Origin of the sequence: Prosthecobacter algae (assembly GCF_039542385.1) — a bacterium.
GTDB lineage: Bacteria > Verrucomicrobiota > Verrucomicrobiia > Verrucomicrobiales > Verrucomicrobiaceae > Prosthecobacter > Prosthecobacter algae.
Genome location: NZ_BAABIA010000006.1, coordinates 171,265 through 228,935, shown reverse-complemented (window position 1 = coordinate 228,935; position 57,671 = coordinate 171,265). Strand labels below are relative to the sequence as shown.

General features: G+C 60.8%; 42 protein-coding genes (1 of these 42 running past the window's edge). 24 read left to right on the top strand and 18 right to left on the bottom strand.

The annotated features are described in order from the left end of the window. On the top strand, nucleotides 1-1,261 hold the 3' portion of the coding sequence (uxaC, locus tag ABEB25_RS15590) for a glucuronate isomerase (RefSeq protein WP_345737347.1). 152 nt of this gene lie to the left of the window's left edge; only the last 1,261 of its 1,413 coding nucleotides appear in the window; its start codon lies beyond the left edge, outside the window; the stop codon is at nucleotides 1,259-1,261. 369 nt (nucleotides 1,262-1,630) lie between these two features. Beyond that, nucleotides 1,631-3,454, top strand: coding sequence for a sulfurtransferase (locus ABEB25_RS15585; RefSeq protein WP_345737346.1), 1,824 nt, complete (start codon nucleotides 1,631-1,633; stop codon nucleotides 3,452-3,454). A 17-nt stretch (nucleotides 3,455-3,471) separates the two neighbouring features. Here ABEB25_RS15585 and ABEB25_RS15580 read toward each other — a convergent pair whose 3' ends face one another. Next, complete coding sequence (locus tag ABEB25_RS15580; RefSeq protein ID WP_345737345.1) at nucleotides 3,472-4,122, bottom strand: MBL fold metallo-hydrolase; 651 nt, start codon at nucleotides 4,120-4,122, stop codon at nucleotides 3,472-3,474. A gap of 70 nt (nucleotides 4,123-4,192) precedes the next feature. Between ABEB25_RS15580 and ABEB25_RS15575 the strand changes: the two genes are divergently transcribed. After that, a complete protein-coding gene (locus ABEB25_RS15575; RefSeq protein WP_345737344.1) occupies nucleotides 4,193-6,553 on the top strand; it encodes a carboxy terminal-processing peptidase in 2,361 nt (786 codons plus the stop codon). Nucleotides 6,554-8,843: 2,290 nt separating this feature from the next. On the opposite strand, the gene ABEB25_RS15570 is transcribed toward ABEB25_RS15575, so the two are convergent. The 5 genes from ABEB25_RS15570 to ABEB25_RS15550 form a co-directional block, all read right to left on the bottom strand. After that, complete coding sequence (locus ABEB25_RS15570) at nucleotides 8,844-10,982, bottom strand: BatA domain-containing protein (protein WP_345737343.1); 2,139 nt, start codon at nucleotides 10,980-10,982, stop codon at nucleotides 8,844-8,846. Between the two features lie 18 nt (nucleotides 10,983-11,000). Continuing rightward, nucleotides 11,001-11,591, bottom strand: coding sequence for a hypothetical protein (locus ABEB25_RS15565; RefSeq protein WP_345737342.1), 591 nt, complete (start codon nucleotides 11,589-11,591; stop codon nucleotides 11,001-11,003). A 13-nt stretch (nucleotides 11,592-11,604) separates the two neighbouring features. Next, on the bottom strand, nucleotides 11,605-12,498 hold the full coding sequence (locus tag ABEB25_RS15560) for a DUF58 domain-containing protein (RefSeq protein WP_345737341.1): 894 nt from the start codon (nucleotides 12,496-12,498) through the stop codon (nucleotides 11,605-11,607). Nucleotides 12,499-12,510: 12 nt separating this feature from the next. Continuing rightward, nucleotides 12,511-13,005, bottom strand: a complete 495-nt coding sequence (locus ABEB25_RS15555) for a four helix bundle protein (RefSeq protein ID WP_345737340.1) — start codon at nucleotides 13,003-13,005, stop codon at nucleotides 12,511-12,513. Nucleotides 13,006-13,092: 87 nt separating this feature from the next. Then, nucleotides 13,093-14,094: an AAA family ATPase gene (locus ABEB25_RS15550; protein ID WP_345737339.1), complete on the bottom strand. Its 1,002-nt coding sequence runs from the start codon at nucleotides 14,092-14,094 to the stop codon at nucleotides 13,093-13,095. Nucleotides 14,095-14,410: 316 nt separating this feature from the next. Here ABEB25_RS15550 and ABEB25_RS15545 point away from each other — a divergent pair, with 316 nt between their 5' ends. The 8 genes from ABEB25_RS15545 to ABEB25_RS15510 all read left to right on the top strand — a co-directional run bounded on the left by ABEB25_RS15545 (nucleotide 14,411) and on the right by ABEB25_RS15510 (nucleotide 25,963). Next, a complete protein-coding gene (locus ABEB25_RS15545) occupies nucleotides 14,411-15,436 on the top strand; it encodes a TIGR02597 family protein (protein ID WP_345737338.1) in 1,026 nt (341 codons plus the stop codon). A 39-nt stretch (nucleotides 15,437-15,475) separates the two neighbouring features. After that, nucleotides 15,476-20,284 (top strand): Kelch repeat-containing protein, encoded by a 4,809-nt coding sequence (locus ABEB25_RS15540; RefSeq protein WP_345737337.1) that lies wholly within the window; start codon nucleotides 15,476-15,478, stop codon nucleotides 20,282-20,284. A gap of 98 nt (nucleotides 20,285-20,382) precedes the next feature. Further along, complete coding sequence (locus ABEB25_RS15535) at nucleotides 20,383-21,126, top strand: TetR/AcrR family transcriptional regulator (protein ID WP_345737336.1); 744 nt, start codon at nucleotides 20,383-20,385, stop codon at nucleotides 21,124-21,126. 49 nt (nucleotides 21,127-21,175) lie between these two features. Beyond that, the gene (locus ABEB25_RS15530; RefSeq protein WP_345737335.1) at nucleotides 21,176-21,649 is read left to right on the top strand and encodes a cupin domain-containing protein; all 474 of its coding nucleotides are present in this window, start codon (nucleotides 21,176-21,178) and stop codon (nucleotides 21,647-21,649) included. Further along, nucleotides 21,646-22,782, top strand: a complete 1,137-nt coding sequence (locus ABEB25_RS15525; RefSeq protein ID WP_345737334.1) for an ABC transporter permease — start codon at nucleotides 21,646-21,648, stop codon at nucleotides 22,780-22,782. The genes ABEB25_RS15530 and ABEB25_RS15525 overlap by 4 nt, the downstream gene beginning before the upstream one ends. A gap of 4 nt (nucleotides 22,783-22,786) precedes the next feature. Then, nucleotides 22,787-23,491 carry an ABC transporter ATP-binding protein gene (locus ABEB25_RS15520; protein WP_345737333.1) on the top strand — a complete coding sequence of 235 codons (705 nt, stop codon included), beginning with the start codon at nucleotides 22,787-22,789 and terminating at the stop codon, nucleotides 23,489-23,491. A 38-nt stretch (nucleotides 23,492-23,529) separates the two neighbouring features. After that, nucleotides 23,530-24,480, top strand: a complete 951-nt coding sequence (locus tag ABEB25_RS15515) for an efflux RND transporter periplasmic adaptor subunit (protein WP_345737332.1) — start codon at nucleotides 23,530-23,532, stop codon at nucleotides 24,478-24,480. A gap of 31 nt (nucleotides 24,481-24,511) precedes the next feature. Then, a complete protein-coding gene (locus ABEB25_RS15510; RefSeq protein ID WP_345737331.1) occupies nucleotides 24,512-25,963 on the top strand; it encodes an efflux transporter outer membrane subunit in 1,452 nt (483 codons plus the stop codon). A 399-nt stretch (nucleotides 25,964-26,362) separates the two neighbouring features. On the opposite strand, the gene ABEB25_RS15505 is transcribed toward ABEB25_RS15510, so the two are convergent. The 5 genes from ABEB25_RS15505 to ABEB25_RS15485 all read right to left on the bottom strand — a co-directional run bounded on the left by ABEB25_RS15505 (nucleotide 26,363) and on the right by ABEB25_RS15485 (nucleotide 29,810). Then, nucleotides 26,363-26,710 carry a VOC family protein gene (locus ABEB25_RS15505; protein ID WP_345737330.1) on the bottom strand — a complete coding sequence of 116 codons (348 nt, stop codon included), beginning with the start codon at nucleotides 26,708-26,710 and terminating at the stop codon, nucleotides 26,363-26,365. 63 nt (nucleotides 26,711-26,773) lie between these two features. Beyond that, complete coding sequence (locus tag ABEB25_RS15500; protein ID WP_345737329.1) at nucleotides 26,774-27,130, bottom strand: gamma-glutamylcyclotransferase family protein; 357 nt, start codon at nucleotides 27,128-27,130, stop codon at nucleotides 26,774-26,776. A 6-nt stretch (nucleotides 27,131-27,136) separates the two neighbouring features. Then, nucleotides 27,137-27,838: a lipoyl protein ligase domain-containing protein gene (locus tag ABEB25_RS15495; RefSeq protein ID WP_345737328.1), complete on the bottom strand. Its 702-nt coding sequence runs from the start codon at nucleotides 27,836-27,838 to the stop codon at nucleotides 27,137-27,139. A 69-nt stretch (nucleotides 27,839-27,907) separates the two neighbouring features. Next, nucleotides 27,908-28,480, bottom strand: coding sequence for a hypothetical protein (locus ABEB25_RS15490; protein WP_345737327.1), 573 nt, complete (start codon nucleotides 28,478-28,480; stop codon nucleotides 27,908-27,910). Then, nucleotides 28,464-29,810, bottom strand: coding sequence for a coproporphyrinogen-III oxidase family protein (locus ABEB25_RS15485; RefSeq protein WP_345737326.1), 1,347 nt, complete (start codon nucleotides 29,808-29,810; stop codon nucleotides 28,464-28,466). The genes ABEB25_RS15490 and ABEB25_RS15485 overlap by 17 nt, the downstream gene beginning before the upstream one ends. Nucleotides 29,811-30,436: 626 nt before the next feature. Between ABEB25_RS15485 and ABEB25_RS15480 the strand changes: the two genes are divergently transcribed. The 5 genes from ABEB25_RS15480 to ABEB25_RS15460 all read left to right on the top strand — a co-directional run bounded on the left by ABEB25_RS15480 (nucleotide 30,437) and on the right by ABEB25_RS15460 (nucleotide 38,260). Further along, complete coding sequence (locus tag ABEB25_RS15480) at nucleotides 30,437-32,005, top strand: type I restriction-modification system subunit M (protein WP_345737325.1); 1,569 nt, start codon at nucleotides 30,437-30,439, stop codon at nucleotides 32,003-32,005. A 3-nt stretch (nucleotides 32,006-32,008) separates the two neighbouring features. Beyond that, a complete protein-coding gene (locus ABEB25_RS15475; protein ID WP_345737324.1) occupies nucleotides 32,009-33,046 on the top strand; it encodes a virulence RhuM family protein in 1,038 nt (345 codons plus the stop codon). Beyond that, nucleotides 33,043-34,200, top strand: a complete 1,158-nt coding sequence (locus ABEB25_RS15470; protein ID WP_345737323.1) for a restriction endonuclease subunit S — start codon at nucleotides 33,043-33,045, stop codon at nucleotides 34,198-34,200. Before ABEB25_RS15475 ends, ABEB25_RS15470 begins: the two co-directional genes overlap by 4 nt. 445 nt (nucleotides 34,201-34,645) lie before the next feature. Next, nucleotides 34,646-35,062, top strand: coding sequence for a GxxExxY protein (locus tag ABEB25_RS15465; protein WP_345737322.1), 417 nt, complete (start codon nucleotides 34,646-34,648; stop codon nucleotides 35,060-35,062). Nucleotides 35,063-35,314: 252 nt separating this feature from the next. After that, nucleotides 35,315-38,260: a type I restriction endonuclease subunit R gene (locus ABEB25_RS15460; protein WP_425572068.1), complete on the top strand. Its 2,946-nt coding sequence runs from the start codon at nucleotides 35,315-35,317 to the stop codon at nucleotides 38,258-38,260. Between the two features lie 59 nt (nucleotides 38,261-38,319). On the opposite strand, the gene ABEB25_RS15455 is transcribed toward ABEB25_RS15460, so the two are convergent. Next, nucleotides 38,320-39,183 carry an arylamine N-acetyltransferase gene (locus ABEB25_RS15455; protein ID WP_345737320.1) on the bottom strand — a complete coding sequence of 288 codons (864 nt, stop codon included), beginning with the start codon at nucleotides 39,181-39,183 and terminating at the stop codon, nucleotides 38,320-38,322. A gap of 165 nt (nucleotides 39,184-39,348) precedes the next feature. Here ABEB25_RS15455 and fabV point away from each other — a divergent pair, with 165 nt between their 5' ends. Further along, nucleotides 39,349-40,539: an enoyl-ACP reductase FabV gene (gene fabV / locus ABEB25_RS15450; RefSeq protein WP_345737319.1), complete on the top strand. Its 1,191-nt coding sequence runs from the start codon at nucleotides 39,349-39,351 to the stop codon at nucleotides 40,537-40,539. A gap of 525 nt (nucleotides 40,540-41,064) precedes the next feature. Here the strand turns inward: fabV and ABEB25_RS15445 are convergent. From ABEB25_RS15445 to ABEB25_RS15435, 3 genes are all read right to left on the bottom strand, one after another. Beyond that, nucleotides 41,065-41,598, bottom strand: a complete 534-nt coding sequence (locus ABEB25_RS15445) for a DUF4112 domain-containing protein (RefSeq protein WP_345737318.1) — start codon at nucleotides 41,596-41,598, stop codon at nucleotides 41,065-41,067. A 121-nt stretch (nucleotides 41,599-41,719) separates the two neighbouring features. Further along, complete coding sequence (locus tag ABEB25_RS15440) at nucleotides 41,720-42,385, bottom strand: RNA polymerase sigma factor (RefSeq protein WP_184211145.1); 666 nt, start codon at nucleotides 42,383-42,385, stop codon at nucleotides 41,720-41,722. A 119-nt stretch (nucleotides 42,386-42,504) separates the two neighbouring features. Next, complete coding sequence (locus ABEB25_RS15435; RefSeq protein ID WP_345737317.1) at nucleotides 42,505-44,184, bottom strand: ribulokinase; 1,680 nt, start codon at nucleotides 44,182-44,184, stop codon at nucleotides 42,505-42,507. A gap of 294 nt (nucleotides 44,185-44,478) precedes the next feature. Between ABEB25_RS15435 and ABEB25_RS15430 the strand changes: the two genes are divergently transcribed. Further along, complete coding sequence (locus ABEB25_RS15430) at nucleotides 44,479-45,231, top strand: HesA/MoeB/ThiF family protein (protein ID WP_345737316.1); 753 nt, start codon at nucleotides 44,479-44,481, stop codon at nucleotides 45,229-45,231. A gap of 159 nt (nucleotides 45,232-45,390) precedes the next feature. Here ABEB25_RS15430 and ABEB25_RS15425 read toward each other — a convergent pair whose 3' ends face one another. Continuing rightward, nucleotides 45,391-47,439, bottom strand: a complete 2,049-nt coding sequence (locus tag ABEB25_RS15425; RefSeq protein ID WP_345737315.1) for a hypothetical protein — start codon at nucleotides 47,437-47,439, stop codon at nucleotides 45,391-45,393. A gap of 347 nt (nucleotides 47,440-47,786) precedes the next feature. Here ABEB25_RS15425 and ABEB25_RS15420 point away from each other — a divergent pair, with 347 nt between their 5' ends. The 4 genes from ABEB25_RS15420 to ABEB25_RS15405 all read left to right on the top strand — a co-directional run bounded on the left by ABEB25_RS15420 (nucleotide 47,787) and on the right by ABEB25_RS15405 (nucleotide 52,395). Next, a complete protein-coding gene (locus ABEB25_RS15420; protein WP_345737314.1) occupies nucleotides 47,787-48,617 on the top strand; it encodes a hypothetical protein in 831 nt (276 codons plus the stop codon). Nucleotides 48,618-48,666: 49 nt separating this feature from the next. After that, nucleotides 48,667-49,998 carry an exodeoxyribonuclease VII large subunit gene (gene xseA / locus ABEB25_RS15415; RefSeq protein ID WP_345737313.1) on the top strand — a complete coding sequence of 444 codons (1,332 nt, stop codon included), beginning with the start codon at nucleotides 48,667-48,669 and terminating at the stop codon, nucleotides 49,996-49,998. A 91-nt stretch (nucleotides 49,999-50,089) separates the two neighbouring features. Further along, nucleotides 50,090-50,974 carry an EF-hand domain-containing protein gene (locus ABEB25_RS15410; RefSeq protein ID WP_345737312.1) on the top strand — a complete coding sequence of 295 codons (885 nt, stop codon included), beginning with the start codon at nucleotides 50,090-50,092 and terminating at the stop codon, nucleotides 50,972-50,974. A gap of 131 nt (nucleotides 50,975-51,105) precedes the next feature. Then, nucleotides 51,106-52,395, top strand: a complete 1,290-nt coding sequence (locus ABEB25_RS15405) for a polysaccharide lyase 6 family protein (RefSeq protein WP_345737311.1) — start codon at nucleotides 51,106-51,108, stop codon at nucleotides 52,393-52,395. Between the two features lie 35 nt (nucleotides 52,396-52,430). Here the strand turns inward: ABEB25_RS15405 and ABEB25_RS15400 are convergent, their stop codons facing one another. Both ABEB25_RS15400 and carA read right to left on the bottom strand, forming a co-directional pair. Beyond that, complete coding sequence (locus ABEB25_RS15400) at nucleotides 52,431-54,518, bottom strand: alpha/beta hydrolase family protein (protein WP_345737310.1); 2,088 nt, start codon at nucleotides 54,516-54,518, stop codon at nucleotides 52,431-52,433. Between the two features lie 150 nt (nucleotides 54,519-54,668). Then, nucleotides 54,669-55,832 (bottom strand): glutamine-hydrolyzing carbamoyl-phosphate synthase small subunit, encoded by a 1,164-nt coding sequence (gene carA, locus ABEB25_RS15395; RefSeq protein ID WP_345737309.1) that lies wholly within the window; start codon nucleotides 55,830-55,832, stop codon nucleotides 54,669-54,671. A 226-nt stretch (nucleotides 55,833-56,058) separates the two neighbouring features. Here carA and ABEB25_RS15390 point away from each other — a divergent pair, with 226 nt between their 5' ends. Together ABEB25_RS15390 and ABEB25_RS15385 are read left to right on the top strand one after the other, a co-directional pair. After that, nucleotides 56,059-56,670, top strand: a complete 612-nt coding sequence (locus ABEB25_RS15390; protein WP_345737308.1) for a lysophospholipid acyltransferase family protein — start codon at nucleotides 56,059-56,061, stop codon at nucleotides 56,668-56,670. 13 nt (nucleotides 56,671-56,683) lie between these two features. Beyond that, nucleotides 56,684-57,649 carry a phosphatidate cytidylyltransferase gene (locus tag ABEB25_RS15385; RefSeq protein WP_345737307.1) on the top strand — a complete coding sequence of 322 codons (966 nt, stop codon included), beginning with the start codon at nucleotides 56,684-56,686 and terminating at the stop codon, nucleotides 57,647-57,649. Nucleotides 57,650-57,671 lie beyond the last annotated feature (22 nt).

Below are 57,671 nucleotides of genomic sequence, written 5' to 3'. Positions count from 1 at the left end.
AATCTGGCTCGAGGGCGACCACTACAAATGGCGCGCCATGCGCTGCAACGGCATCCCTGAAGAGTTGATCACGGGCGATGCCACCCCCCGCGAAAAATTCCTCGCCTGGGCCAAGACCGTCCCCCACACCCTGCGCAACCCTCTCTATCACTGGACCCACATTGAGCTGAAGCGCTACTTCGGCATTGATGAGCTGCTCAATGAAAAGACCGCCCCCGCCATTTGGGAGCAGACCCAGGCCGCGCTGGCCCGCCCAGAAATGAGCACCCGCGGCATCCTGCGCAGCCAGAAAGTCCGCGCCCTCTGCACCACCGATGATCCTACCGACGACCTCGCCTGGCACAAAAAGTGCGCGGACGACGGCTTTGAAATCGGCGTTTACCCCACCTTCCGTCCAGACAAAGCCCTCGCCGTCCAGCAGCCCGAAGCCTGGAACCTCTGGTGCGACAAACTGGCCGCCGCCGCAAATACCGATATCAACAGCTTCAGCGCCCTGCTCACCGCCCTGGAAAAGCGCCACGACTTCTTCCACAGCATGGGCTGCCGCCTCAGCGACCACGGCCTGAACCGCTGCTACGCCAACTTCTCCACCGAGGCCGCCGCCTCCCGCATCTTTGACCGCTATCGCAGCCACCGCACGAAGCGCCTCTACCCGGAAGATCACGAGCTCCTCGCCACCCACATCATGCTCCACGTCGGCCGGCTGAATGCGCGCCGCAAATGGACCATGCAGCTCCACCTCGGCCCCGTCCGCAACAACAACTCCCGCCTTGCCAAAAAAGTGGGTGCCGACGTCGGCTGCGACAGCATCGGCGACTATCCCCAGGCGGAGAGCCTCAGCCGCTTCCTCGACGCCCTCGACACCGAAAACTCGCTGCCGAAAACCGTCCTCTACAACGTCAATCCGGCCGACAACTACGTCTTCGGCACCATGGCCGGAAACTTCGCCGACGGCACCACGCCCGGCAAAGTCCAGTTTGGCTCCGGCTGGTGGTTTGTGGACCAGAAGGAAGGCATGGAATGGCAGATCAATGCCCTCAGCAACCTTGGCCTCCTCAGCCGCTTCATCGGCATGCTGACGGATAGCCGCAGCTTCATGTCCTTCCCGCGTCATGAATACTTCCGCCGCACCCTGTGCAACCTCCTCGGCAACGATATCGAAGCCGGCCTCATCCCAGAGGACGACGAACTCACCGGCAGCATGGTGAAAAACATCTGCTACGCCAACGCCAAAGCCTACCTCGGCCTCGAAGTCAGCTAAGCTCAGGCTCCCTCACCCCAAATCCGCGCGGCCCTTCATCCAAAGGGCTGCGCTTTTTTGTGCCACTATCGCAGGCCCAGCCACCCCGCCGCCACGAAGTGTCCTGGACTGCGCCAGTCCTCTGGCGCTTTCGAAAAGCTCACCCGGCCACGTCCGCCCCTGGCTTAGGCCCCGTTGTCACCCATCTTGTTAATCCTGCCATCCTGTCAATCCTGTAAAAAAAGCCCACTTCATTCCCCCAAGCCGCGTCCGCTCACTCGCTGCCCCCCACAAAAAACACCGCATTTCTCCCAGCATCCGCCCACCGCTCCTCCCTTGCACCCAGCGGCATTATGCGCTCCCCTCTTTCCCCGCACTTTTCCCGCCCCCATGCCCGAGACCGCCCCATCGCCCGTCATCACCAACATTGCTGCTTACCAGTTCGCCACCCTCACGGACCTCAAGTCGCTGCGGGAGCATCTTGTGGCCCAGTGCAAGGCCTGGGGGCTGAAGGGCACCATCCTGCTCAGCACCGAGGGCATCAATCTTTTCGTCGCCGGTCTCCGTCCTGAAATCGATCTCCTCCTGGCCGAACTCCGCGCCCTCCCCGGCCTGGAAACGCTCACGCCCAAGTTCAGCGAAAGCGCTCACCAGCCCTTCCGCCGCATGCTCGTCCGCATCAAAAAGGAGATCATCGCCTTTGGAGTCGAAGGCATCGAACCCGCCAAATACACTTCCCCGCGCATCGAGGCCAAAACCCTCAAGCAATGGCTCGATGAAGGCCGCCCCATCACCTTGCTGGATACCCGCAACGACTATGAGGTGAAGCTCGGCACCTTCAAAAACGCCCACATCATTGGCGTGGACAGCTTCCGCGATTTCCCTGAGGCCGTCCGTCGCCTGCCGGAGGAACTGAAGCAACAGCCCATCGTCACCTTCTGCACCGGCGGCATCCGCTGTGAAAAAGCCGCCCCTTTCATGGAGCGTGAAGGCTTCCAGCAAGTCTGGCAGCTCGAGGGTGGCATCCTAAAATATTTCGAAGAAGTCGGCGGCGCTCATTACGATGGCGACTGCTTCGTGTTCGATCAGCGCGTCGGTGTGGACCCTGGCTTGGCCGAGACCGATTCCGTCCAGTGTTTCATGTGCCAGTCCCCGCTGACGGACGAGGACCAGAAAGACCCGCGTTTTGTCGAGCATGTTTCCTGCCCTTACTGTTTCAAGACCACGGAGCAAAAGATGCAGGAAAACATCGCCTCACGGCATGCCGCCATCCACGCCCTCACCCATCCGCTGCCCGGCAGCGCCCCTTACGATCACCAGCAGCCGCTGAATGTCCCCCGCGCCTGCGATGGCCTCACGTTGCTGGAAACCCTCGTCACCATCCTCCCTCACGTGCCGCAGGAGGAGCTGCTGCAGCGGTTTGCAAACCAGCGCATCCTGGACAAGGACGAACGCCCCGTCGCCCCCACCCAGATCGTCGGGGCAGGGGAGCGCTACCTCCGCCTGCTGCCCGGCTTGGTCGAGCCCGAGGTCAATGCGGACATCCGCCTTCTGCATGAGGATGAAGCCATCGTCGTCTTGGAAAAACCAGCCCCGCTGCCCATGCACCCCGGCGGCCGGTTCAATCGCAACACCCTCCACTATATCCTGGGCGAGGTGTATGAGCCCCAGAAACCCCGGCCCTGCCACCGGTTGGATGCCAATACCACCGGCCTTATCGTCGTGGCCCGCACCCGTCACTTCGCCGGGCTCGTGCAGCCCCAGTTCTCCCGGGGTGAGGTGGAAAAAGTCTATCTCGCACGCATCCAGGGCCACCCGGAAAGCGACACCTTCATTTCCGATGCTCCCATCAGTGATGTCCCCGGGGCCATGGGCAGCCGGGAGGTGGATGAAGAAAACGGCCGCGAAGCCCGCACCGAATTCCGCGTGCTGCGCCGCGAGGCCGATGGCACCGCCCTCGTCGAGGCCCGCCCCATCACTGGCCGTACCAATCAGATCCGCATCCATCTCTGGCAGCTCGGCCACCCCATCGTGGGAGATCCCGTCTATCTCCCCGGCCAGACCGTCGGCGACACCCAGACCCTCGATATCGCCGCCTCTCCCATGTGCCTGCACGCTTGGCAGATCAGCTTCATCCATCCCTTGAACCAGGAACGGATGAAATTTGCCACGGCGCTTCCGGCTTGGGCCTCACTCGAAGGCGCTCAGCCCTAGGCCTGGAGAAGACGCAGCTACTGCAAAAACGGATTCGTCTCGCGCTCCTCGCCCAGCGTCGTGTCCGGCCCGTGGCCAGAGAAGACCTGGGTTTCCGCAGGCAGGGCCCATAGCTTCTCACGGATGCCCGTCACCAGTTGCTGGTGCGAGCCGCCAGGGAAGTCGGACCGCCCCAGGCTGCCGCTGAAGATCACATCCCCGCTGAAAAGCACGCCCGCCTCCTCCAGCCAAAAGCACAGGCTGTCCGGCGAGTGCCCCGGAATGTGTTGCAGCTTCCATGTCTGGCCCACGGCCTCCACCTCCGTCATGTCTTTCAGCACATGGTCCACCGTGAATTCCGGCACGGAAAAAGCGCTGCCCGCCATCGCCCCGAAGAATCTCTCCAGGGTCAGGTTCCGGTCAAACTCCGTCCAGGCATACACCGGGCACTGATGGCCCTCCTTCACCGCCGCTGCATCCATTACATGGTCAAAGTGCTGATGGGTCAAAAACAGAGCATCCACCTTCACATTCTGGCTTTCCAGCCACCTTGCCACCCCCTGCGGAGCATCCACCAAAAGGTTAAATCGCGGCAGGCGCAGCAAATGGCCGTTAGTCTCGACAATTCCGCCCGTGTAGGTTTCCAATTGCAACATAACCTGCTGCTGATGTGGGAAACCTGTGGACATTTCAAGCGGCAAACGGCAAATTTGCTGACGATTTCTCCCGCTGCAATGCGTAATTAGACAGCAAACCCCCATGACTCGTCATCCCTTGTCCTTCGTGGCCGCCAGCCTGGCGACCATCACCCTGGCATTTACGCCTGCACGCGCCGAGACCAATTTTGGTCAAGTAGCCATGCATGTTGCCTACATGCTCCAGAGTCAGCACTACTCTCACCGGGACTTCGATGACGAAGTCTCGGCCAAGCTCCTGCAGAATTATCTGAACCTGCTCGATTTCCGTCACGTCTTCTTCACCCAGGCCGATGTGGATGGTTTTAAGAGCAAGTATGACACGACCCTCGATGACCACGTCCTGATGCGCAACATCAGCCCCGCCATTGAGATCTACGACATCTACAAGCAGCGCGTCAAGGAGCGCATCGACTTCACCCAGAAGACCCTCAAGGACCACAAGTTCACCTTCGACTCCACCCGCACCATTGAGCTGAAGCGCGATGCGGCCCCTTATCCGAAAGACAAGGCGGAGCAGGACAAAATCTGGCTCGACATCCTTGAGGACAACCTCCTCCAGGAAAAGCTGGCCGATGAAGCCAAGGCCGAAGACGCCAAAAAGAAGGCCGAAGAAAAGGCTAAAAAGGAAGCTGAGAAAAAGCCCGACACCGCCGCCGCTGACAAAAAGCCTGAAGGCGAGAAAAAGCCAGAGGCCGACAAAGCCGTCGCTGCCGCCAAGCCTGCCGCCGCCCCGGCCAAGGAAGAAAAGCCCTTCACCGCCGAAGAGCGCGTGATGAAGGACTATGAGCGCCTTCTCGAAAGCATCGAGGAAAACGACCAGGAAGACGTCGTGGACTTCTTCCTCTCCAGCCTCTCCGCCGCCTACGATCCGCACACGGAATACATGAGCGTCAATGAGACCGACAACTTCAACATCCAGATGAAGCACAAGCTCGTCGGCATCGGTGCCCTTCTCGGCCTGGTGGATGACGTTGCCCAGATCCAGGGCATCGTCGTCGGTGGTCCTGCCGACAAGCAGGGCGAGCTGAAGCTCAATGACAAGATCACCGGCGTGGCCCAGGGCGATGCCGAATTCGTCGAGACCAAGTACATGAAGCTGCAGAAGATCGTGGACATGATCCGCGGCAAGGACGGCAGCACCGTCCGCCTGCGTGTCAATCCGGCTGACGATCCTAGCGCCACCAAGATCATCACCATCGTTCGTGGCGAGGTGGAACTGAAGGAAAAGCTCGCCAACGCCGAGCTCCTCCTCACGCCTTCCGAAATGGGCCCGCCCATGAAGATCGGCTGGATCAATCTTTCCTCCTTCTATGCCGACATGGAAGAGGGCACCGTCAGCACCACCGATGACGTCCAGCGTCTGCTCGCTCGCCTCATGAAGGAAAAGATCGACGGTCTCGTCCTCGACCTTCGCGGCAATGGCGGCGGCTCCCTGGAGGAAGCCATCCGCCTCACCGGCCTCTTTGTTCCTTCCGGCCCCGTCGTCCAGGCCAAAGACTGGCGCGGTTCCATCTCCTGGCGCGAATGCGAAACGCCCAAGGCCTTCTACGACGGCCCCATGATCGTCCTCACCGACAAGACCAGCGCCTCCGCCTCGGAGATTTTGGCCGCCGCCCTTCAGGACTACCGCCGCGCCCTCATCGTCGGTGACAAGTCCACCTTCGGCAAAGGCACCGTGCAGACCATCCTGCCCGTGGACCGCTTCATGCCCTTCTTCAGCGACAAAAGCCGCGCCGGTAATCTCAAGGTCACCATCCAGAAGTTCTACCGCATCGCTGGCGGCTCCACCCAGCTTAAAGGCGTCGAGCCCGATCTCGTCCTGCCTTCCATCCGCGACGTCCTCGACATCGGTGAAGGCTCTGCCGACAACCCGCTGCCCTACGACACCATCCCGGCCCGCAAATACAGCCTCATCACCGAGAAACCCTACCCCCTCGAAGAGCTGCGCAACCGCCTCACCGGCCGTCTCAACAGCAATCCCGAGTTCCAATACATCCTCGATGAGTCCAAGCGCCTGAAAGAGCGCATCGACCGCAACACCGCCGTCCTCAGCCTGGCCGAACGCGAAAAAGAAACCGCCGAAACCAAGGCCCGCCGCGAGAAGCAGGAAGCTGAGCGCGCCACCCGCGTCAAAACCCTCAACGAGAAGCTCAAGCAGGATGGTTTCAAAACCTATCACCTCACCCTCGACAACGTGGATGCTGCCGAACTCGTCCCCGAGTCTGCCTTCACCCGCGAGCAGAGCACCGGCATGAAAATGGCCGCCAAAGCCGATGGCGAAGAAGGCGCTTCCGAGCTCTCTAAATTCCCCTACGGCCTCGAGCCCACCAAGCTCGAAACCGTCAACATCATGCGTGACTTCCTCGAACTCACCAGCAAGCGCCCCACCACCGCCAAAGCTGAAGAGAAGATCGCCAAATAATCTCTGATCCCACCCGGATCCCTCCACAGCGCGTCCCCCTGCAAAGGCGGACGCGCTTTTTTGTGTAACTGCCTGTCACCCCGGCCTCGGCTCCCGGAGGGAGCCCGGAACGTAGCCGGTGGTGAAGGAGGCGCAGCCACCGGGAACCACCGGACCCCAATCGAACCAACGATGTCAATCAAGGTCGCGTCCTGAAGGGACGCTGGAATCCTCCGCCCGCTCTGACACAAACGAGCTTCCCCACCGCCCCCCTAGGAGCAAGACTTGCCAAGTCCGGCCCCTGCTCCCGGAGGGAGCCCGGAAAGTAGCCGGTGGTGAAGGTGGCGCAGCCACCGAGAACCACCGGACCCCAATCGAACCAACGATTTCAATCAAGGTCGCGTCCTGAAGGGACGCCGGAATCCTCCACCCACTCTCACACAAACGAGCTTCCCCACCGCCCCCCAAGGAGCGGGACTTGCCAAGTCCCGGCCCCTGAACCTGCCCCCACCTTTCCGCCTCGACAGTCGCAGCGGCACCGCAGTCGCGAAGCGTCCTGGACTGCGCCAGTCCTCTGGCGCTCTCGAAAAGCTCACCTACCCTCGAGCTTCCAAAAGGCCTCCCTTCTGCGGAATTCCGCACCCGCCACTCCGGCCCAGCTCCCGGAGGGAGCCCGGAACGTAGCCGGTGGTGAAGGTGGCGCAGCCACCGGGAACCACCGGACCCCAATCGAACCAACGATGTCAATCAAGGTCGCGTCCTGAAGGGACGCTGGAATCCACCGCCCGCTCTGACACAAACGAGCTTCCCCACCGCCCCCCTAGGAGCAAGACTTGCCAAGTCCCGGCCTCTGAACCTGTCCGCACCTTTCCGCCTCGACAGTCGCAGCGGCACCGCAGTCGCGAAGCGTCCTGGACTGCGCCAGTCCCCTGGCGCTCTCGAAAAGCTCACCTACCCCTGAGCTTCCAAAAAGCCTCTCTTCTGTGGAATTCCGCACCCTCCACCGCAGCCCCTGCTCCCGGAGGGAGCTCGGAAAGTAGCCGGTGGTGAAGGTGGCGCAGCCACCGAGAACCACCGGACCCCAATCGAACCAACGATGTCAATCAAGGTCGCGTCCTGAAGGGACGCCGGAATCCACCGCCCGCTCTGACACAAACGAGCTTCCCCACCGCCCCCCAAGGAGCGGGACTTGCCAAGTCCCGGCCCCTGAACCTGCCCTCACCTTTTCGCCTCGACGCTCGCAGCGGCACCGCAGTCGCAAAGCGTTCTGGACTGCGCCAGTCCTCTGGCGCTCTCGAAAAGCTCACCTACCCCTGAGCTTCCAAAAGGCCTCCCTTCTGCGGAATTCCGCACCCGCCACTCCGACCTCGGCTCCCGGAGGGAGCCCGGAAAGTAGCCGGTGGTGAAGGTGGCGCAGCCACCGAGAACCACCGGACCCCAATCGAACCAACGATGTCAATCAAGGTCGCGTCCTGAAGGGACGCCGGAATCCACCGCCCGCTCTAACACAAACGAGCTTCCCCACCGCCCCCAGGGACCGGGACTTGCCAAGTCCCTGCCCCTAAACCTGCGCCACTCTCCAGCCCCTGCCTCCCAGAAAATGGCAAAAAGATATCCGGTAGAAGATGGATGAATCATTCCGCCTAACCAAATGCACATCCACTGAAAAAGTTGGATCCATTCCCCCATCCACCCCAAACACGCCCAAACCACGGGACTTGGCAAGTCTCGCTCCTGGGGCTCAAACCTTGGGTCGGTCTACCCCTCCGTTCCCGCCAGCTCTGCTGGTGTCTAGCCTTTAGGCGATCTGGAGAAGGTTCGGCAGGTCATGGAGTCGCCTAAAGGCTAGACACCAACAGACCGAACAAACCCGCCCCATCCGACACCTTGCCAAACATCTTGTTAATCCTGGAATCTTGTCAATCCTGTTAAAAAAGCCCGCCCCATTCCCCCAGCTCTCGTCCACTCTAAAGACTCCCCAAACCACGGGACTTGGCAAGTCACGCTCCTTGGGCTCAAACCTTGGGTCGGCCTACCCCTCTGTTCCCGCCAGCTCTGCTGGTGTCTAGCCTTTAGGCGATCTGGAGAAGGTTCGGCACGTCATGGAGTTGCCTAAAGGCTAGACACCAACAGACCGAACAAACCCGCCCCATCCGACACCTTGCCAAACATCTTGTTAATCCTGGAATCTTGTCAATCCTGTTAAAAAAGCCCGCCCCATTCCCCCAGCTCTCGTCCACTCTAAAGACTCCCCAAACCACGGGACTTGCCAAATCCCGACCCCTGAACCTGCCCTCACGCTCAAATCCCTCTACCCCCTCGCGATCCTCTGCTGCAGCAGCACCTCAAAGAACAGCAGCACCAGCAGCCCGATGAGAAACGGCTGCCACAGTTCACTGCCATGGCGGCGGGTGCGGTCCAGCTTTTGCCAGGCATCGAAAGACTCCACAAAGGCCGCGTCATACCGCTCGGCCAGTTGCTTCACCTGCTCCTGGGGCAGGGGAGCCAGGTTGGATTCTGCCGGGTCCAGATTGTAGGCCAGCAGGCGCGTGCTGTTCCCCTGCGTCAGCTTATAGATGCCCGGACTCGTGATTGGGGGGGACTCCAGCAGAGCGTGGTCGCCTTCGGCTTTCACCTTCAGTGTCTGCGTCTGGCTGGTCACATCGCGCAGGGTGTACTCCACCCCAGCGCGTTCTTTGGCCATCACCACCCGCAGCGGTGCGCCCACTTGATCCCAGGCGGTGACGGTGCTCTGCGTGGCTAGGTAGGTCACCAGACGCTGCATCAGCGGCACAAAAAAGGGTTGGAGCGGCAGGTTAGACCACTCAGCATCCGCCGTCGTGGCGGAGAGGATCACCCGGCCACGTTCCCTCGCTTTTTCCAAAAACAGCGGCGTGCCGCGATCCAGCATCAGCAGCGGCTTCGATCCAGCGTCTTGGGCTGTATCCAGTTCCATCCAGGCCTGGAAGCCAGCTTCTTGCAGCCGTCCCCCACGGGCATCATTGAAGTAAACCGTAGCCGGATGGGTGAGCCGTTGTTGCAGGATGCGCGCCGGGGCTGCTGAGGTGGCACGTTGCAGACCCTTCAGGCCGGCGGGCAGCAGGCCCTCGCCCTTGCGGTAGAACTCCTGGTTATACCAGTTCAGGTCGCAATGCGGACCCGTGAACACGATCAGTCCGCCGCCTGCCTTCACAAACTTGTCCAGTTCGCTCAGTCGGTTGCCTTGCAGCCGGTCCACATCCGCCAGCACGATGATTTCTTGTCCGCGAAAGTCCGTCTCGCGCAGCCGCTTGGCCTCCACCTTGGTGATGCGGATGAGGTCCTTGAGGCTGGCGCTGGCGGATTGATAAGGCGTGAGTGCCAGTTCCAAAAAGTCCGCCGCACCGCTCAGGGCCTCCGTGCCGGGGTCACCGTCCACCAGCAGCACATTCAGTTGATTGCGCACCTGCACCACGGAGTAAAAAGCATTGTCATCGGCAAAGCTGTCCCCCTCCAGCCGCACGGCCAGGGAGTGATCGCCGATGCTCGTGAAAGCGTGGGTAAAGCTGATCAGCGCCTCGCCCTCCGGGGCCAGCGTCACACGCGAGGTCCGCAGCCGCGCACCGTCCGCCTCCAGATGCACCGCCACATCCTGCCAGGAGCGCTTGCCGTGGTTCTGAATGCGCACCCGCAGGCCGATGGGCTGCTCCTCCGCCACCACCAGCGCGGAAAGGTCGGCGCTGGCGATGCTTAGGTTCTCAGTCAGATCACTGGTTAGGCGGTAAAAGGTCACCTGCGGTTTCGGCTCCTGCTTCATCAGGGCATCCAGCGCGGGCAGGGCCGCCCCATCGGCGGCGCTTTTCCAGTCACTGGACTGGAAGTCGGAAACGATGGCCAGTTCCCGCGCTCCATTGGGTGCGCTGGAGAGGGAGGCCACTGCCGTTTGCAGCGCCTCATTCACCTTCACCGGCCCGGCTTGGTTGGTCGTCTCTGCGAGCTGTTGCGGGATCACTTCCAGCGTGCTGGTGCTTTGGTCCAGCAGCCGCCGGGCATTGCCCCCTGCCAGCACCACTTGTGCGTCGGATCCCTTGGGCTGCGCCTGCAGCACCTGGCCCACATCCTGCCATGCTCGCTCTGCTGGGGAGCCGCCCGGGGCCGGGGCCCGCATGGAAAAGGAATCATCCAGCAGCATCACCAGCGAGGTCTTGCCCAGGCCAAAGGAACGCAGCGCCGTCAGCACCGGCCGCGCCAGGCACAGCGCCAGCACGATCGGGATCGCAATGCGCACCGCCAGCAGCAGCCATTGCTCGATGTTCAGCTTCCGCTTTTTCCGCTGGCGCATCACCTCCTGGAGGAGGTGCATAGCCCCCCAGCGCACCGTCTGCACCCGCCGCTTGTTCAGCAGGTGAATCAGCAGCGGCACCAGAAAAGCAGCCGCGCCAGCAAGAAGGAAAACATTGAGAAAGGTCAAGGGAGGGAGAGGAAAAGGTTATCGTGGGGCAGGCAAAGCGCGCTGTTCCTGGTGTTTCCTGACGGCCTTTGAAATGGCGTCCCGAATGGGGAAGGACAGGCTGATGACAGTCATGAGAATGCAGGCGATCACGCCCGCCTCCACCACGTTTTGAGTGAACCCAAACAACCAGCACAACGCATAAATGAAGGTGACCAAAAGAGCGGTGTCGGTGACCGAAGGCTGTTCGGCATTTAAATAAAAAACGATCCCCGGGACAAGGGCGCAGACCAGGAAGAGGACGGCTTTGATTGCCAGTCCCTTTTTGAATTCCAGAGCTTGCTGAACTTCACGATTGAGTTTGATGGCAAGCACACGGCCATCACTGCCGATCACCATGAAGACCGCTTTGGGATCTGACTCCAGCGCCCGGATGGCGGTGGCCGCGGCGGCTTCCACGGATTCAAACTCGCCAAGATCCCTGGCGTCTCCGAGTGCCGCGACCCGCCTTTCATACTGGCCGTCTTTGAAGGAGTTGGTCGTGCGGGTTTTTCTCCCCTCCTGCAAAAGCGTCACCCGGTCGCCCTTTTCGGGTTCCGGTAGGTCTGCGGCTGGTGGGGAGGTGTGCATGCGCGTTCCGTTCTCATCGCATCCTCAGCGCCAGGTAACTCCGCAAAGCTGCCGCATGGGATTCATCCGTGGGCAGGCTCAGGTAGTCCACCTGATGTTTGCGAAAGCCTTCCTTGAGCTGTCCTTGAAAAGTCTTCAGCACCTCCATGTAGCGCAGCCGCACCGTGGCGGGATCCAGCAGCAGCGAGTCTTCGGCATTCTCCAGATTCTCAAAACGCGACCACTGGCCAAACGGGAACTCCAGCTCATCGCGGTCCCAGAGCTGCATCGCGATCACCTCATGGCCCTTTTTGCGCAGCACGCCGATGGCTTTCAGGATGGAGGCGGCATCGTCAAAGAAATCGCTGATGAGGATCACCAGTCCCCGGCGCTTCAGCCGCTGGGCCAGCGATTCCAAAACTGGGGCCAGCGTTGTGTCTTTGCCCGGCTCCGTTTTGATCATCGTCTCCAGCATGTGATGCAGATGAGTGATGCGTGTCTGGTTCGGGATGAAGTCGCGGATCTTCGTGTCGAAGGTCACCAGTCCCACCGCATCCTGTTGCGACATCAGCAGGTAGGCCATCGCGGCGGCCAGCTTGCGGGCATAGTCAAATTTCAGCACGCCCTTCTGCCCGCGATAGTTCATGGAGCCGCTCGCATCCAGTACCAGCGTGGCGCGCAGGTTCGTCTCTTCATCAAATTCACGGATGTAAAAACGGTCCGCCCGGCCAAAGATCTTCCAGTCCAGACGCCGGATGTCATCCCCTTGCACATAGGGCCGATGCTGGCGGAACTCCACGCTGAACCCCTTATGCGGCGAGGCATGCTGGCCCGTGGTAAAACCCTCCACCACCGTCCGCGCAAAGAGCTGCAGGCTCTGCAGACTCGTGATGTCTTCCGCTTCGAGAATGGAGGAAAGGGTGGCCATGGGGGGAGGTGCTCAGTGCTCAGTGCTCAGACTGAATGGGAAATCGGAGAGTTCATGGGATTCGATGAAAAACTCCATCGAGGGTTCGCTGACCTTGGATGATTTCCAGTCAGGGCAGAATTCATCGGCTCGCTGAGTCATGCTCGCCAGCATGCGACCGATCTCTTGAGAAAGTTGAAAATAAGAGCGGGCATCACCTGCGGTCAGATACCCTGCATCCACAGCAGTGATCAGCCAGTGTTGAGTCTCCAGGTTTTCAGCTTCGGCATCACTGAGCTTGCTTTGGAAGTGTTTGACGTAATCCCGCTTCCCCCAAGCTTCTGCAATTTGGGCTCCTACCGAGCGCACAGCCCTTCTCATCTGGTCGGTTAGCGACCATTTCTCTTCCGACGGAAATGATTTCGATACCTCAAAAAGAGATCCCTGCAGAAGCCGCGTCTTTTGATAAACCCTCAATTGCCAAAAGGCTTTCGCAAACCCCAAGGCTGTATCCGTTGCTTCTTTCATACTCACGTCTCGATGTCGTTTTGCACTCTGAGCACTGCGCACTGAGAACTCAGCACTTGCCTTCATTTGCTCGCAGGGGTGGCACCTTCACAGCACCTTCGCTCCCGGCTTCTTGATCTTGTGGATCAGCTCCTTCACGATCATGTCCACCGTCACCCCTTCAGCCTCCGCATGGAAGGTGGGCACGATGCGGTGACGCAGGGCGGGCAGGGCCAGGGCTTCGATGTCATCCGTGGTCACGTGCGTGCGGCCTTGCAGCAGGGCGCGCACTTTGCCTGCGAGCACCAGCATCTGGCTGGCGCGTGGTCCCGCCCCCCAGCCCACCATTTCTTTGACATAGGGCAGGGCATCGGGCTCGTTGGGCCGGGTGGCACGCACCAGATCCAGCACAAAGTCCGTCACATGGTCCGGCACCGGCACCTGCCGCGCCAGGGCCTGCGCCGCCTGCAATTCTTCGGCAGTGATCACCGCCTCGATCTCTTCCTGCACCCCGCCCGTGGTCCGGGCGATGACTTCGCGTTCCTCCTCACGGCTCGGGTAGTCCACCTTGATCAGGAACAGGAATCGGTCCTTCTGCGCCTCGGGCAGGGGATAGGTGCCTTCCTGCTCGATGGGGTTCTGCGTGGCCAGCACAAAGAAGGGTTTGGGCAAAATGTAGGTCTCCTGGCCCACCGTCACGCTTTTTTCCTGCATCGCCTCCAGCAGGGCCGCCTGCGTCTTCGGCGGGGTTCGGTTGATTTCATCCGCCAGGATGATCTGGGAGAAAATGGGGCCGCGCTGGAACACCAGCTTCCGCCGCCCGGTCTCCGAATCTTCCTGGATGATCTCCGTGCCCGTAATGTCCGCCGGCATCAGGTCCGGGGTGAACTGAATACGGCGGAAGCCCAGGTGCATGGCATCCGCCAGGGACTTCACCAGCAGCGTCTTGGCCAGACCTGGCGCACCTTCCAGCAGGCTGTGCCCCCCGGCGGCGATGGCGATGAACACCTGCTCAATCACCGCCTCCTGCCCGACGATGCGCCGACTGAGCGCTTTTTTGAGTTTTTGATAACCTGAGACAAAGGCGGCGGCGGCAGCGGTATCGGACATGGGAGGGTGAGCTGAGGGCGGAAAAGGCAACGTGGAGACACGAATCCATAGCAGCCTTTCTTTCCGAGTCTTGCAGGATGTCTCTCCGTCTGGCCTTCCTCCCCACCCCATTACCTGACGGAAAAGTTCCGAAAAAGAAGTAAATTTGAGGGTAATTCTGTAACAGATGTCCGATTTCAGGGTGATAGCCCTGTGAGAACGGGTGGTTATGTTCCAGTTTTTTCTGAAAAATATTCTCAACTTCTGTCAGGCAATGTCATAGACTAGCACATTGGATATTCTGGCGTTCTCCTTTCTCTCAACTTTGCTGATGACCATGAAACGACTTTTTTGCCTTGCAGCCACCTGCCTCATTGCCTCTGCGGCCCTCGCACAGACCCTCGTCACCACGCCTGTCATGGGCTTCCTGACGCTGAATCTCCAGGCCGGTACCAACTTCATCGGCTTTGCCCTCCTGCCTTCCATGGAGTTGCAGGCTGTCGTCAATGTCTCAGGCGACCGCACCCGCATCCTCGTTCAGGGGGCTCCTCAGGTGGCCCTCACGGATAATCAGTTCAACCCCGGCTCCCTGCCTTCTCACACCGTCGAGATCGTCAGCGCAGGCACCGGCCTCGGTTTCACCAGCGCCATCGTGGATACGGTCGCCACGGGCAATGAAATCGTCCTCGCCGATGCCGTCCCCGCAGGTGTGGCCGATGGCGCCACCATCAAAGTGTGGAAGCTCTGGACCCTCGCCGATGTCTTCGGTGCCACCAATTCCGCCCTGCTCACCGGCAGCGAAAATCCTGCCACGGCAGACCTCATCCAGCTTCCTAATGGCACCGGCTTTGATGAATATTACTATTCCACGGGCGGTTCCAATGGCGTCGGCTGGCGTCAGGTCGGCCAGGGCGCGGCAGATCAAGCCAATGTCCCTCTCGAATTCAGCGGCGGCATCGCCATCCGCGCTCGCTCGGCTAAATCCGTCGTCATCGTCGGCCAGATCAAGCCCGGCAAAACCATGGTCAATCTCCAGACCGGCAATAATCTGGTCGCCAATCTCTGCCCCGTGAATGCCGCAGGCGATACCCCTTCCACCGAAGGCCGCACCCTGGGCAATTCCGGCCTGCAGACGGGCCTCGCCTCCGGCATCGCTTCCACTCAGTCAGATCTCGTGCTGATCTGGAATGGCCAGGGCTACTCCCAGTATTACTACTCCAGCGGCGGCCTCACTGGCGCAGGCTGGCGTCGCATTGGCGCAGGCTCTGCAGACCAGTCCGGCGTGGCCCTTCCAGACGGTGCCTACATCATCTTCCGCCGTGGCGCACCCACCCAGATCCAGGTGAACCAGGGCAATTTCTGATCTGGTTCCGCTCTCCCTCCTTTTGATTTTCCTTTGATTATGAAGAAACTCTTCTCTCTCCTCGGCAGTTGCCTTGTGCTCATCGGTAGCAGCCAGGGTGCCTCGCTGACGGTTTCCAACTACAACCCGGCAGGCAATGGCAACCATGGCATTGCCGATCTGGCTGGCGTCCGCATCGCGGGCACGGCGGGCCGTGGCGTGGTCGGGAGAATGAATGGCCTCTCAGAAATCGAAGTCGCCAACAAAGCCACCGCCGGGGACATCGCTGGCCTCAATGCCGCTTTCCAGCCTTTCGGCGCAGACTTTGCCCTCGACAGCCTCGGCGAGGCCGGAGCTTTTGAGGCGCAACTGAATTTCGATACCCGGAACTCCGTCCGCCCTGGATACGGTGGCAGCCCCATCTATTTCTGGGGCTACAAAGGTGCCAGCCGCACCAATGCCACGGAGTACCTGCTCATCCGTCTGAACACGCTCTTTCCGGTCGATTCGGAGACCCTGCCGCCCTCCGTCCTGGAAGTGGCCATCAATCCTGTCGGTGTCTCCGCCATCCTTTCCGGCTCGGTCGGCCCAGGTTCCCACGACTATGGTCAGGGCAGCGGCCCTTTGGCGATGTACCAGATGATCTTGACCACCACGTCCTCAAACGTGGCCCCCATCGCTAACGATGGCGTGCTCGCCGCTTTCTCTGGCGTGCCGAAAAATGGCGTCCTCACCGCCTCCGATGCCAATAACGACGTGCTGACCTTTGCCAAGGTCACTGATCCGACCAAGGGCGTCGTCGAGGTCCAGGCTAACGGCAACTACACCTACACCGCCAATGTCGGTCAGCTCGGGGCTGACAGCTTCACTTTCGTGGCCGATGACGGCCCCGAAACCTCCGCTCCGGCCACGATTAACATCACGATCAGCGAGCCACCGCCAAATGAGGCCCCTGTCGCCATCCCGACGGAGATCTACGGCCGCGCAGGCGATATCATTGCCGGAGTGCTTGAAGGCACCGATGGCAACGATGATTCGCTCGCTTTCTCTCTGGTGGCTTCGCCCGTTTCCGGAAGCGTCATTCTTTTCTCAGATGGCCGCTTTACCTATCGTCCCAGCCCGGGCTTCGTCGGCACCGATTCCTTCACCTTCAAGGTCAATGACGGCAATGCCGATTCGGCCGCCGCCACAGTGCAGATCGTGATCCAGCAGGACATCCCCTCCTGGGTCTGGGTGGATGGTGACAACCTCCCCAAGCAGCGCGGTATCTACGGCACAGTGGGTGAAGCTGCCCCTGCCAACAAGCCCGGTGCCCGAACCGAGGCTGCCAGCGTCAGCAGTTCCGGCGGCATCTCCTATCACTTCGGCGGTCTGGGTTATGGCGAAGGCACCAAGACCGGCGTCCTCAACGACCTCTGGAGTTATGATTCCGCCAGCGGCGAGTGGACCTGGATCAGCGGCGGAAAAGACGTCAATGCCCCGGGCAGCTACGGCAACAAAGGCGAAGCTTCTGAAACCAATGTCCCGCCAGCCCGCAGCGGTGCCCTCATGTGGCAGGACAATGATGGCGTCCTCTGGGTCTTCGGCGGCACCAATGCCACCAAGGGTCTCCTCAATGATCTCTGGAAATATGACCTGACTGAAAATGAGTGGACCTGGGTCGGCGGAGCCAGCACCGCCAATGCCACTGGCACCTACGGCAGCCTCGGCCAGCCCAATGCTCTCAATGCCCCCGGCGCACGCACCAATGCCGTCTCCTGGAAGGATGCCTCGGGCCGTCTCTTCCTTTTCGGCGGTCGCGGTCTTCCCGCCACCGGCGTCAAGGTGGGCCTCCTCAATGACCTCTGGGCCTTTGATATCGCTCTCGGCCAGTGGACCTGGCTCAGCGGCAGCAACGGCCTCGATGCCATCGGCGTCTATGGCGCTCTCGGCCAGCCTTCCAGCAGCAATGTTCCCGGTGGCCGCTCCGGCGCAGCCGCCTGGGTGGGCAATAGCGGTAACCTTTGGCTCTTCGGCGGCAATGGCCGTGGCAATGCCACCAAGCTGGGCAACCTGAACGACCTCTGGCAGTTCGACTTCATCTCCAATGAATGGACCTGGATCTCCGGCTCCCAGGCTGTCAATGCCGTCGGCGTTTACGGCACCCTCGGCGACCACGCCTTGAATACCGTCCCAGGGGCCCGCGCCGGTGCCACCTCCTGGCTCGCTTCCGATGGTTCCCTCCTCCTCTTTGGCGGCCAGGGCAGCGGTCATTTCAATGATGTCTGGGTCTTTGATACCGAAGAGTACCAGTGGACTTGGTTGAAAGGCTCCTCCGCCCTCAATGGCCTCGCTTCTTACGGCCAGCTTGGCGTGCCATCGCCCTCCTCCACCCCCGGCGCACGCCGTGGCTCCTCCGCCTTTACGGATGCCGAGGGCAATCTCATGATCTTCGCTGGCACCAACGGGGCCAACAGCAACAACGACGTCTGGGTGCTCGACATCCCCGAGTTCCCCATCGTCGAGCTTCAGTCCATCGCCAGCATCACGGAAGACTCCGCCACCGTCACCGTGAAGATCAATCCCAACGGCAACTCCACCTCTGCCGTCCTCAAGCTCATCAAGCTCACCGGCAGCGAAGATGAAACAGAGATCGATCTCGGTATCATCGGCAGCGGCAGCACCCCCGTCACCGTGGTTGAAGAACTGACCGATCTCGATCTCGGCTCCCGCTACGCCGTCATCGTCGAGGCCGAAAACATCCTCGGTTCCGGTCAGAGCCTCGTCCGCATCTTCACCACCCTCGGCACCGCCCCGGCCATCATTGCCAATTTTGACGAAACCGAAAGCTCTTACCAGGAATCCGAAGGCACCGTGGCGGTTGAGGTCGTTCTCACCTCTCCTGCGACGGAGGCATTCACACTTCCGTTCACCGTCAGCGGCACAGCATCTGAAGGGGCCACCGGAGATTTTGTCACCACCCCGGCCTCCGGTTCCGTCAGCTTCTTCATCGGCCAGAGCCGCGCCACGGTCAATGTCGCCATCCGCGACGACCTCACGCTGGATGCCGATGAAACCGTCATCCTCACCCTGGGCACTCCCTCCGTCGTCAGCGTCACCACCGGTGATGACGACGTCCACACCCTCACCATTCAGGACAACGACGGCCCGCCTGTCTTTGTTCAGGCCCCCGGTTCCCAGCTCGCCCGTCTCGGCAGCAGGGTGGTCTTTAATGGCACTGCCACCGGCACTCCCGTCCTGGCCTACCAGTGGCGCAAAGGCGCGACCAACATCGCCAAGGCCACCCTCCCCACCTACACCTTCGCCAGCGTGAAGCTCACCGATGCAGGCACCTACGGTGTGGATGTGCGCAACAGCATCGACACGCTCATCGCCAATTTCGACCTCGCCGTCGTGGATACCTCCGCCCGCAGCATCGTCCAGGCTGAAGGCACCACTGTCAGCGTCAAGGTGCTGAATCAAGGCACCGGCCTTACCTTTGCCTGGTTGAAAGAGGGAGACCCCATCGGCCAGACCACTGATACCCTCACCATCCCGAACGCCACAGCCCTCGATTCCGGGGATTACACCTGTGTCATTTCGAAAGACGGCAGCGCCCCGCTCACCACTGGCATCATTCGCGTGAGCATCTTTGAAGAAGTCGTCGCGCTGCCCGCCTTCCTCGCTGGTAACTACGTCGGTCTGGTCAGCCCAGATGAATCGGCCGGCGCGCCGCTCGGTGGCCGTTTTGATGTCGCCGTCACCACCAAGGGCGCCTACACCGCCAAGCTCATCCTCGGCACCACCACCCTTACCGGGAAGGGCCAACTCTTCATCACTGGCGATGCCACCGCAGCCGAAGGCCAGGCCACCGTCAGCTTTGTCCGCAAGGGCCTGCCAAATCTCACCGTCCAGTTCGTCCTCAGTGGCGATGCAGACGAGCCCGTCTCCCAGGCGATGGAAGGCCGCCTGGATGATCCCTTCAACGGAGGCAGCACCGGAATCGAAGGCTACCGCAACCCCTGGGTCGCCAAGCCCAAGGTCGGTAGCTCCGATCTGGCAGCCACCAGCTACGCAGGCAGCTACACCTTCGGTTTGGACATTCCTGAAGATCTCGTCGGTATTCTCGATATCCCGCAGGGCAACGGCTTTGGTGCCGCCACCGTTACCACTGCAGGCACTGTGGCGTTTGTTGGTCGCACCGCCGATGGTGGCAAGTTCACCTTCTCCTCCATCGTCGGGCCGGAGGGCGATGTGCCATTCTACTCCGCCTTCACCCTCACCCAGGGTTACCTCGCGGGCTTCACCGCCATCACTCCTGCTGGCACAGACTTCGACAGCAACGGCTTCAATGGTTCCCTCTTCTGGAAGAAGGTGGCCGCCGATGCCAAGTCCAAGGAACTCGCCTACCGCGCCGGGTTTGATGAGATCGAACTCACCCTCTTCGGTGGCAAATGGCAGCCTCCCGCCAGCGGTGGTGTCATTGGTGGCCTCAGAAATCAGGATAACAACAATGCAGTCCTCTCCCTCAGAGAAGGCGGCTCCTTGCAGGCCGGGATCGAGTCCTTCACCTTCAGCATCCGCAACCTGAAGACCACCGGTGTCGTCCAGACAGTCATTGTTGATAAGACCCTGACCGGCAATCCGAACAGCGTCACCTTCAAGCTCATTGCCAATCCCGTGGGCCACTACTCCGGCACCTTTACCGTTCCAAACCCGGTGAAGACCCTCGTCCGCACCGCCACCTATCAGGGCACCTTCGTCCGCCGCTCGGACGGTCGATTCCAGAGCGCTGGTTTCTTCCTCCTGGCCCAGCCTCCGGAGCCCGGTCAGACGGTGAAGACCGCGCCTCAGCTCAGTGGCCAGGCCCAGATCGGCGGGCCGCGCTGAACGCCATCTATCCCCCGCTTCGAAAACATCCGGTCACCATGACCGGATGTTTTTTGGAAAGTATTTGACCGTTGGTCAAAATATTGAATACTCCGCCCATGTCTGGGATCTTGTCCACCCCTACCCGCAAGGAACGCGAGTTCCAGGCGCGTGAGGAGTTGATCCTCACCAACGCCCGCCGCCTCCTCCTCGAGAAAGGCTTCCAGGCCTGGAACATGGAGCAGCTTGCCGAGGCGGTCGAGTATTCCAAAGGCACCCTCTACCAGCACTTCACGTCCAAGGAAGATCTCGTCCTCGCCGTCGCCACCGCCTCCCTCCGCCAGCGTGCCGATCTGTTTGAAAAGTCTTCCAACTTCAAAGGCCTCACCCGCGAACGCTGCCGGGTCATCGGCTTTGCCTGCTGCGAGTTCGCCGTCAGTTGTCCAGAATACTTCCATGTCGAGATGATGCTGAAGTCCGCTTCCTTCTGGGAAAAGGCCAGCGAGGCCCGCCGCCAGGCCCATGCCTTCCAGGGCGCCCGCTGCTGGCGCGTGCTCAATCACATCATTGTCGAGGCCATGGCCCTCGGTGAAATGCCCCGCACCCACTTCACGCCGGAGCAGGCCACCTTCGCCCTCGTCTCCGTCACCGTCGGCAGCCACCTCATGGGCCAGGAGCCCCAGCTCAGGGTCCAGGCCGGCATCACCAGCCCCATGCTTTCCGTCCGGTTCAATCAGGACATCGTCTGCGACGGCCTCGGCTGGAAGCCTCTCCTCCACGAGCACGACTACGCCGCGACCGACCGCCGCATCGTTCAGGAAGTCTTCCCCAATGCCACCTCCTGGCTGTACCCGGACACCTGACTTTTTTTTGCCCTTAAAATGACCATTAGTCAATAAACGACCTTTATTCATGAGCGCCCTCTCCACTGCCTCTCCACGCTTATCCGATTCCGGCCTCTGCTTCCAGCACCTGAACTGGGGCAGTCTCGATACTCTCTCCCAGCAGGAGTTCGGCGGCGTTTCGGGAAAGCTCTTCCTGAAGGAGCTTCTTGGACTCACTGGCATGGAGGTCTCGGCCAATGTCATGGCCCCAGGGCAGGGCATGCCCTTCTGCCACAGCCACCGGCTCAATGAAGAGCTCTACATCTTCCTCTCCGGCAGCGGCCAATTCATGGTGGGGGATGCCGTCTTCGCCGTCGGTCCCGGTTCCTGCGTGCGTGTGGCCCCGCAGGGCATCCGCTGCTGGCGGAATACGGGGGATGAACCTCTGCACTTCCTCTGCATCCAGGCACCCGCCGGGGGCCTCGCCACCCAGGCCACGCAGGATGGCATCGGCGCGGGCCGCCCGCATTGGAACCGCCGTCCTCAGGAGGTCGCACCATGAACTTCATCGCCCTGCGCATGCTCATGTCGGATCGCGCGAAGTACTTCGGCCTCATCTTCGCCTTCGCCTTTTCCACCTTCCTCCTGCAAAACCAGGTCAGCATCTTTTGCGGCATCATGAAGCGCACCGGCAGCCAGATCCTCGATGTCACCGATGCCGACGTCTGGGTCATGGACCGTTACACGGAGTATTTCGAGCAGACCAAACCGCTCAAGGAAACCGACCTCACCCGCGTGCGCAGCGTCTCCGGGGTGGACTACGCCGTGCGTCTTTTCAAAGGCAACCCCACCGCCCGCACTCTCGCGGGAAAGTTTGCCTCCACCTTCACCCTCGGCGTGGATGACAGCACGCTCGTCGGCGCTCCCCGCCAGATGCTCCTCGGCCGCTGGGAAAGCCTGCGCGAAGCCAACAGCATCATCATGGACCGCGCCGGTTACGCCCTCCTCTTTCCCGGCGAGCCGATGGAACTCGGCCGCGTGCTGGAGCTCAATGACCACAAGGTCACCCTCGTCGGCATCTCAGATTGCAGCGCCCCCTTCGTCAGCTTTCCCGTGATCCATGCCCGCTACAGCGAGGCCATCAACTTCCAGGGCCGCGAGCGTAACCAGCTCAGCTTTGTCCTCGCTCGTGCCCGGCCTGGAATGAGTCCGGAAGCCCTCGCCCGTCAGATCGAGCGCGAGACCGGTCTCAAGGCCCGCACCACCGCCGAGTTCGCCTGGGACTGCGTCGTCTATTACATGAAGAACACCGGCATCCCGGTCAATTTCGGCATCACCATCGCTGTTGCACTCATTGTTGGGCTGGCCGTCAGCGGGCAGACTTTCTACATGTTCACGGTGGAAAATCTTCGCCAATTCGGCGCGCTCAAGGCCATCGGCGTCACCAATGGCCGTCTCGTCACCATGGTGCTTCTTCAGGCCCTCGTGGCCGGGGCCATCGGTTACGCCATCGGCACCGGCATGGCGGCGGCGTTCTTCGAGGCCACTGCCTCCAATCTCGCCACCCGGGGCATTGTTCTCATGTGGCAAGCCGTGGCCGGGGTGGGCGTCCTCATGGCTGTTGTTGTCGCCGCCGTCAGCTTCCTCAGCGTCCGCAAAGTGCTCGTTCTCGAGCCCGCCTCCGTCTTCCGTTAATTTTATGAATGCTCCCTCTTCTCCCCAGGCCGTCCAGTGCCAGGGCCTGCGCAAGCACTTCGGTGAGGGCGATGCCCGTGTCGAAGTCCTCCGTGGCGTGGATTTTCACGCTCGCCTCGGCGAGATGACCTTCCTCGTCGGCCCCAGCGGCTGCGGCAAGACCACCCTCATCTCCGTCATCGCTGGTCTGCTGGATCCTAGCGACGGCGACCTGCAAGTGCTCGACTCCCGCCATGCCGAAATGAAGGCGCAGGAACGCATCCTTTTTCGTCGCCGAAACCTCGGCTTCGTCTTCCAGCAATACAATCTGCTGCCCTCGCTGACCGCCGCCGAAAATGCCGCCGTCCCCCTCATCGCCGATGGCATGAAACGCAGCCTCGCCGTGAAAAAGGCCACCGACTTGCTGGATCGCCTGGGCCTCGGTAACAAAGCCTCCGCCATGCCCAGGGTCCTCTCCGGCGGCCAGCAGCAGCGCGTGGCCCTCGCCCGTGCCCTCGTCCATGAACCCCGCCTCATCATCTGCGATGAGCCGACTGCTGCGCTCGATCATAAGACGGGCGAGTCCGTCATGGAGCTCCTCGCCACCGCCGCCCTCGCACCCCAGCGCGCCGTCATCGTCGTCACTCATGATAACCGCGTTTACCACTACGCCCACACCATCGCCCACATGGATGACGGCGTCGTCGTCCGGTCCGAGTCCCGTCGTTGAGCCTCTTTCTATCCGCTCCTTTTCAAACCTCGCCTCCCATGAAAATCCCCGTTCTTCCCCTGGTCGCCCTCGGCTGCTTTGCCTGGGCCGTCACCTCCGTCCTCAGCAGCCAGCCCCGGCGAGAGGCCACCGAGCCGCCCGTCATGCCGCCACGCACCTCCTTTGCCCACACCATCGCCGCCACCGGCCTGGTGGAGCCCAGCAGCGAGACCATCTCCGTCGGCACCCACCGCAGCGGCGTGGTGGAGAAAGTCTTCGTCAAACTCGGCGATGAAGTCCGCCTAGGCCAGCCCCTGCTGAAGCTGGACACGCGCGACCTCGAGGCCGAACTCGCCGTCGCTCAGGCCCAGCTTGCCGAAGCCCAGGCCCAGCTCGCCGTGGCCGAGGCCGAACGCATGCAGGCCCGGCGCAATCTCGACTACGCCGAAAAGCTGGACGATGCCCGCGCCATCTCGGCGGAGGAGCGCACCCAGCGCGAAACCTCCCTCGCCACCGTCAGCGCTCGCCGCGAGGCCTCACAGGCTGCGGTGAGGCTGGCCCAGGCTCGGGTGGAAGTCACCCGTACGGAAATTCAGCGCAGCACCGTCGCCGCCCCGCTGGATGCCACCGTCCTCCAGCTCAAGGTCAGGGCAGGGGAGTTCATCTCCGCCTCCCCCGCCAGCACCCCCTGGATGACCCTCGGCCAGACCTCGCCCCTGCACCTCCGGGCGGATGTCGATGAGCATGAAGCCTGGCGCATCCAGTCCCAGGCCGCCGCCATCGCTCACGTGCGTGGCAACCCGGAACTCAAGGCCGATCTCGAGTTCGTCCGCTTCGAACCCCTCGTCATCCCCAAGAAATCTCTTACGGGGGATGCGACCGAAAGAGTGGACACACGCGTACTTCAGGTCATCTACCGTTTGCAGAAACCTGCGTCTGCCGCTCTGTTCGTGGGTCAGCAGATGGATGTCTTTATTGTGGATGCGAGCCGCAAAAAAATGAACGAATAAATCGCCCGCGACGATCTCTAACTACCTCCCCATGTTTTCCCGCCCCTCTTCCCAGATCGCCTCACTCCGTCCTCGCCGCACCGTCGCCCTCGCTCTGGGCACCGTCTGTCTCGTCAGTTCCTGCGTCGTCGGCCCGGACTATCAGTCTCCCGAGGCCAAGGTCTCCAAACGCTGGAAGCAGCGGGCCGATGTCTCTGATCTCCCCGTCCCGGACCAGTGGTGGACCCTCTTTCGCGACAGCTCCCTCAATGGCCTGGTGGAGCGCGCCCTCGCCAATAACCTCGACCTCCGTGCCGGCCTCGCCCGTGTGGATGCTGCCCGTGCCCTCACCGGCATCCAGCGCGCCGATTGGTTCCCCCAGCTCAATCTTCAGAACAACGCCACCTACGAACACTCCTCCGCCAACAGCATCGGGGCCAACCTCCCTTCCGGTGCTGGCTTGCCTAACCTTGAGCGTGACCGCCACCGTACGGCTCTGGGCCTGAACTATGAGGTGGACCTCTGGGGCCGCGTGCGACGCAGTGTCGAAGGGGCCAAGGCCCGTGAAGACGCCTCGGTGGATACCCTGGCCGCCCAGCGCCTCGTCATCGCCGCCGAAGTCGCCCGCAGCTACTTCCTTGCCGCCTCCCTGGACAATCAGGAGCAGATCCTGCGCGAAACCATCTCCCTACGCGAAGAGGCCCGCAAGCTGCAGCAGTCCCGCTTTGAAGGCGGCCTCGCCAACGAGATGGACGTCGCCCGTGCGCGCACGGAACTCGAACTCGCCAAGAACGACTTCGCCGCCATCGAGCGCCAGCGCGGTGCGGTGGAAAACTCCCTCGCCGTTCTCTGTGGCGATGCGCCTTCCGATTTTGGCCTGTCGAAAAACCGTCGCCTGCCTGCACCTCCCCGCGTCCCTGCCGGCATGCCCAGCACCCTGCTCCAGCGCCGCCCAGACATCCGCTCGGCCGAGCAGACCCTGCGTGCCGCCAATGCCGACATCGGCGTGGCCAAGGCCAACTTCTATCCTGTCTTCAGCCTCACTGGTTCCGGTGGCCTGGAGTCCGTCGGGGCTGAAGACTTCTTCGAATGGAAAAGCCGCACTGCCAGCATCGGGCCACAGCTCACCGTGCCCATCTTCCAGGGTGGCCGCCTCCGTGGCAACCTGCGTGCCGCCCAGGCTCGTTATGACGAAAGCCTGGCCACCTATCGCCAGACCATCCTCACCTCCCTTCGCGAAGTCGAAGACGCTATGCTGGACCTGAGAGCCTTCCAGAAACAGCGCACCGCCGTCGCCGCCGCCGTGGCCTCCGCTCAAGATACCAGCCGCCTCTCCCGTCTGCGTTACGACAAAGGTCTCGCCAGCTACTTCGAAGTCGTGGATGCCGACCGCGTGGTTCTCACCACCCGCCTCACCCTCGCCCAGCTCGACGGCCAGCGCCTCACCTCCACCGTCCAGCTCCTCCGCGCCCTAGGCGGCGGCTGGAAGGGCAGCAGCAAATAACCCCCCAGCAGCCGCGAAGCGTCCTGGACTGCGCCAGTCCTCTGGCGCTCTCGAAAGCTCACCAGTCTCCTAGCTGCCCAGACATAGGACCTAGACGGCATCTAGGTCCTATTTCCCCCGCTCCGCAGCCCCCAAACCCCACGCCCTGGCGGGCGCAGCCACACCGCCGCGAAGCGTCCTGGACTGCGCTAGTCCTCTGGCGCTCTCGCTCGCTCGCCTAACAAAAAGCATCAAATGAACCTGCCTGGGCATCAATTTGCCCTGGCCCCTTGCAGCCCATCGTGTAAATCCTGCAATCCTGTGAATCCTGTATCAAAAGGTTCACCCATCCCCTCGACCAGCGTTCGCCCCAGTCCCCGAGAGGAGCGCGGCTTTTAAACTCCGTCCACGGCCACCCTCCTACCGCTTTCGGCTCAGCATGATCTCATTGCCTTCCGGGTCGGCGCACATCGCCAGATGCGGAGGTTCATCCCCTTCGGGCTGAGGTTCCCGCGTCAGCGATCCTCCGGCAGCCACGATTTCCGCCGCCCCTGCCACCACATCCGGCACCTGAAAGGTCAGCCCCGTCCACGTGCGTTCACCTTCGCCACCGCCATGGATGGCCAGGATGCCCTGGCAGATCTCCACCTCGCTTACATAGTCGTTCTGTTTGATGACCTTGGCCCCAAAGACGCCGGTGTAAAACTTCAGTGCCCGCGCCATGTCTGCCGCCCAGATGGTGTATTTGAATCGTTCAACTAGCATCATCGCCGATAGCCTCACCCTCTCACCGATGCCACTACAATCGTGCCACGACTCAGAGGTGACGAGTTACCACATCCTGCCGAGATCCGGACGACCCTGAACGGATCGTAGGTAGCGGTAACCTTCGACTCGCAGCCCCTCATGAGGCGGCAGCAGCGGGATCACCTCCCGCGCATATTCGCCCCCTTCGATATCTTCCAGTTCATCCAGCCGCGCCAGCCCTTCGGCATCCACTTCCCAGATCTCGCCCGTGATGCTCAGTCCATCCTCGGCGCTGACCATCCCTGGATAACCGCCCATGTCATGGAGCCGGTAATGCGCGGCGGTGCTGGCTTCCGCCACAAACCTCTGCCCACGCATGTAAACATGGTTAGACCCGCCGCGCTTCAGCGTGCCGTAGAGAAAGAGAAGCCGGGTTTCCATGGAGGGTCAGACTCTGGGCAGGTGGTCATCGCGCTCGGCCAGCCATTCGGTCAGGGCGTAACGCTTTTGTTCCAGTTCGGTCGCACGGGCCAGGACGGGCTCGGGGGCGGTGTCCACGGTGAGCACTTCCTTGGCCAGCCGGGTGGCCCATTGAGTCCAGAATTCGGGCTTCAGGATGACCTGCTGCACACTGCCCTGATGCAGCAGCCCCAGCTTGCCCCGCCGTTGTCCTGCGCCCGCCACCTTCACCGGTCCCCGGATGACATCATGCACCGCCGGAGCCACAAAGCAGAAGGGGGCCTCGATGACATCCTCCTGCAAGGCCAGCCGGCAACCCGGATGACCATTGTGACTCAGGGCCTCTGCCAGGGAGCCATGAATGCGCCGGTAGCTTTCCAGGGCCGTCGTTTCCGACCAAGGATCCGCCGGCGGCACGATGACAGAGTAGGTGTAGTCTTCCTGATGCAGCACCACGCCGCCGCCCGTCCAGCGGCGCACCACGGGCCAGCCGGGCAGGGCATCCTGCAGCTTGGGCAAACTCTGCGCATAGCCCAGGGTAACCGTCGGCTGGTCCCAAGTATAAATGCGCAGCACCGGAATCGTGCTGTGCTCCAGCCACGCCTGGTCCACCGCCATGTTCATCGGCCCTGCATGGGTACCGTCGAGATGCAGGATGAGTCGGTCAAAAAAAGGTTCTCCAAAGGACACTCCTGACATTGAGGCTACAGGCTGGGGATGCAACTGCTGTCGTTAGAAGTTGGGACGAATGGGGCCACATCACATCCCCCGGGGCAGGACCTCAACCACATCTGCCAGCACGCGGCCGCTGCCGTGGCGGAGTTCGTTGCAGCGGCCAAAGAGGATCTGGCCGCTGGTGGCGCCCAGCAGTTCGGCGAGGCGGGCATCGACGGCGATGCGGAAGAAGCCGCGCGGGTGGCTGCTGTGGGGGACTTGGTAACGTTCCAGGATGGCGCCGAAAGGGACGCGGCCTTCGATGACGAGGGCCTGGGCCTCTTCGGGCAGCAGGTCCAGATGGATGCCGATGGCACCAAACTCCACGGGCTTGCCATCGCTGCGGCGGTTCAGCACGCTGGCGCGCACGAGGTAGTTGCCGATGCGGGCCTTGGCATGCACGTCGAGGTCAATGTCGCAGCCGTGGCCGTCGCGCAGGCGCGGGGTCATGTCGATGTCATGGACCAGCAGCCAGCGCTCATGCTCCGGCAGTTCGTCGGGCTGTACAAAGGTCACACGCGGACGGGCGCTGCCGATGCCATAGAAGAACACCAGCGGGGCCAGATCATCCTCACGGACGGCATCGGTGCGCGGGGCGGCATCAAGTGTAGCGGGCATACTGGCGGTGCTGGGGCAGGAAGAATTCGTGCAACAGACGGTCCACTTGCAGCAGGCCGTCGCGAGTCAGCGTGATGTCCTTGTCGGTGAGTTTGGCAAAGCCCTCGTTTTGCAGGTAGTTGAGCTGGGGGGCAAAGAAGGCCAGAGGGTCCTGGCCGAACTTGTTTTGGTAATAGGCGAATTCGCTGTGGCCTAACTTCAACTTTAGAATGAACTCTCGCACGAAGCGCTCCTCATGGGTGGTCTCATAGGCGCGGAAGATGGGGAGCTGCCCGGCATCCACGGCCTGCATGTAGGGGCCCACTTCGGCCTGGTTCTGGTAATGCACGCCGCCCAGATGGCCAAAGGAGGCCACGCCGCAGCTCAGGAGGTCCGCGCCTTCCCAGAGGGCATCGCGATAGACGAACTTGATGCGCTGAGGGTCCTTCACCACGGTGTAGGCGCTGGTGACGGTATAACCATTTTTGACGAATTCATCAAAGGCGTAGCTCACCCAGTCGCGCTTGGTCTGCCAGTCGGCCACAGGGGCGGTCACCTTGCCCTCCTCCTTCATCTGCTTGTACATGGTGGTGTTGTAGGGTACCTCCATCTGGTAGATGGTGACGGCATCTGGCCCGAGGGCGATGCCTTTGGCCACGGTGTCCTTCCAGTTCTCCCAGGTCTCGTTCATCATCCCGGCGATGAGGTCGATGTTGATGTGCTCGAAGCCGAGGGTGCGGGCAAAGCGGTAGGCCTTCTCGATCTCGCCGCTGCGGTGGGCGCGGCCGTTGGTTTCCAGGATGTGGTCGTCGAAGTTTTCCACGCCGAGGCTGAGGCGGGTGACGCCCACTTCACGGATGCCGGTGAGCTTTTTTTCGTTGAGGGTGCCGGGCTCGGCTTCAAAAGCGACTTCCGCTGCGCCATCCCAACTGACGAGGTCCTTCATGCGGTTGGTCAGATCCGTGAGCTGTGGGATGCTGAGGTAGCTGGGGGTACCACCGCCGAAGTAAACGAAGTGGGCTTTGCGGCCATTGATGTAGGGCTGCTTGGCGAAGCGCTCCATCTCGCGCATCCCGGCATCGATGTAGGCCTTGATCTCGGAGGCGTTCTTGTCGGTATAGACTTTGAAGTAGCAGAAATGGCAGCGCTTGCGGCAGAAGGGGATGTGGAAATAGACGCCCAGGGGAATGTCTGCGGGGGCGGGTTTGGCCAGCACGTTCTCAATCACGGGCACCTGATCCGGCTTCCAGAAGGAGAAGGGCGGGTAATTGCTGACGAAGTAATTGCCCGCTTCGGTCTGTTCGACCTTTTTCTCGGCGGTGTGCGGGGGGGATTCCAGGGTGGTGGACATGATGAAAGTATGAACAGGGAACGCAGGATGTCGTTCACTTCTAAGCGTTAAACGTGCCGGAGACCAGTCTCCTCACGAAGGTAGGACGTCTGGTCTGCCGATTTATTGCTTGCCTGTCGAGAAAGATCCGCCCGCCAGGGGCCACTGCGGGACGTGGGACGCTGTGGCCGATGGGGATGGGGAAGGAATCGAATTTTTCCCCATTTGGGGATTTTTTGAGTTAAGGCTTTGGAAACCAATGTTTTAGGATGGGGATGATTTTCCCCATTGGGGGACGCCGTGGGGAAAATGGGAAGTCCCTGGGGATTCGCGGGGAGGGCTGCTGCCTGTCGCGGCAGCGTTTCGGGCCTGTGCCGCCGCCCTGGACTCGAGGCTGAAAGCCCGCGCCGTGTGAGGGAAAAGATGCCAGACGAAGTCATGGGAAAGCCTCCAGTATTTCCGGGTCTCCTCCACACCCTTTTTCGCTGCCGGAGAATCCTGTCTAATATCGCCCATTTTGGCGCTGATGCAAGGGTCTGCGAGGGTGGGGAAAGCAGGAGTTCCTGCATTCTGCCTGCATCTTGCTTGCCAGGGTGAGATGCCGAGCCTTACATAAAGAAAGTCACGTTACCTTCTCTCCTTTTTAAATGTCCGAAGACCACAAAAAGACCCTTCAAAGCCAGCTCTGGAACATCGCCAATACCCTGCGCGGAAAGATGGGGGCGGATGAGTTCCGCGACTACATCCTGGGCTTCATTTTCTACAAATACCTGTCTGAGCGAATGCACCTTTTTGCGGACGAGATTTTGAAGAATGACGGTCTTTCGTTTGATGATCTTGATGAGACCACGGCTGAGGGGACAGAGATTCTGGCAGCTATTCAGCAGGAATCGGTGGAGCGGCTGGGCTACTTCCTGAAACCCTCGGAACTCTTCCATAAAATCGCTGAAAAAGGGGCGCGGAAGACGGACAATTTCATCCTGGAAGACCTCACGGCCATTCTGAAGCACATTGAGGCCAGCACGATGGGGCATGACAGCGAGGACGACTTCGAAGGGCTATTTGAGGATCTGGACCTGGGCTCGTCAAAGCTGGGGAAAACAGAGAGCCAGAAGAACGAACTGATCTCCAAAGTGCTGAGCTACCTGGACAAGATTGATTTCCGGCTGGCGGATACCGAGGCGGATGTGCTGGGGGATGCTTATGAATACCTCATCGGCCAATTCGCCAGCGGGGCGGGGAAGAAAGCGGGGGAGTTCTATACCCCGCAGGAGGTCAGCACCATTCTGGCGAAGATCGTCACCACCGGGAAGACGAAGCTCAAAAGCGTCTATGACCCCACCTGCGGCTCCGGCTCCCTGCTGCTGCGTGTGGCGAAGGAGGTGGAGGACGTAGGCCACTTCTACGGGCAGGAGATGAACCCCACGACGTATAACCTGGCGCGCATGAACATGATTCTGCACGGGGTCCATTATCAGCGGTTCGACCTGAAGAATGAGGACACCCTGGAGCATCCGGCCCCAGAGCATGCCGACCTGCGCTTTGAGGCTATCGTGGCGAATCCTCCTTTCTCGGCCCAATGGTCCGCCAGCGCCATTCATGAGAATGATGATCGCTTCAGTGCCTATGGCAGGCTTGCACCCTCGAGCAAGGCGGACTTCGCCTTTGTGCAGCATATGGTGCATCATCTGGACAGCGGGGCCACCATGGCCTGCGTGCTGCCGCATGGGGTGCTCTTCCGGGGCGGGGCGGAGGGGCACATTCGCAAGTATCTCATTGAGGATTGCAACTACCTGGACGCCGTCATCGGCCTGCCTGCCAATATCTTCTACGGCACTGGCATCCCTACCTGCATTTTGGTGCTGAAGAAGCAGCGGGAAAATCCGGACGACATCCTGTTCATGGATGCCAGCCAGGGGTTTGAAAAAGACGGGAATCAAAATTACCTCCGGCCTGCACACATCGAGCGGATCGTCAGCACCTACCGGAAGCGGGAAAGCCTGGAAAAATTCAGCCAGGTGGCGCAGCGCAGCGAGGTCGCAGGCAATGACTACAACCTGAACATCCCGCGCTACGTGGACACCTTTGATGAAGAGGCGAAGGTGGATCTGGATGAAGTGGCCGGGAAGCTGGTGGCCCTGGAAAAAGAAATGGGCGAGACTGAAAAAGCCATCGCAGGCTTTTGTGCGGAGCTGGGAATCAAGGCACCCTTTTGAGCCATGAGTGATCCAAAGAAAAAGCTCATTCGCAACAGCACCGCCGAGTTTCTGACCTTTACCGCCCAGAGCGGGGATCAGAGCATTGAGGCCCGGTATGAGAGCGAAACGGTCTGGCTGACCCAGAAGCTGATGGCCCAGCTCTTTGATGTCACGGTGCCCACCATCAGTGAGCATTTGTCCACCATCTACGAACAAGGAGAAATCACCCGGGAGGCAACTATTCGGAAATTCCGAACAGTTCAAAGGGAGGGCAGCCGGGAGGTCGCGCGCCAAGTGGATTTCTACAATCTGGATGCCATCATCTCGGTTGGCTACCGGGTGAATTCCGTGCGCGCCACCCAGTTCCGCCAATGGGCCACCCAGGTTTTGCGGGATTTTGCCATCCGGGGTTATGTTCTGGACCGGAAACGCATGGAGAATGGAACCTTCCTGGGGGAGGACTACTTCGAGCATCTTTTGGAGGAGATCCGCGAGATCCGCCTCAGCGAGCGGCGGTTCTACCAAAAGATCACCGATGTTTATGCCACGGCGGTGGATTACAACAAGGACGCCCCCACCACGCGGGATTTCTTCGCCAAGGTGCAGAATAAGCTCCACTTCGCCATCCATGGCCACACGGCGGCGGAATTGATCGTGGAGCGAGCCGACAGCCAGAGGCCGCATATGGGCCTCACGAACTGGGAAAACTCCCCGGCGGGAAAGGTTCTGAAGTCCGATGTCGTCGTTGCCAAAAACTACCTTGCCAAAGAGGAGCTGGAATCCCTGGGCCGCATCGTCAATGCTTATCTGGAACTGGCTGAAGACCGCGCCCGCCGGAAGATGCCCATGACCATGGAGGACTGGGCCAAACGGCTGGATGCTTTCCTGGAGTTTACCGACCGCGCTATTCTGGCAGACGCGGGTCGCGTCACCGCCGAACTCGCCAAACAGCATGCGGAATCTGAATTCGAGAAGTTCCGCATCGTGCAGGACCAACTTTTTGTGAGTGATTTTGACCAGGAAGTGGCAGGGCTTCGGCAGGAAGGAGGTGCGCAGTGAAGTCGGAAAAAATCAAGAGCGTGCCGGAGTTGAGGTTTCCGGGGTTTGATGGGGCGTGGAACAGAATTGAGCTAGAGGCAATAGCATCGAAGAAAATTTCTTATGGTATTGTTCAAGCTGGAGAACACGTCCCCGGAGGTATGCCATACATTAAGAGCCAAGACCTGAATAAACCTCTCGATATAGACTCACTGCAACGGACGTCGTCTGAAATTGCGCGAAAATATCGTCGGTCCGAGGTTGAACCTGGCGATATTGTCTTCTCGCTGCGTGGTAACATTGGGGTTAGCCAGATCGTGCCGTCATCTATTGCCGTCGCCAATCTCACACAGGGTACCGCTCGAATCGCGGTCAAAAACCATGACAATAGGTTAGTCGCTCAAACGCTCCAGACTGAAAACGTTGCCCGTGATATTGATGCCTGTGCGAAGGGCAGCACGTTTCGTGAGATATCTCTGGAGTCGTTAAGAAAAGTGTCTCTTCCGCTCGCGCCCACCCTTCTCGAGCAGCAAAAGATTGCGGATTTCCTGACGGTGGTGGATGGGCGGATTGCGCAACTGAGCCGGAAGAAAGCCCTGCTGGAGGACTACAAGAAGGGTGTGATGCAACAGCTCTTCACCCAAGCCCTCCGCTTCAAAGATGACGATGGAAATGAGTTTCCGGATTGGGAGGAGAAAACGCTGGGAGAGGTTTTGACAATTGGCAGCGGGCGTGACTACAAACATCTCGATAAAGGGAATATACCAGTCTATGGTTCAGGAGGAGTTATGGCCTTTGTGAATAATTTTCTATACAAAGGTGAGAGTGTTTGTATTGGTAGAAAGGGTACCATAGACAAGCCACGATTGGTGAGAGGAGCCTTCTGGACAGTTGATACACTGTTTTACACTCATTCATTCAAGAACGTTCTTCCCCGCTTCGTCTACGCAATATTTCAGAGGATTAATTGGCAAGCTTACAATGAAGCTTCTGGGGTGCCAAGTCTTTCGAAAACCACTATAGAAAGCATCCCTGTTTCTATACCACATCTTGAGGAACAGACCAAAATCGCCAATTTCCTCACCGCCCTGGACCGGAAGATTGAAAGTGTGGCGGCTCAGATCACCCACAATCAAACCTGGAAGAAGGGGCTGCTGCAGCAGATGTTTGTGTGAGGGCACGGAGATTTTAACCACAGATTTCACGGATGAACACGGATGGGAAATCAAAAGGCAGGACTGCAAGACATCTGTGGTCTCTGTGACATCGGTGGTTTCCGCGTCTCACTTTTATAACCCCAGATTTCACGGATGAACACGGATGGGAATTCAAAAGGCAGGACTGCAAGATATCTGTGGTCTCTGTGACATCGGTGGTTTCCGCGTCTCACTTTTATAACCCCAGATTTCACGGATGAACACGGATGGGAATTCAAAAGGCAGGACTGCAAGATATCTTTGGTCTCTGTGTCATCCGTGGTTTCCGCGTCCCACTTTTATAAACACAGATTTCACGGATGAACACGGATGGGAATTCAGAAAGACAGCGCTGCAAAACAATTCGTGGTCTCTGTGACCTCTGTGGTTCCTCCATCACCGCTTTTAACTCCAGATTCCATCCATGAACACCGATAGAAGTCACGAGAATCTCCATTCCAAACTCTCGGTGGTTCAGCCCCCGAATGCGGACCTCACGCAGGCTGTCATTGGCGCGGCGATAAAGGTGCTGAATGCACTGCGCCCGGGACTGGATGAGAAGCTGTATGAGCGGGCCTTGGTGATCGAGTTGAGGAAGCTGGGGGTATCTTGCGATGCCCAGAAGCAGCACGATGTTTTTTATGACGGGCAGCTCATCGGCACATTGGTCCCGGACCTGATCGTGGAAGGGCGGTTGATCGTGGACACCAAGGTGGTGACCGCCTTCAACGACAGCCACATCGCGCAAATGCTGGGCTACCTGAACATCACTGGGCTCAAGACAGCCTTGCTCCTCAATTTCAAATACGCGAAGCTCGGCATCAAGCGGGTGTCGAACTGATGAACACAGAAGTTTAACCACAGATATCACGGATGAACACAGATGAGGAAAACCTGAAAGTCATGGCGCAGACATCTGTGGACTCTGTGTTATCTGTGGTTCAAATCTTCTCTGATAGCCGTTTTAACCACAGATTTCACGGATGAGCACAGATAAGGAACTAGCCAATCCAAAATCTCAGTGCTCTGTGGACTCTGTGTTATCTGTGGCTCAAGTCTTCCCTGATAGCCCTTTTAACCACAGATTTCACGGATGAGCACAGATAAGGAACTAGCCAATCCAAAACCTCAGGGCTCAGTGCCCTCTGTGTTGTCTGTGGTTCAATCCGAGCTAGTTCTTGAAAACGAACTGGTGGCGCAGCTCATCGGGCAGGGATATGCGCCGGTGGCGGTGACGGATGAGGCCTCAATGCTGGGGAACCTGAAGGCGCAACTGGAGGTCTTCAATGGCCTGACGCTGACGGCGGGGGAATTTACGAAAGTGCTGAATCATCTGAACCGCAGGGCGGGGGTGTTTGAAAAAGCGAAGACGCTGCGGGACCGGATGAAGCTGGACCGGGAGGATGGGACGACGGTTTACCTGGAGTTCTTTGATTCGGGGAATCCGCTGCGGAATCTGTATCAGGTGACTCGGCAGGTGGCGATGGATGAGGGGAAGTACAAGAACCGCTATGATGTGACGATCCTGGTGAACGGGCTGCCGCTGGTACAGATGGAACTGAAGCGGCGCGGGCTGGAGATGAAGGAGGCGTTTAACCAGATCCAGCGGTACCAAAAGCACAGCTACTGGAGTGCGCATGGGCTGTTTCACTTTGTGCAGCTCTTTGTGATCTCCAACGGGGTGAACACGAAGTACTACGCGAATGCGCGCAAGCAAAGCTTCAAGCAGACTTTTTACTGGGCGGCGGAGGACAACAAAACGATCCGCGAGCTGAAGCCTTTCACTACGGCCTTCCTGAACCGGGAGCATGTGGGGGCGATGATCGGCAAGTACATCGTGCTGAATGAGACGGACAAGATCCTGATGGTGCTGAGGCCGTATCAATTTTATGCGACGGAGCGGATCGTGGAGCGGGTGAAGAATCCGCCGGAGGAGAATGCGAACGGGTACATCTGGCACACGACGGGATCCGGCAAGACGCTGACCTCCTTCAAGGCGGCGCAGATCATCACCGGACTGCCGGGCGTGGCGAAGGTGGTCTTTTGTGTGGACCGGAAGGATCTGGACTACCAGACGATCAAGGAATTCAACGGATTCAGCAAAGGCAGCGTGGATGGCACGAACAACACGCAGAAGCTGGTGCAACAGTTCACGGATGACGCGGCCCTGGAGCGGCAGTCCACGGTCAATACGAAGCTGATCGTGACGACGCTGCAAAAGCTGAATACGGCGATCAGCAAGACGCAGTATCTGGCGGCGATGGAGGGGCTGCGGGATGAGCGGATCATCTTCATCTTCGACGAATGTCATCGCAGCCAGTTCGGCGATACGCACAAGCGCATCACGGCTTTCTTTCGGAATCACCAGATGTTCGGCTTTACCGGCACGCCGATCTTTGCGGACAACGCGGTGGCGAAGGACGGGAAGAAGCACACGACGAAGGATCTCTTTCACGAGAAGCTGCACAGCTATGTGATCACGGATGCGATCAAGGACGAGAACGTGCTGAAATTTGCCGTGGAGTATGTGGGCCGCTACAAGCGGAAGCCGGGCACGGCGACGGAGGTGGACATCGAGGTGGAGGGGATCGATACGAAGGAGCTGATGGAGAGCCCGGCGCGGCTGGAGAAGATATCCGATTACATCCTGGAGCATCATGCGGTGAAGACGCGCAATAAGGAATTCACAGCGATGATGTGCGTGAGTTCTGTGGAGGTGCTGATCAAATACTACGAGCTGTTTGCCGACAAGAAGAAGGCGGGCCAGCACAATCTGAAGGTGGCGACGATCTTCAGCTACACGAGCAATGAGGAGGACAAGGACGCTGACGGCATCCTGGACGAGGGTGGCGAGATCATCGGCGGTGAGGGCGGAAACCCGCACACGCGGGAGAAGCTGGATGGCTTCATCGGCGACTACAATGCGATGTTTGGCACGAACTACTCGACCAAGGACACGCAGAGCTTTTACAACTACTACCAGGACATCGCCAAGAAGGTGAAGGAGCGGAAGGTGGACCTGCTGCTGGTGGTGAACATGTTCCTGACGGGCTTTGACAGCAAGACGCTGAACACGCTGTATGTGGACAAGACGCTGCGCTTCCACGGGCTGGTGCAGGCGTACTCCCGCACGAACCGCATCCTGAACGAGGTGAAGAGCCAGGGGAACATTGTGGTCTTTCGCAACCTGAAGGCGCGGACGGATGAGGCGATTGCGCTATTCTCCAATGTGAAGGCGAAGGAGGAGATCTTTGTGCCGCCTTATGAGGACTACGTGCAGCGGTTTAACGAGGTGGTGGTGGACCTGCTGAAGCTGACGCCCACGGTGCGCAGTGTGAAGGATCTGCCGGACGAGGAGGCAGAGCTGCAATTTGTGAAAATCTTCCGCGAGCTGATGCGCCTGCGGAATATCCTGGAATCGTTTTCGGAATTTGATGACAACGATCTGGCGCTGCCTGCGCAACGTTTTGCCGACTATCGGAGTGCCTACCTAGATCTGTATGACAAGGTCAAGACGGACAATACGAAGGAGAAAGCCAGCATCCTGGAAGACGTGGACTTTGAGCTGGAGCTGATCCACAAAGACATCATCAATGTGCAGTACATCCTGACGCTGCTGGCCAGGCTGTATGGAGCGGATGCTAAGGAGGCACCGATGCTGCGGAAGCTGATCCTGGACACAGTGGCGGGTGACCTGGAACTGCGCAGCAAGAAGGAACTCATCGAGAAGTTCATCGAGCAGAATCTGCCGAAGGTGGAGAGCGCGGCGGAGATCCCGGAATGCTTTGAGGACTTTTGGGAAAAGGAGCGCGTGGAGGCCTTCGAGAAGCTGGTGAAGGAGGAGAATCTGGACGCTGACAAGCTGAAGAAGGTGATCGACCGCTATGTCTATACCGGGCAACCGCCGCTGACGGATCCTGACATTGCGGACATCATTGTGAAGCCATTGAAGATCCTGGAGCGTGGGCCGACGAAGAAGCGGGTTTTTGACCGAGTGCTGGATTATGTGGCGACGTTCATTCGCGGGATCGCGGCCTGATTTCACCTTTCGGTGTTGTTGCAATCCCCGGTGTCTTTTTGACCAAGCCCCCACCGCCCTCAGGCCATGTGGAGTTCGGCTTTGCGGGAGCCGGGGGGCGGGGGAGTGGGGAGGTCTTCGGGGAGGAGGCGGGCGATGGTTTCGCTGTAGCCCATGTGGTCGATGAGGATGGCCTTGCGCTCGCGGTGGGTGACGGGGCGGGTGGTGATGCGGCCATCGGTGTGGAGGGTGACGGCGTTGCCGAAGGCGAGGCCGATGACTTCGTGGCCGCGGTTGATGCGGGCGCTGACCTGGTAGTTGAAGGGGCTCCAGTCGCGGGTCTGGGCGTAGCGGTGGGGGAAGTCGGCGAGGTCGGGGCCGAGGGGCTCATACCGGCAGATGAAGCCGGTGGTCATGTGGAGGGGGCGCCAGTGGAGGTGCCAGCGGTCCTGCTGGCGGGTGGCCTGGATGCCCCAGGCGGGGTGGACGATGGCGGTGATGCCGCCGGGGTGGAGGGGGAGGGGCTGGTGGTGGAGGACGGAGGTATCCACAAGGTATTCTGAGCCGGGGCCGAAGCTGACGATGACGGTGCCGTGATTGGGCGGGAGATCCGGCGCGGCGAGCATGGTGGCGATGCTGCGGCGGACCTGGAAGCCGAGTGCGGTGAGGAGGGCGGCGAGGGCGGTGGAGCCTGCCCAGCAGGTGCCGCCGGTGCCGTGAAGGAGCCAGTTTTCAAAGAAGTGCTCGGGCGTGCTGCCGGGGAGGGGGCCGGGGGCACTGCTGCGGACGTGGATGAGCTTTTGGACGTTGTCGAAGGGGACCTTCTGGCACCAGGCGGCGTAGAGGCTGGCGAGGGCCTCGGGCGTGGGGGCGGCGGGTGCGGGGTGGCCGAGCTGGGTGAGGATGCGGGGGAGGAGATCTGCAGGCAGGGCTGGGAGGGACATGAGTGGGGGTGGATGATGTGGTTCCCTGTTTTGTTGCAGATGTTTCGCTAGTTTTAAGCGGGGCTGATTTTTTTCTGGGGGTGGGCGGGACCTGGGGGCGAGAGGGGGTGGGGGAATAAAATCAGTTGCCAGCGGCCCTGGGCACATTACCCGATGAGTCTGACTATGATCATTGCACCCAAGATCCGAGGTTTCATCTGTACCACCGCCCACCCTGAGGGCTGCGCCAAACATGTGGCGGAGCAAATTGCTGTTGTGAAGAAGGGGGGCCTGATGGAGAACGGCCCGAAGAAGGTGTTGGTGATCGGTTCTTCGACGGGGTACGGGCTGTCGTCGCGCATTGCGGCGGCGTTTGGCGCGAACGCGGCGACGATCGGGGTGTTTTTCGAACGGCCGGGCGAGGACGACCGGACGGCGACGGCGGGCTGGTACAATTCGGCGGCGTTTGAAAATGAGGCGAAGGCGGCGGGGCTGTATGCGCGCTCTTTCAATGGCGATGCGTATTCCGATGCGGTGAAGGCGGAGGTGATCCAGGCGATCCAGGCGGACCTGGGGCAGGTGGACTGTGTGATCTACAGCCTGGCGTCCCCACGGCGCACGCAGCCGAAGACGGGTGAGGTTTTTAAGTCGGTGCTGAAGCCGATCGGTGAAGTTTACACGAACAAGAACCTGAACACGACGACGGGGGTGGTGAATGAGATTTCCATCGAGCCTGCGCAGGGTGATGATGTGGCGCAGACGGTGGCGGTGATGGGCGGTGAGGACTGGGAGATGTGGATGGATGCGCTGCTGGAGGCGGGTGTGCTGGCCCCTGGGGTGCAGACGGTTTCGTATTCCTACATCGGGCCGGAAGTGACGTGGCCGATCTATAAGAATGGGACGATCGGCAAGGCGAAGGAAGATCTGGAAAAGGTGCAGCAGGCGCTGGATGCGAAGCTGGCGCCGCTGAATGGCAAGGCGTGGGTTTCGGTGAACAAGGCGCTGGTGACACAGGCGAGCTCAGCCATCCCGGTGGTGCCGCTTTACATTTCCCTGCTGTACAAGGTGATGAAGGCGGAGGGGACGCATGAGGACACGATCGAGCAGATGGACCGGCTTTTCCGCGACCGTCTGTACAGTGGCCAGCCGCAGCCGGATGAGGCGGGGCGCATCCGTGTGGATGACTGGGAGATGAAGCCGGACGTGCAGGCCCTGGTGGGCCAGCGCTGGACGGAGGTGAACACGGAGAACCTCGCTGAGTATGGCGACTTTGCGGGCTATCAGGCGAGCTTCCTGCGGCTGTTCGGCTTTGGCCTGGAAGGCGTGGACTATGCGGCGGAGACGAATCCGAACGTGCCGGTGCCCTCCATCGCCTGAGTGTGGCGGCCCGTGGGCTGACTGCGGGCGGGATTTTGAAGACAGCGCGGTCCTGCGGGGCTGCGCTGTTTTTTGTTAGGGGGTGGTCAAGGGGTGGGGGCGCTACGAGCGGGGCGAGGGAAGAGGAGGTTCATCTGGGGATGCGCTGCGGCTGCGGAGTTTTGTGGAGTGCGGTGGGCTTTTTTATACAGGATTAACAAGATTCCAGGATTAACAGGATGTGTGGCAAGGGCGCGGGCGGATTTTCAACCACGGAAGATGCGGAAGACACGGAAGGTGGGGATTACGAGGAGGGCCCCAAGGAGCGGGACTTGCCAAGTCCCGTGGTTTGGGGATGTTGATGGGCGGAGGGAGTGGGATGCTGCGCATCCGGGTGTTTTAGAATGCGGAGAAGTGCGAAGCCGCGAAGCGAATCTCCGCGCTCCTCTCGGGATGGCTGGGGCGAACGGGGCGTGTGAGCTTGTCGAAAGCGCCAGAGGACTGGCGCAGTCCAGGACGCGCTGCGGCTGCGGTGTAGCCTCTGGCCTAACCAAAGATGCCGGATTTTTGCAGGAGCCAGACGTAGAAGGTGAAGAGGCCGATGAGCAGGGCGATGAGGAAGAGGACAAACAGGCCGAGGCAGAGGAAGAGGCGGGTGGTGCTGCGGCGGATGCTGTGCTGCTGGCCGGCCTGCCAGGCCTGGAGGAGGCGGAGGTTGCGCTGGTTGGACTTGAAGAAAGCGCTGACAACGGGGCCGCCGATGGGGAGGAAGTCGAAGAGGGTGTTCAGCAGCATGTTGCCGCCCATGCGGACAAGGACAGGGAAGCTGATGCCTGCGCGGATGGACTCGACCAGGATGAGGAGGCCGCCACCGGACGCGAGGGCGCTGCCGATGCCGGGGAAGAGGGCGAGGATGGGATCGAGACCGATTTTGAAATTGGTGCCGGGGATGCGAAGCCAGTTGTCGAGCCACTTGGCCAGGAAACGGGCGACCTCGGACTCTGAGCCGGGTTTGCCTGCCGCCTGACGGGGGGGCAGGATTTCATCCACATGGGCGGTGCGGGAGGGGGGAGTGGGCATGGATGCAGGGAGGGCGGGTTTGAATGACACCTCACCTTTCAATACGCAAGCCCCATGCCCATTGCGGGTTTGGGCGTTGTTTATAATGCAGAAACTCTGGGGAGAGTCTGCGATCCGCGCCTTACAGCATGGTGTTTTCCAGGGCCTGGACTTCCTTTTTGACGAGGGCGCCGACGCGATGCTTGGCCAGGTAAACCTGGGCGGCATTGATGCCGAGGGCTTCGCTGGTCTTTTTCACGCCCCAGCCTTTCATGACGTAGCAATCGAAGATCTGGAACTGGCGGGGGGAGACCTTGGCTTTCACGCGCTCCAGGGCAGCGGCGGTGATGTTGTCGCGCCATTCCTTGTCCCAGATGTTTTCGAGGAGGTTGTCCTTTTCGTTGGAAAGGCGGTCGAGGGCGAGGTTGCTGGTCTCTTCGCTTTCGGAGTTGCCCTGGTCGGCGAGGGAGGGCTGGCGCTTGCGGGCGCGGAAGACATCGAGGACGCGCCAGCGGGTCATCTGCAGGAGCCAGGCCTTGAAGGAACCAGCACGGGGATCGTACTGGCCTTTCTGCACCTGGCGGGCGATGGCGATGATGGTTTCCTGGATGACGTCGAAGGCTTCCTCACGAGTCAGGCCGGCCTTGGTGGCGACGCTGTAGATCAGCCGCCAGTAGGTCTGGTAAAATTCATTCCAGGTTCGCTGGTCCTCCCAGTTGTTCAGACGTTCGATCAGGCTCTTGCGGGTTTTCTCCCACAGGCCTTTGTCTTTTTTCGCTTCTTCAGGGATGTCTGGCAGTTCCTCCATCGGTGGGGATTGTCAACGCTTGCGAGGGACTGTCAAACCCCGTGTACGGGGGCATGGACCCCCGTCAGAAAAAAAACAGTCTTTCGCAAAAGATGAGAAGAGGGGGCTGCGGGGCGAGATCAGCCCTGGCGGGCGCGGATTTCGAGGAGCTTTTTCATGACGTGGGCGAGGTTCCCGCTCCAGGCGGCGGTGCCAAAGGCATCGTGCAGGGTGAGGTAGAGGGAGTAGAGCTCGGCATACACGGCCTGGTTTTCCGGGATGGGGAAATAGACTTTTTCGCGGGTGGCGGTGACCTTGGCCTGGAGGCTGCCGATATCGGCCACGCCTGCGGCGGCGGCGCCAAAGATGGCGGCCCCGAGGGCGCAGGTCTGCTCACTCTGGCTGACTTTCATGGGCTTGCCGATGATGTCGGCATAGCACTGCATGAGGGTGGCGTTTTTGATGGAGAGGCCGCCGGTGTTGACGATCTCGCGCACTTCCACTCCGTATTCCTCGACGCGGCGGATGATGGTGAGGGCCCCGAAGGCGGTGGCCTCGATGTAGGCGCGGTAGATTTCATGCGCCTCGGTGTGGAGGGTCTGGCCTAACAAGAGGCCTGTCAAACGGACGTCCACGAGGACGGTGCGATTGCCGTTGTTCCAGTCGAGCGCGAGCAGGCCGGAAGCACCGGGTTTCTGGGCGGACATGGCCTTTTCCATGGCGGTGAACTTGTCGCCAATGCTGCTGCCGTAGCTCTCTGGCACGAGGTTTTTTACCAGCCAGAGGAAAAGGTCGCCGACGGCGCTTTGGCCGGCCTCGATGCCGTAGTAGCCGGGCAGGACGGAGCCATTGACGATGCCGCAGACGCCGGGGATATCGGCCAGCGGTTTGCTGGTGGGGGTGATCATGAGATCGCAGGTGCTGGTGCCCAGGATCTTGACGAGGGTGCCTTCCTTGACGCCTGCGCCCACGGCGCCCATGTGGGCATCGAAGGCCCCGACGGAGATGGCGATGCCTTCGGGCAGGCCGAGCTTGGCCGCCCACTTGGCGCAGAGGTTGCCGGCCTTGACATCGGAGGTGTGGGCTTCGCTGTAGAGGCGGTCGCGCAGGTCAGCGAGGGCGGGGGAGAGGCGGGCGAGGAACTCCTTGTCCGGCAGGCCGCCCCACTCGGTGCTGAACATGGCCTTGTGCCCGGCGGCGCAGACGCTGCGCTTGAGGGTGTGGGGATCGGTGTTGCCGGAGAGTTCGGCGGGGAGCCAGTCGCAGTGCTCGACGAAGCTGTAGGCGGCGGCGAAGACCTGGGGATCCACGCGGCTGAGGCGGAGGATTTTGCTCCAGAACCATTCGCTGGAGTAGATGCCGCCGCACTTGGCGATGATGTGGGGCCGCATCTCGTTGGCCAGGGTGGTGATCTCCGCAGCTTCGGCGTAGCCGGTGTGGTCTTTCCAGAGCCAGACCATGGCATTGAGGTTGTCTTTAAACTCGGGCAGGAGGCCGAGCGGGGTGCCTTCGCGGTTCACCGGGATAGGGGTGCTGCCGGTGGTATCAATGCCGATGCCGACGACCTGGGCTGGATCAAAGCCGGGGACTTTCGCGGCGGCCTGCTCCAGGGCAGCGCGGGTGATCGTGACGAAACCATCGAGGTAGTCCTGCGGATTTTGGCGGGCGACGTGGGGGTTTTTGGGATCCAGCAGCACGCCCATTTCGCCGGAGGGATAGTTGAAGACAGAGGAGCCGATCTCAGCCCCGTTCTCGAGGTCGATGAGGAGAGAGCGGCAGGAGTTGGTGCCGTAGTCAATGCCGAGGGCGTACTGTTTCATGGTCAGGTGGTTGGGAGGAGCGGGGCGAGTGTAGAGACTGCATCCCGCAGAGCCAGCAAAAACCGGACAGGAGAAATGAATGATGGCAAGCTGGGGCCTTGACCGATTTCCAAAAATCTTGTCCGAAAAGCGGCGACGGGGTGGGACGATTGGCGGCGTTTTTCGCTTAGCTGTTATCATGAAGATAGCAGCCTGCGCTCCTGCCTTGCCACTCATCCCACCGCGCCCGCCTTTTCAATCGGACAATCTTTTTGGAAATCGGTCTGGCTGTGCGTTACTGCATCCTCATTTGCCATGCCCGACCTGCCTGAACTCACTGAAACCGACCGCGCCCTCTATGAATGGCAGATGTGGGTGCCGGGCATGGGCGAGGCAGGGCAGCGAAAGCTGAAGGGGGCGACGGTGCTGATCTCCCGTGTGGGCGGGCTGGGCGGACTGGTGGCGCTGGAGCTGGCGGCGGCGGGTGTGGGGCGGCTGATCCTGGCGCATGGGGGCAACCTGAAGCTGCCGGACCTGAACCGCCAGCTCCTGCAAACCCGTGCCCATGTGGGGCTGCCGCGCATGGACAACATCGTGACCCGGCTGAAGGAGCTGAACCCGGACTGCGAGATCGTGGGGGTGAAGGAAAATATCACGGAAGCCAATGCTGCGGCGCTTGTGGCCCTGGCGGATGTGGTGGTGGATGCGGCCCCGCTTTTCCAAGAGCGGCTGGCGCTGAATGCTGCTGCTATGCGTGGGGGCAAGCCAATGGTGGAATGTGCCATGCACACGCTGGAGGCGACGGTGACGACCTTTCTCCCTGGTCGGTCCGGCTGCCTGGCCTGCTATGTGCCAGAGGTGCCGCCGACATGGACGCGGCAGTTCCCGGTCTTTGGCGCGGTCTCCGGCACGGCGGCCTGCCTGGGAGCGATGGAGGTGATCAAGCTGATCACGGGATTGGGCACGCCGCTGGCGGGCGAGATGCTGTGCATGGACCTGGGCAGCATGGGATTTCGCCGGGTGAAGCTGCCACGGCGGAGCGACTGCGAAGTGTGTGGGAGCCTGTGATGGTGGTGATTGCGCTTTTGGTTAGGCGGGGCGCTGCTGCCCAACGTAAGAGTGGCGGCTGCGCCGCATCTTTTTTCGACTTGCGGAGAAGAGTCTCCGCGCTCCCCTTGGGCGGCTGCGCCGCTTGGGGGAGGATACTTCTCATTCTCGCTCTAGGACTCAGCGGCCCACGGGGACGGCGCGCTGGATCTCGTTGGGCAGGTCGGTGGAGTTTTTGGCGGGCTTGCCTTTGGTCTCAGCCGGGACGGAGTACCAGTTGAGCTGAGGGACGCCGACGAGCTGCACCCATTGCTGGCTGCCGAGCTTCACCCATTCGAGTTCGACGATGGCCCAGACATGCACACCCCAGGGGATGCGGTCCTTGAGTTCGCGACCAATCTGGGAGTCTTTTTCGACGAAGACGGTGTTGAGGTAGGGATTGGGCGGTGAGGGACTGATACGGAAGGCATCTTTGTTTTCCGAATTCGGCAGCTTGTACTCAAAGTCATGGACGCGGGTGATGCCGACGTGGAAGCGGGCCGCGCCTTCCTGGTAGCCTTCGAAGAATTTTTCTAGCAGGCGGTCCTTGAACTCGACGAACGAGAGCCAGTCCACCTGGAAGCCGTCCTTGGTCTCTTCCAGCATGACGGTCACATCGTATTCCCAGGCGCGATTTTCCACGCTGAAAAGGGCGTGGGCACCGCTGCCCATCTGGGGTTTGGGGTCCAGTCGCCGGAGGGTGATGCCATCCACGCGGATGGGGCCATCGGGCTGGGCCTTGTAGTACATTTCCATGAGGGGCTTCATGGAGGATGCGGCCAGGGTGTAGCGCATGCGCTCCTTCATGTCCTTGGCATTTAGGAATTTCAGCAGGGCTTCGGCGGCGGGTTTGGCCTCTTCGGTGGTTTTCACCTGCACTTCGGCCGTGGTGGTGGGGATGACGCTGCTGGTGGTGTTCGCCGGGTTGCTGTCGTTTTGCAGGGACGGGGTCAGCGTCTTGGACGGCACCTCGGTCAAAGCGGGGGCTTCTGGGGTGAGTCCGGGGGCGGTCGGTTGCAGGGCTGCCATGTCGGCAGGGGTGGGTGCCATGGCGCGCGGTGGTGCGGGGTCGCCGGGATCAAAGGCGGGCTTGGGGGTGGGTGAGGGCGCTGCGGGTTCTTCCACCGATGCTGGTGCTGGGCTGGTCTCGGCGACGGCGGGGGCTTCCGGGGTCGGATTCGGCGTGGGCAGGACGACGGAGGGTGGTGACTCGGCCTCGTCCTTGGGCGGCATGTAGCGGTGGACGAGCTCCATGATCGGCTCGCGGAACATCCAGCCAGCGGCGGCCAGGAAGCCGGCGAGGAAAATGAACGCCAGGGCGAACATGAAGACATTGGAACTGCGGCTCGGCTTTTTCAGGGGCCGGGCTGGGCGCACGGGGGCGGCAGGTGCTTCGCGAGGGCTTTCCGTTGCGGCAATGGGCGTAGGTGCGCGGGCGGGGATCTCCCGGGAGAGAAGGGAGGAAGGCGGGCTGTCTGTCCCTGCGGGGGAGCCCATGAGAGGCAGGGTGGGGGAACCTGGAATGAGGCTGCTGTGGGAGGGGGCACCTGCACTGGCGCGGGGTGCGGGAAAAAGGGAGGCACCGACCTGGGGCTGGCTGAAATCCTGCGGTGGTGGCGGGGCAGGCGGCGCACCCCAGGCCGCAGGAGGCTGCTGCAAGGAACCAGTGAGCGGAGCCTGGCCTTCCGGGCGGCGAGCTGGGAGGCCCGAGGCGGGCTGTGGACTTGCTCCGGGCTGGGAAAGGCCACCCATCAGGGTCTGGCCGAGGCCGGGCTGCTGCCAGGGCGGGGGGGAATCCTGCGCAGGAGCACTGGGAAGGCCGCCCAAAAATCCACCTGCCTGCGGTGCAGGTGGGAAGCCGCCCGGCTGGGAAGGTTGCGGGAAACCGCCACCGGGTGGGAAGGACGGGATGGCACCAGCCTGAGGCTGAGTGGGGAAACTGCCTGCTTGGGGCTGGGTAGGGAAACCTGGAAAGCCGCCTGGTGGCGGTGGGGAGGGCTGACCGCCGAGGGGACTGCCGGAGGGCCCGCCCATGGGACTGAGATGCTGCGCGATGGAATTGGGCATCGGCATGACCAACCCAGAACCCAGGCCGGAAGGCGGCTGGCCATAGGAAGGTGGAGCCTGGGGCTCGGGCTCTGGCGGCGGCGCGTAGGCAGGTGCGGGGGCCGGAGTGGTGAAAAGAGACACCGGGGCGGCTGCGTGCGCGGCAGCCGGGGAGGTGACTGTTTGGCCACAAATGGGGCATGGACCGGTCACCCCAGCCATGTGGGATGGCACGGTGAGTACGCTTTGGCACGCACTGCACTGAAACTGAAGCACATCCGGGTTCATGACAGGATAAAAGGTTTTCTCAGGATTAAGAAAGTATCACCCAAGAGGGCGTTCTCGACAAGTCAGGTTTCGTGGGTGTTTAAAAAAACTAGAATTTAAACTGTTTTCCCCTCTGTCAGGAAAAGTTATACCCTAAAGTTCTGCACATATAAACATCTTCGATTGTTAAAATGTTAAGATTTGCTAAATAACCTGTATTCTCCATGCCACAGAACACTTTCCGTGCCAGCACCAAGGAACGCTCGCTGAGGCGGTCGGACCGTGCCCAGCTCACGAGCCTGGGCCGACATCCGCGTCAGCAGAAGTTGAGGCAGGTGAAAAGCATGAAGCGTGTTCTGGGGGCCCTGCTGCTTTTCCCGCTGGGGCTGATCACGGCTCTGACGCTGGGAGAGATGCTGTGGCGGGCGATGGTGCGCCTGGAATTTTGGCGCACGGAGGAGGTCGTCTTTTTCCTGGTAGGTGGGCTGGCCTGGGCGGTGACTTATGCCTCCGGTTGGCGGCCGGTGAGCAGCTATGTGTTTGGTCATGAGGTGAGTCATCTGCTGGTGGCGCGGGCCTTTGGGGGCAAAATCCTGGACTGGGATTTCTCGGCGACGGGCGGCTATGTGGAAACGAACAAGTCAAACACCTGGATCACGCTGGCTCCTTATCTGCTGCCTTTTTATTCGCTGATCGTGCTGCTGCTCTTTGGGGTGGTGGGCATGTTCTGGAACCTGCACGACCTGCACCAGATTGGCCTGGGGAAGGTGATGCTGAAGTTTAAGCCGGTGTGGTTTTTTTACGCCATGCTGGGGCTGACGTGGTGCTTTCATGCCACCTTCACGTGGAAGACGGTGTTCATTGAGCAGAGCGATCTACAGCGCAATGGGGAGTTCTTTTCCATGCAGCTCATCTTTCTGGTGAATGTGCTGCTGCTGGTGGCGCTGTTCCTGGCGGCCTCGCCTTCCCCTGGGCTGGGGCTGGCGGAGGTGGGGCGCTGCTGGCTGGCCACGGCCGGGGCGCTATGGAATTTTTTCCTGGGCCGTTTTTGGTGATGATTTACCGCTGGCGGCGGCAGGGTGGCATCGCTACAAAGACACTGCCATGGAGCCTGACCAAGTACTGTCCGTCACCGAACTGACCCGCGAAATCCGCGAGGTGCTGCAGGGGCATATCGGCACGGTGTGGGTGGAGGGCGAAATCAGCAACCATCGCCTGCAGGGCAGCGGCCACCAATACTTCACGCTGAAGGATGCGGGTTCCCAACTTTCCTGCGTGATGTTTCGCGGGGCGCGCAGCGGGGTGCGGCTTTCAGACGGGGCGCAGGTGCAGGTGCATGGGGAGATCTCCGTGTATGAACCGCGCGGCCAGTACCAGATGGTGGTGAAGCAGGTGCAAATGAAAGGGCAGGGCAGCCTGCAGGCACGCTTTGAGGCGCTGAAGCGAAAGCTACATGAGGAGGGGCTCTTCGATCAGGACTACAAGCAGGACATCCCGAAATATCCGCGCGTGGTGGCGCTGGTGACTTCGCCCACGGGGGCGGCCATCCAGGACATGCTGAACATCCTCACACGGCGTGCGCCGTGGATCCATGTGCTGGTGTTTCCGGTGCGGGTGCAGGGCCAGGGCGTGGAGAAGGAAACCATCCGCGCGCTGGAGATGCTGAACCGTGCCGAGGCGCACGGACTGCCAGTGCCAGACACGATTGTCATCGGCCGTGGGGGTGGCAGCATCGAGGACCTGTGGGCCTACAATGAGGAGTCGCTGGCGCGGGCCATCTTTGCATCGCAAATCCCGGTGATCTCGGCGGTGGGGCATGAGATTGACTTCACGATCGCCGACTTTGTGGCGGACCTGCGTGCGCCCACACCAAGTGCGGCGGCAGAGCTGCTGGCCCCGGATGTGACGGAGCTGAAGCGGCACTTTGAATCTCTTTCACGCCGTCTCGGCGGGCAGGTGATGACACTGCTGGATCGGCATGAGCAGACGCTGGACTTCATCGCGCGCGGTGCCCTGAAGACAGCCCCGGCCTATCAACTGCAAACGGCGGAGCAGGCGGTGGATGATCTGGAGGACAACCTCAAGGTGGCGGCGAAAGAGCAGCTACGCGGCCTGGGCGACCTGATCCAAGAGCGGCAGCAAATCATCGTGGAACATCATCCGCGCATCATGCTGATGGAGGCCGCGCATCGGCTGGAAAATCAGGCGCAGCAGCTGCAGCAAAAGATCAGCCACAAGCTGGAGCGGCTGGCTGACCAAGTCACTTCACGTGCCCAGTTGATGAAGCATCTCGGGCCGGAATCCATCCTGGCGCGCGGCTTTTCCTACACTACGGATGCGCAGGGGAATGTGATCCGCGATGCGGCCGATGTGGAGCCGGGCCAGACGCTGGTGACGCGGCTGCAGCAGGGGCAGGTGACGAGTACGGCGGTTTAAAAAAGTGCAGCTTTTTTCAAGCTGCGCGCAACTGCGCCGAGGTGGGCGGGTTGGACTGGCTGCTGGTGAAAACCCCTCAGCCTATCCAACTATGAAATCACACCCATCCACTCTTTGTCTCCTCGGGCTGCTCTCGATGGGAGCCACTCTGGCCTTCTCTCAGGAAGGTGACCGTAAAGGCCCGCCCCCCGGGGGGGAAGGCGGCTCCGGCAACCGCCTGGGCGAGTTTCTGAAGCGCGCTGACACCAGCGGTGACGGCAAGATCAGCAAGGAAGAATTCGGTGCACTCCCCCGTGGCGGCGGTGATGAGCGTTTTGCCAAAATGGACAGCAACAGCGACGGCTATGTGGATCAGGCCGAGATCGCCACCATGGCAGAAAAGATGCGTGAAGGCATGCGCAATCGCGGCAGCGGTGAAGGTGGCGAACGTCGTCCCGGTGGTGAAGGTGGCGAGGGCGGTTTCCGCCGTCCGCCAGGGGATCGCCCAGAAGGCGCGCCGAAGCCAGAAGGTGAGCGTCCGTCGGGGGCCCCATCCCCTGAAGGTGGCCGCGGACCTGGGGGGCCCGGAGGCCCTGGTGGCCCTGGTGGCCCTGGTGGTGCCATCATGATTGATGAAGTTTTTGGCCGCATGGACAAGAACAGCGATGGCAGTGTGGACAAGGAAGAGTACGTGGCCTTCTCCCAGCAGGAGATCGAAGGCCGCTTTGCCCGCACCGATGAAAACACGGACGGCAAGCTGACCAAGGAAGAAATGAAGGCCGGCATGGAGCGCATGCGCAACATGATGCGCGGCCCAGGCGGCCAGCGTGGCCCTGGTGGCCCGGAAGGCCGTGGCCCTGGTGGTGAAGGCGGCCCGCGCCGTGGCCCTGAAGGTGGTGGTGAGGGTGGCTTCCGCCGCCCGCCCACGCAGGACGGTGAAAAGGGTAGCCCACGCCCTGAGTTTGAAAAGCCTGAGGTCAAAAAAGATCCGGCCTAACCGGGCCGACGGACAATTGTTTTGAAAGGCGGAGTTCCTGAGAGGGAATTCCGCTTTTTTTGCGGGTGCGGGCTTGCAAGAAGGAGGTGGCCGTGGCGTCTTCTTATCGCGCTCCGGCGCACCCAACCTCTATGCGTTACTTCGCCGCCCTCCTTCTGGTGCCGTCTTTGCTGCTGAATGCCAAAGATATTCCTGTCACAGATTTGGTTAGTCTGGAGGCTGGCATGAAGATGGCCGCTCCGGGAGACCGCATCGTCCTGCGCGAAGGCGTGTGGGAAAACACGGTGGTGAAGTTTCAGGGGCAGGGCACGGCGGCGGCCCCCATCACTCTCTGCGCGGCAGTGCCGGGCAAGACGGTGTTTACCGGGGCCTCCGGCCTGCGGATCGCAGGTGAGCATCTGGTAGTGGAAGGGCTGTGGTTCAAGGATCCTGATTCCTCGATTGGCGACAGCATCGAGTTCCGCGCGGACTCCAAGCGAGTGGCCAAACATTGCCGACTGACGGGCTGTGCGATCACGATGGCACCCGAGGTGGCCAGCAAGACGGACAAAGAATCCCGCTGGGTGGGACTCTACGGCAGTGACAACCGGGTGGACCGCTGCCTGCTGCAGGGCAAGGTGACCAAGGGCACGACGCTGGTGGTCTGGTTGGGCGGGCTGAGCACGGGCCGCCACATCATCGAGCACAACCACTTTGGCCCACGTGAAAAGCTGGGCAAAAACGGCGGCGAAACCATCCGCGTGGGCGACAGCAAAACGTCCATGGAAACGGCCGCCTGCATCATCCGCCAAAACCTTTTCGAGAAGTGCAATGGCGAGGCCGAGTGCATCTCCAACAAGTCCTGCGGCAACCTTTACCAGGGGAACAGCTTTGTGGAGGTCAGCGGCACCCTGACCCTGCGCCATGGCAACGGCTGCACGGTGGAAAAGAATGGGTTCTTTGGTAACGGAGCCAATGGCACAGGCGGCATCCGCCTCATCGGCGAGGACCATGTGGTGAAGGGCAACTACCTGGAAAATCTGGCCGGTGACGATGTGCGGTCCGGCATTACCTTCATGATGGGGCTTCCGGATTCACCAGCGAACGGCTACTTCCAGGTGAAGGGTGCGCGGGTGGAAAACAACACGCTGGTTCATTGCGAGCACCCGATCCTGATCGGCATGGAAGGGGACAAGGTGCCGGGCAAGCCGAGCCTGGCCCCGATGGACTGTGTGATCCGCGGAAACAAGATCAGCTCGCCCAAAGCAACCGTGGTGGAGGCCCGCTGCGATGTGACCGGAGTCACCTGGCAGGATAACCAATTTTATGGCAAGGAACTGGGGCTGCCGGAAACGGCAGGCATCGCCTTTGGCAAGGAGCCAACAGTGGAGAAGCTGGTCCCCATTTCCCGTGAGGCTGTGGGGCCAAGCTGGTGGAAGTGAGGGGGGCGAGATTCAGCGGCTGTCGCCAAAGGATGTTACGGTGCCGGTTTGCGGATCTGCCACTGCTTCTCCGGCCAGCCGAGGTTTTTGACCGTGCTGGTGGCGTAATCCCAGGCGGCGGGATCAGGGCTGTAGAGGATGACACGGGTCTTTTCCGCAGCCAGGGCAGCAGCCTGGGGCAGGTCGAGAAATTTCAGCACATTCAGGTAGGCCGGGCCTTGCTGATGGCTAGTGGGCAGATCGTGCAGATCCAGGCGGGTGATGCCGTCTTCAAACAGGGAGGCATAGAGGGCATTGGCCGCCATCTCGCGATGACCTTGCAACCACAGCGGTGTCTTGGCAAAACCGGGCACCTGCTTCAGGCCCTGCACGGTGCGGCGAATGTCCCAGACACGCATGGAGTCCAGCGTCTGTCCGGCCAGGTAAAAACGCCGCAGGCGCTGCGCCTGCGCTTTCTCGCTGCCCGTCCATTCCGTGGGGCCGATGCCGCGCGGGCAGACATAGGCCATGCCCCATTTGAAGCTTTGGAACATCTTCTTCTCGCTTTCAAAGGCGCTTTCATCCTTGGCCGCTGTGGCGGGGCCTTCGATGAGTTTGCCAAAATGCGTCCCATAGCTGGCGGTGAAGTCTTGCCAGCCTTGGGCATCCAGGACATTAAGCGCGACGAGTTCCAGATCCTCGGCCTTCAGGCCTTCGCGATGGGCGATGTAGAGCCGCAGGCGGAAGGCGCTGTCGGTTTGAAAATCATAAGCGGTTAGGCGCACCCCATCCTGCGCGGCACTGCCTGCCGGGGTCAGCGTCAGGGCCGGGGCATCCTGGGGCCAGTTGACGAAGACTTTTTCCTGCAGGGACTTCATCCAGGCGGTCTTTTGTGTTTCCCACTCGCCCTTGGCCGTGGCAGGGCTAGGCGCGGTAGCAGCGGGGACAAAGCTCTCGTCAATCTTGGTGTTCTTTTCGTCCTTGGGCAGTTCTTTGAAGACTCGCAGTACTTCGGGTGCCAGGGACTTTTTAGCACCCTCGTCCAGCACGGCCATGGGATCGGCCCCTTTGAGATGGCGTTCGAACCAGTGGAAGGCTCCGTTGTTAAGAGGTTGCAGGTCCTTGTGCGGGCCCTCAGCCACCTGGAGGCCGATGTTCTTTTCCTGGCCTAACAAAGAGTAGATGCGACGGACGTTCTGGTAGATGTTGAAGACGCCGCCGATGGGGAAGATATCGTCCTTGTCTGTGTTGCAGATCAGCAGGGGACGAGGGGCCACCAGGGCGACGAGGCGTTCGTAGTCCCAGCGGTAGGTATTGACCTGGAACATGCAGTCGCAGTGGCCTTCGACGCAGCCGTCCACCACATGATTTCGCATCGTTGTCACGCCTGCTGTGGGGGCAGCGGCTTTGATCCGCTCATCCAGGGCGGCCACCCACCAGGAGTAGGCCCCGCCGCCGCTGCGGCCGGTGATGCCAAAGCGGGTCTTGTCCACCTCGGGTCTCGTTTCCAGATAGTCCAGCGCCCGGATGCCTGCCCAGGCCTCCAACCCGGCGGGGGTGTAGCCGCGCGACATCCACCACCAGCGGCCTTTGCTGTAGGTGCCGTGGTGCTCCCCGCGAATCTCGCCGAGCTGCACGGTATCAATGATCAGGCATGCATAACCATGACGGGCAAACCAGATGCCGTGATGGTGATAACCGGTCTTGTTGCCATAGCTCACGCCGCCCTTCATCACGCTGGAGTGGCCGCACACATAGAGGATGGTGGGCAGCGGTTTTTCCACCTTCGTGGGCAGGTAGAAATTGGCCGTCACATACAGACCCGGCACCGCCTGGTAGTGCATGTTTTCAATGAAGTACCCATCGCCCTTCACCTCACCGGTCTTGGTGGCCTGCAGCGGTGACTTTTCCGGTATGGGATCCAGCCCCAGCATTTCGGCGAGCTGCTTTCGGTACCCAGGGGCCTTGGCCAGCCAATCTTCTTTCGTGGTGATGTCCTTCAGGCCGCCTTTTTCCTCAATGTCCGCCGTCTGCTGCTGCATGTAACTGTCCAGCATGCGCGCACCGGGGGAGTCCGGGGTCTTTTCAGGGAAACGTCCGGCATAAACAGACAGTGGCAGCAGGAGCAGGAGGAGGGACTTCATGGCGTAAACAAGATACTCTCCGCAGAGTGATGATCTTGTCGCCTGAGTTGATACTGGGCTGACGGCTCTCATCCCTGTACAAAAAAATGACGGGCCGTGGTGGCCCGTCATTCGTTGGTCAAATGGATGTCGAGATGACGGTGGGCAAACTCAGTCTGCGCTGTCGATCAGCTTGGCGAACTCTTCGAAGAAGTACTTCGCGTCGTTCGGGCCGGGGGCGGCTTCGGGGTGGTATTGCACGCTCAGGACGGGGGCTTCGCGGTGGCGCATGCCTTCCACGGTGCCGTCGTTGAGGTTGATGTGCGTCACTTCCACATTGGAGGGCAGGCTGGCGGGATCGATGGCAAAGCCGTGGTTCTGGCTGGTGATGGACACCTTGCCGGTGCGCAAGTCCTTGACGGGCTGGTTGCCGCCGCGATGGCCGAACTTCAGCTTGAAGGTCTTGCCGCCGTAGGCGTGGCCGAGAATCTGGTGGCCGAGGCAGATGGCGAAGATGGGCTTTTTGCCGATGAGCTGCTTCACTTCCTTATGGATGTAATTCAGCGCGGCTGGATCCCCAGGGCCGTTGGACAGGAAGATGCCGTCGGGATTGCGGGCCAGCACTTCTTCGGCGGTCGCGGTGGCCGGGACGACGGTGACGTGGAAGCCGCTCTGGCGCAGGCCGCGCAGGATGTTGCGCTTCATGCCGAAGTCATACGCGACGATGTGATGGCGGGCCTCGGGCAGGGGATGAAAGGCGCCTTCAGGGCCGCCTTCGCGGTTCTGGCTCGGGCTAGGGATGTCCCACTGGCGGCTGAGTTGGCTCTCCGGATCCCAGGTGTAGATGCTTTTGGTGGTGACTTCCTTGACGAAGTCGCTGCCGCTCATGGGGGCGCTTTCCTGAGCCAGTTTCACGGCCTCTTCCACCGTGCTGACTTCCGTGGTGATGACGGAGCGCATGGCACCGAGCGTGCGCAGGTGCTTGGTCAGCGCACGGGTGTCAATGCCCTGGATGCCGGGGATGTTGTGCTGCTTGAGGTAAGCATCCAGCGACTGGGTGCTGCGCCAGTTGCTGGGCACGTCGCAAAGTTCTTCGATGACGAAGCCGCGTACGTGCGGCTCGCTGCTTTCATCGTCCAGGCCGTTGATGCCATAGTTGCCGATCATCGGGTAGGTCATGGCGACGATCTGGCCACGATAGGAGGGGTCGGTGAGGACTTCCTGATAACCGCACATGGAGGTGTTGAAGCAGATTTCCCCCGTGCGTGTGCCGGGAGCGCCAAAGGATTCGCCTTCAAAATACCGTCCGTCTTCGAGTGCCAGAATTGCTTTCATTAAATGGGAAACTTGGGCACCTACCGCGATTGGCAGAGGAATGCAAGAGGCGGATGAAATGTGTGTGAAGTCTTCCTGGGAACGGGGATAAAAATAGGACCGCATGGCGGGGAATGGGGTCTCGAACTGCGGATTTGCCCCGCTGCGGAGCGGAAAGGGGAAAAACTGCGGAAAGTCCCGCGAATCAGGGTTGCAGGAGGGGCTGCTTACGGATTGAATCGGCCCAATGATTTCAGGTCTCATCGCAGGCTCCTTACGTATGGCCACCGGGGCGCTCGCCCGCTGGCACGGCTGCGGCCCCGAACTTCGCCAGCGCATCTATTTTGCCAACCACACCAGCAACCTGGACGGTCCCCTCCTCTGGGCCAGCCTGCCCGCCCCCCTCCGAATGCGCACCCGCATGGTGGCCGCCCATGACTACTGGAGCGTGGGAAGACTGCGCCCCTGGCTGGCCCAAAGCGTCTTCCGCGCCGTACTCATCGAACGGAAAAAGCCCACTGCCGAGTGCAACCCACTCGACACCATGCTTCAGGCCCTGGGCGACGACCACTCGCTGATCATTTTCCCCGAAGGCGGCCGCCAGACCAGCCCAGACCCGCAGCCCTTCAAGGCAGGGCTTTTCCACCTGGCCAAACGCCGCCCGGAGGTGGAACTGGTGCCTGTGTGGATGGAGAATCTGAACCGCATCCTACCCAAGGGCGAATTCCTGCCCGCACCACTGCTGGGCAGCCTAGTCTTTGGCACGCCCATCCGCCTGGAGGCGGGGGAGACGAAGGTGGACTTCCTGGAGCGCGCGCGCCAGTCTGTGATCTGCCTGCGCGAGACCACCTGCTCTTAAACTGACCCTGCCCATGAATCTGGACCGTGAACTTACCTGGCTGATTTCCGGCGTTGTCGCCATCCTCATCATCGCCAGTGTGCTGACGCGGATCCTGAAGAAAAGGGCACGCTCTGAAGGAGCACGTGCAACGATGGACAATGTCCTGTCGCGGACCCGAGCCTGGTGGGGCATGGTGGCGGTGTTTACCCTGGCTATCTTGATCGGCCAGACCGGGACCATTATTTTGTTTGGTCTGCTGTCCTTCATGGCGCTGCGGGAGTTCATCACGCTTACGCCCACGCGCCCTGGAGATCATCGCACGCTGTTCTGGGTCTTCTTCATCATCACACCGCTGCACTACTGGTATTTGCAGGATGGCTGGTATGGCATGTTCTGCATCTTCATCCCGGTCTATGCCTTCCTGTTTGTGCCGATGCGCAGCGCTTTAGCTGGCGACTGCGAGCGGTTTCTAGAACGCACGGCGAAGATCCAATGGGGATTGCTGATTTGCGTGTACTGCGTCAGTCACGCCCCGGCGCTGCTGATGCTGGACCTGAAGGATTACGCGGGCCAGAATGCCAAGCTGCTGTTCTGGTTTGTGATCATTGTGGAGATCAGCGACGTGCTGCAATACGTGTGGGGAAAGACCTGCGGAAAGCACAAGATCGCGCCCTCCGTCAGCCCGAACAAAACCTGGGAAGGCCTCCTCTGCGGCGGTCTCTGCACGGTCGGCATCGGGGCGGCCTCCTGGCAGGTCACCCCTTACTCCCCGCTTCAGGCCGCAGGCATGAGTGCGCTGATCGTGTTGACCGGGTTCCTCGGCGGGCTAGTGATGTCAGCCATCAAGCGGGATCGTGGCGTGAAGGACTGGGGCCACGCCATCGCCGGGCACGGCGGAGTGATGGATCGACTGGATTCCCTGTGCTTTGCCGCCCCGGTGGTCTTCCACATCACGCGCTACGGCTTTGATTCCCACGTGCTGCTGCAGAGGTTTTGAGGCACGGCGGCGCGTTGGGGAC

Excerpts from the sequence above, each read along its gene's own strand:
- ABEB25_RS15585 (WP_345737346.1), top strand. The coding sequence starts at position 1,631 with ATGCCCGAGACCGCCCCATCGCCCGTCATCACCAACATTGCTGCTTAC.
- ABEB25_RS15580 (WP_345737345.1), bottom strand. The coding sequence starts at position 4,122 with ATGTCCACAGGTTTCCCACATCAGCAGCAGGTTATGTTGCAATTGGAA.
- ABEB25_RS15575 (WP_345737344.1), top strand. The coding sequence starts at position 4,193 with ATGACTCGTCATCCCTTGTCCTTCGTGGCCGCCAGCCTGGCGACCATC.
- ABEB25_RS15565 (WP_345737342.1), bottom strand. The coding sequence starts at position 11,591 with ATGCACACCTCCCCACCAGCCGCAGACCTACCGGAACCCGAAAAGGGC.
- ABEB25_RS15560 (WP_345737341.1), bottom strand. The coding sequence starts at position 12,498 with ATGGCCACCCTTTCCTCCATTCTCGAAGCGGAAGACATCACGAGTCTG.
- ABEB25_RS15555 (WP_345737340.1), bottom strand. The coding sequence starts at position 13,005 with ATGAAAGAAGCAACGGATACAGCCTTGGGGTTTGCGAAAGCCTTTTGG.
- ABEB25_RS15550 (WP_345737339.1), bottom strand. The coding sequence starts at position 14,094 with ATGTCCGATACCGCTGCCGCCGCCGCCTTTGTCTCAGGTTATCAAAAA.
- ABEB25_RS15545 (WP_345737338.1), top strand. The coding sequence starts at position 14,411 with ATGAAACGACTTTTTTGCCTTGCAGCCACCTGCCTCATTGCCTCTGCG.
- ABEB25_RS15540 (WP_345737337.1), top strand. The coding sequence starts at position 15,476 with ATGAAGAAACTCTTCTCTCTCCTCGGCAGTTGCCTTGTGCTCATCGGT.
- ABEB25_RS15535 (WP_345737336.1), top strand. The coding sequence starts at position 20,383 with ATGTCTGGGATCTTGTCCACCCCTACCCGCAAGGAACGCGAGTTCCAG.
- ABEB25_RS15530 (WP_345737335.1), top strand. The coding sequence starts at position 21,176 with ATGAGCGCCCTCTCCACTGCCTCTCCACGCTTATCCGATTCCGGCCTC.
- ABEB25_RS15525 (WP_345737334.1), top strand. The coding sequence starts at position 21,646 with ATGAACTTCATCGCCCTGCGCATGCTCATGTCGGATCGCGCGAAGTAC.
- ABEB25_RS15520 (WP_345737333.1), top strand. The coding sequence starts at position 22,787 with ATGAATGCTCCCTCTTCTCCCCAGGCCGTCCAGTGCCAGGGCCTGCGC.
- ABEB25_RS15515 (WP_345737332.1), top strand. The coding sequence starts at position 23,530 with ATGAAAATCCCCGTTCTTCCCCTGGTCGCCCTCGGCTGCTTTGCCTGG.
- ABEB25_RS15510 (WP_345737331.1), top strand. The coding sequence starts at position 24,512 with ATGTTTTCCCGCCCCTCTTCCCAGATCGCCTCACTCCGTCCTCGCCGC.
- ABEB25_RS15505 (WP_345737330.1), bottom strand. The coding sequence starts at position 26,710 with ATGATGCTAGTTGAACGATTCAAATACACCATCTGGGCGGCAGACATG.
- ABEB25_RS15500 (WP_345737329.1), bottom strand. The coding sequence starts at position 27,130 with ATGGAAACCCGGCTTCTCTTTCTCTACGGCACGCTGAAGCGCGGCGGG.
- ABEB25_RS15490 (WP_345737327.1), bottom strand. The coding sequence starts at position 28,480 with ATGCCCGCTACACTTGATGCCGCCCCGCGCACCGATGCCGTCCGTGAG.
- ABEB25_RS15485 (WP_345737326.1), bottom strand. The coding sequence starts at position 29,810 with ATGTCCACCACCCTGGAATCCCCCCCGCACACCGCCGAGAAAAAGGTC.
- ABEB25_RS15480 (WP_345737325.1), top strand. The coding sequence starts at position 30,437 with ATGTCCGAAGACCACAAAAAGACCCTTCAAAGCCAGCTCTGGAACATC.
- ABEB25_RS15475 (WP_345737324.1), top strand. The coding sequence starts at position 32,009 with ATGAGTGATCCAAAGAAAAAGCTCATTCGCAACAGCACCGCCGAGTTT.
- ABEB25_RS15465 (WP_345737322.1), top strand. The coding sequence starts at position 34,646 with ATGAACACCGATAGAAGTCACGAGAATCTCCATTCCAAACTCTCGGTG.
- ABEB25_RS15460 (WP_425572068.1), top strand. The coding sequence starts at position 35,315 with ATGAGCACAGATAAGGAACTAGCCAATCCAAAACCTCAGGGCTCAGTG.
- ABEB25_RS15455 (WP_345737320.1), bottom strand. The coding sequence starts at position 39,183 with ATGTCCCTCCCAGCCCTGCCTGCAGATCTCCTCCCCCGCATCCTCACC.
- fabV (WP_345737319.1), top strand. The coding sequence starts at position 39,349 with ATGATCATTGCACCCAAGATCCGAGGTTTCATCTGTACCACCGCCCAC.
- ABEB25_RS15445 (WP_345737318.1), bottom strand. The coding sequence starts at position 41,598 with ATGCCCACTCCCCCCTCCCGCACCGCCCATGTGGATGAAATCCTGCCC.
- ABEB25_RS15440 (WP_184211145.1), bottom strand. The coding sequence starts at position 42,385 with ATGGAGGAACTGCCAGACATCCCTGAAGAAGCGAAAAAAGACAAAGGC.
- ABEB25_RS15435 (WP_345737317.1), bottom strand. The coding sequence starts at position 44,184 with ATGAAACAGTACGCCCTCGGCATTGACTACGGCACCAACTCCTGCCGC.
- ABEB25_RS15430 (WP_345737316.1), top strand. The coding sequence starts at position 44,479 with ATGCCCGACCTGCCTGAACTCACTGAAACCGACCGCGCCCTCTATGAA.
- ABEB25_RS15420 (WP_345737314.1), top strand. The coding sequence starts at position 47,787 with ATGCCACAGAACACTTTCCGTGCCAGCACCAAGGAACGCTCGCTGAGG.
- xseA (WP_345737313.1), top strand. The coding sequence starts at position 48,667 with ATGGAGCCTGACCAAGTACTGTCCGTCACCGAACTGACCCGCGAAATC.
- ABEB25_RS15410 (WP_345737312.1), top strand. The coding sequence starts at position 50,090 with ATGAAATCACACCCATCCACTCTTTGTCTCCTCGGGCTGCTCTCGATG.
- ABEB25_RS15405 (WP_345737311.1), top strand. The coding sequence starts at position 51,106 with ATGCGTTACTTCGCCGCCCTCCTTCTGGTGCCGTCTTTGCTGCTGAAT.
- ABEB25_RS15400 (WP_345737310.1), bottom strand. The coding sequence starts at position 54,518 with ATGAAGTCCCTCCTCCTGCTCCTGCTGCCACTGTCTGTTTATGCCGGA.
- carA (WP_345737309.1), bottom strand. The coding sequence starts at position 55,832 with ATGAAAGCAATTCTGGCACTCGAAGACGGACGGTATTTTGAAGGCGAA.
- ABEB25_RS15390 (WP_345737308.1), top strand. The coding sequence starts at position 56,059 with ATGATTTCAGGTCTCATCGCAGGCTCCTTACGTATGGCCACCGGGGCG.
- ABEB25_RS15385 (WP_345737307.1), top strand. The coding sequence starts at position 56,684 with ATGAATCTGGACCGTGAACTTACCTGGCTGATTTCCGGCGTTGTCGCC.